Annotated in this window: 56 protein-coding genes, 1 tRNA gene and 1 pseudogene (2 of these 58 only partly in view); 21 read left to right on the forward strand and 37 right to left on the reverse strand. The window is 53.0% G+C overall.

The genetic code is table 11. The features are described from left to right. Positions 1-889, reverse strand: the 5' portion of a protein-coding gene (gene mdoG / locus QQZ17_RS04055; protein ID WP_152405104.1) for a glucans biosynthesis protein MdoG. 647 nt of this gene lie to the left of the window's left edge; 889 of the gene's 1536 nt are visible here — the first part of the coding sequence; the start codon lies at positions 887-889; its stop codon lies off the left edge, out of view. 280 nt (positions 890-1169) lie between these two features. Here mdoG and mdoC point away from each other — a divergent pair, with 280 nt between their 5' ends. Continuing rightward, on the forward strand, positions 1170-2330 hold the full coding sequence (mdoC, locus tag QQZ17_RS04060) for a glucans biosynthesis protein MdoC (RefSeq protein ID WP_152405105.1): 1161 nt from the start codon (positions 1170-1172) through the stop codon (positions 2328-2330). Between the two features lie 14 nt (positions 2331-2344). Here mdoC and QQZ17_RS04065 read toward each other — a convergent pair whose 3' ends face one another. The 6 genes from QQZ17_RS04065 to csgB all read right to left on the reverse strand — a co-directional run bounded on the left by QQZ17_RS04065 (position 2345) and on the right by csgB (position 6208). Then, a complete protein-coding gene (locus tag QQZ17_RS04065; protein WP_152405106.1) occupies positions 2345-3826 on the reverse strand; it encodes a phospholipase D family protein in 1482 nt (493 codons plus the stop codon). Then, positions 3768-4301 (reverse strand): O-acetyl-ADP-ribose deacetylase, encoded by a 534-nt coding sequence (gene ymdB, locus QQZ17_RS04070; protein WP_152405107.1) that lies wholly within the window; start codon positions 4299-4301, stop codon positions 3768-3770. Before ymdB ends, QQZ17_RS04065 begins: the two co-directional genes overlap by 59 nt. 89 nt (positions 4302-4390) lie before the next feature. Beyond that, a complete protein-coding gene (locus tag QQZ17_RS04075) occupies positions 4391-4714 on the reverse strand; it encodes a type 1 fimbrial protein (RefSeq protein ID WP_187696624.1) in 324 nt (107 codons plus the stop codon). Positions 4715-4860: 146 nt separating this feature from the next. Continuing rightward, positions 4861-5193 carry a curli assembly chaperone CsgC gene (csgC, locus tag QQZ17_RS04080; protein WP_152405108.1) on the reverse strand — a complete coding sequence of 111 codons (333 nt, stop codon included), beginning with the start codon at positions 5191-5193 and terminating at the stop codon, positions 4861-4863. A gap of 60 nt (positions 5194-5253) precedes the next feature. Continuing rightward, positions 5254-5712, reverse strand: a complete 459-nt coding sequence (gene csgA / locus QQZ17_RS04085) for a curli major subunit CsgA (RefSeq protein WP_152405109.1) — start codon at positions 5710-5712, stop codon at positions 5254-5256. Positions 5713-5752: 40 nt separating this feature from the next. After that, on the reverse strand, positions 5753-6208 hold the full coding sequence (gene csgB / locus QQZ17_RS04090) for a curli minor subunit CsgB (protein ID WP_152405110.1): 456 nt from the start codon (positions 6206-6208) through the stop codon (positions 5753-5755). Between the two features lie 763 nt (positions 6209-6971). Here csgB and csgD point away from each other — a divergent pair. The 4 genes from csgD to csgG are packed head-to-tail and all read left to right on the forward strand — an operon-like array spanning position 6972 to position 9318. Next, positions 6972-7622 carry a biofilm master transcriptional regulator CsgD gene (gene csgD / locus QQZ17_RS04095; protein ID WP_152405111.1) on the forward strand — a complete coding sequence of 217 codons (651 nt, stop codon included), beginning with the start codon at positions 6972-6974 and terminating at the stop codon, positions 7620-7622. A 4-nt stretch (positions 7623-7626) separates the two neighbouring features. Beyond that, entirely contained in the window at positions 7627-8016 is a 390-nt protein-coding gene (csgE, locus tag QQZ17_RS04100) for a curli production assembly/transport protein CsgE (protein WP_152405112.1), read from the forward strand. Positions 8017-8042: 26 nt separating this feature from the next. Then, entirely contained in the window at positions 8043-8459 is a 417-nt protein-coding gene (csgF, locus tag QQZ17_RS04105; RefSeq protein ID WP_152405113.1) for a curli production assembly/transport protein CsgF, read from the forward strand. Between the two features lie 25 nt (positions 8460-8484). Continuing rightward, positions 8485-9318 (forward strand): curli production assembly/transport protein CsgG, encoded by an 834-nt coding sequence (csgG, locus tag QQZ17_RS04110; RefSeq protein ID WP_152405114.1) that lies wholly within the window; start codon positions 8485-8487, stop codon positions 9316-9318. 31 nt (positions 9319-9349) lie between these two features. Here csgG and QQZ17_RS04115 read toward each other — a convergent pair whose 3' ends face one another. From QQZ17_RS04115 to ghrA, 4 genes are all read right to left on the reverse strand, one after another. Next, positions 9350-9841, reverse strand: a complete 492-nt coding sequence (locus tag QQZ17_RS04115) for a DUF1097 domain-containing protein (protein ID WP_046497763.1) — start codon at positions 9839-9841, stop codon at positions 9350-9352. A gap of 100 nt (positions 9842-9941) precedes the next feature. Beyond that, positions 9942-10496, reverse strand: a complete 555-nt coding sequence (locus tag QQZ17_RS04120; protein ID WP_152405115.1) for a TorD/DmsD family molecular chaperone — start codon at positions 10494-10496, stop codon at positions 9942-9944. 23 nt (positions 10497-10519) lie between these two features. Continuing rightward, on the reverse strand, positions 10520-11257 hold the full coding sequence (locus QQZ17_RS04125; protein ID WP_152405116.1) for a phosphatase: 738 nt from the start codon (positions 11255-11257) through the stop codon (positions 10520-10522). 86 nt (positions 11258-11343) lie between these two features. Next, entirely contained in the window at positions 11344-12282 is a 939-nt protein-coding gene (gene ghrA / locus QQZ17_RS04130) for a glyoxylate/hydroxypyruvate reductase GhrA (RefSeq protein WP_152405117.1), read from the reverse strand. 234 nt (positions 12283-12516) lie between these two features. Between ghrA and QQZ17_RS04135 the strand changes: the two genes are divergently transcribed. Together QQZ17_RS04135 and QQZ17_RS04140 are read left to right on the forward strand one after the other, a co-directional pair. Continuing rightward, positions 12517-12604 (forward strand) — tRNA-Ser (locus QQZ17_RS04135). Positions 12605-12922: 318 nt separating this feature from the next. Beyond that, positions 12923-13216 (forward strand): YciI family protein, encoded by a 294-nt coding sequence (locus QQZ17_RS04140; RefSeq protein ID WP_152405118.1) that lies wholly within the window; start codon positions 12923-12925, stop codon positions 13214-13216. A 48-nt stretch (positions 13217-13264) separates the two neighbouring features. Here QQZ17_RS04140 and QQZ17_RS04145 read toward each other — a convergent pair whose 3' ends face one another. The 6 genes from QQZ17_RS04145 to putP form a co-directional block, all read right to left on the reverse strand. Continuing rightward, complete coding sequence (locus tag QQZ17_RS04145; protein WP_235922381.1) at positions 13265-15553, reverse strand: autotransporter outer membrane beta-barrel domain-containing protein; 2289 nt, start codon at positions 15551-15553, stop codon at positions 13265-13267. A 380-nt stretch (positions 15554-15933) separates the two neighbouring features. Further along, complete coding sequence (gene phoH / locus QQZ17_RS04150; protein ID WP_187696623.1) at positions 15934-16722, reverse strand: phosphate starvation-inducible protein PhoH; 789 nt, start codon at positions 16720-16722, stop codon at positions 15934-15936. 519 nt (positions 16723-17241) lie between these two features. Beyond that, on the reverse strand, positions 17242-18525 hold the full coding sequence (gene efeB, locus QQZ17_RS04155; RefSeq protein ID WP_152405120.1) for an iron uptake transporter deferrochelatase/peroxidase subunit: 1284 nt from the start codon (positions 18523-18525) through the stop codon (positions 17242-17244). Positions 18526-18530: 5 nt separating this feature from the next. Further along, positions 18531-19658 (reverse strand): iron uptake system protein EfeO, encoded by a 1128-nt coding sequence (gene efeO / locus QQZ17_RS04160; protein WP_152405121.1) that lies wholly within the window; start codon positions 19656-19658, stop codon positions 18531-18533. Between the two features lie 56 nt (positions 19659-19714). Further along, positions 19715-20548, reverse strand: coding sequence for an iron uptake transporter permease EfeU (efeU, locus tag QQZ17_RS04165; RefSeq protein ID WP_152405122.1), 834 nt, complete (start codon positions 20546-20548; stop codon positions 19715-19717). A 222-nt stretch (positions 20549-20770) separates the two neighbouring features. Further along, a complete protein-coding gene (gene putP / locus QQZ17_RS04170) occupies positions 20771-22279 on the reverse strand; it encodes a sodium/proline symporter PutP (RefSeq protein WP_152405123.1) in 1509 nt (502 codons plus the stop codon). Positions 22280-22676: 397 nt separating this feature from the next. On the opposite strand from putP, the gene putA reads away from it, so the two are divergent. Further along, entirely contained in the window at positions 22677-26639 is a 3963-nt protein-coding gene (gene putA / locus QQZ17_RS04175) for a trifunctional transcriptional regulator/proline dehydrogenase/L-glutamate gamma-semialdehyde dehydrogenase (RefSeq protein WP_152405124.1), read from the forward strand. Between the two features lie 59 nt (positions 26640-26698). Further along, positions 26699-27094 (forward strand): lysozyme inhibitor LprI family protein, encoded by a 396-nt coding sequence (locus QQZ17_RS04180; protein WP_152406354.1) that lies wholly within the window; start codon positions 26699-26701, stop codon positions 27092-27094. Here the strand turns inward: QQZ17_RS04180 and rutR are convergent. Beyond that, a complete protein-coding gene (rutR, locus tag QQZ17_RS04185) occupies positions 27091-27729 on the reverse strand; it encodes an HTH-type transcriptional regulator RutR (protein WP_152405125.1) in 639 nt (212 codons plus the stop codon). The genes QQZ17_RS04180 and rutR overlap by 4 nt on opposite strands. Before the next feature lie 170 nt (positions 27730-27899). Then, positions 27900-28073 carry a general stress protein gene (locus QQZ17_RS04190; protein WP_012132907.1) on the reverse strand — a complete coding sequence of 58 codons (174 nt, stop codon included), beginning with the start codon at positions 28071-28073 and terminating at the stop codon, positions 27900-27902. A 404-nt stretch (positions 28074-28477) separates the two neighbouring features. On the opposite strand from QQZ17_RS04190, the gene wrbA reads away from it, so the two are divergent. Together wrbA and QQZ17_RS04200 are read left to right on the forward strand one after the other, a co-directional pair. Beyond that, positions 28478-29074, forward strand: coding sequence for an NAD(P)H:quinone oxidoreductase (gene wrbA, locus QQZ17_RS04195; RefSeq protein WP_042319755.1), 597 nt, complete (start codon positions 28478-28480; stop codon positions 29072-29074). Between the two features lie 20 nt (positions 29075-29094). Continuing rightward, positions 29095-29322 (forward strand): YccJ family protein, encoded by a 228-nt coding sequence (locus tag QQZ17_RS04200; RefSeq protein ID WP_042319758.1) that lies wholly within the window; start codon positions 29095-29097, stop codon positions 29320-29322. Positions 29323-29358: 36 nt separating this feature from the next. On the opposite strand, the gene agp is transcribed toward QQZ17_RS04200, so the two are convergent. From agp to QQZ17_RS04280, 16 genes are all read right to left on the reverse strand, one after another. Further along, positions 29359-30600 carry a bifunctional glucose-1-phosphatase/inositol phosphatase gene (agp, locus tag QQZ17_RS04205; protein ID WP_152405126.1) on the reverse strand — a complete coding sequence of 414 codons (1242 nt, stop codon included), beginning with the start codon at positions 30598-30600 and terminating at the stop codon, positions 29359-29361. Positions 30601-30686: 86 nt separating this feature from the next. Further along, positions 30687-31394, reverse strand: a complete 708-nt coding sequence (locus QQZ17_RS04210) for an ArsR/SmtB family transcription factor (RefSeq protein ID WP_152405127.1) — start codon at positions 31392-31394, stop codon at positions 30687-30689. A gap of 54 nt (positions 31395-31448) precedes the next feature. Further along, on the reverse strand, positions 31449-32216 hold the full coding sequence (locus tag QQZ17_RS04215) for a sulfite exporter TauE/SafE family protein (protein WP_152405128.1): 768 nt from the start codon (positions 32214-32216) through the stop codon (positions 31449-31451). 87 nt (positions 32217-32303) lie between these two features. Then, positions 32304-32792 carry a hypothetical protein gene (locus tag QQZ17_RS04220; protein ID WP_152405129.1) on the reverse strand — a complete coding sequence of 163 codons (489 nt, stop codon included), beginning with the start codon at positions 32790-32792 and terminating at the stop codon, positions 32304-32306. 24 nt (positions 32793-32816) lie between these two features. After that, positions 32817-33302, reverse strand: a complete 486-nt coding sequence (locus tag QQZ17_RS04225) for a TlpA family protein disulfide reductase (RefSeq protein ID WP_152405130.1) — start codon at positions 33300-33302, stop codon at positions 32817-32819. Then, positions 33289-33984 (reverse strand): ABC transporter ATP-binding protein, encoded by a 696-nt coding sequence (locus QQZ17_RS04230; protein WP_061077124.1) that lies wholly within the window; start codon positions 33982-33984, stop codon positions 33289-33291. The genes QQZ17_RS04225 and QQZ17_RS04230 overlap by 14 nt, the downstream gene beginning before the upstream one ends. A gap of 4 nt (positions 33985-33988) precedes the next feature. Next, positions 33989-35119 carry an ABC transporter permease gene (locus QQZ17_RS04235; protein ID WP_152405131.1) on the reverse strand — a complete coding sequence of 377 codons (1131 nt, stop codon included), beginning with the start codon at positions 35117-35119 and terminating at the stop codon, positions 33989-33991. After that, positions 35109-36392: an ABC transporter permease gene (locus QQZ17_RS04240; protein ID WP_152405132.1), complete on the reverse strand. Its 1284-nt coding sequence runs from the start codon at positions 36390-36392 to the stop codon at positions 35109-35111. Before QQZ17_RS04240 ends, QQZ17_RS04235 begins: the two co-directional genes overlap by 11 nt. A gap of 2 nt (positions 36393-36394) precedes the next feature. Next, positions 36395-37774, reverse strand: coding sequence for a Fe-S-containing protein (locus tag QQZ17_RS04245; RefSeq protein WP_152405133.1), 1380 nt, complete (start codon positions 37772-37774; stop codon positions 36395-36397). 66 nt (positions 37775-37840) lie between these two features. Continuing rightward, positions 37841-38368: an iron transporter gene (locus QQZ17_RS04250; protein WP_042319779.1), complete on the reverse strand. Its 528-nt coding sequence runs from the start codon at positions 38366-38368 to the stop codon at positions 37841-37843. A 29-nt stretch (positions 38369-38397) separates the two neighbouring features. After that, on the reverse strand, positions 38398-40338 hold the full coding sequence (locus tag QQZ17_RS04255; protein ID WP_152405134.1) for an FTR1 family iron permease: 1941 nt from the start codon (positions 40336-40338) through the stop codon (positions 38398-38400). 263 nt (positions 40339-40601) lie between these two features. Next, positions 40602-41354 (reverse strand): NADH:ubiquinone reductase (Na(+)-transporting) subunit C, encoded by a 753-nt coding sequence (nqrC, locus tag QQZ17_RS04260; RefSeq protein WP_152405135.1) that lies wholly within the window; start codon positions 41352-41354, stop codon positions 40602-40604. A gap of 193 nt (positions 41355-41547) precedes the next feature. Then, entirely contained in the window at positions 41548-42054 is a 507-nt protein-coding gene (locus QQZ17_RS04265) for a protein disulfide oxidoreductase (protein ID WP_152405136.1), read from the reverse strand. Then, on the reverse strand, positions 42044-42667 hold the full coding sequence (locus QQZ17_RS04270) for a DsbA family protein (protein ID WP_152405137.1): 624 nt from the start codon (positions 42665-42667) through the stop codon (positions 42044-42046). Before QQZ17_RS04270 ends, QQZ17_RS04265 begins: the two co-directional genes overlap by 11 nt. After that, positions 42664-44544, reverse strand: a complete 1881-nt coding sequence (locus QQZ17_RS04275; RefSeq protein ID WP_152405138.1) for a protein-disulfide reductase DsbD family protein — start codon at positions 44542-44544, stop codon at positions 42664-42666. Before QQZ17_RS04275 ends, QQZ17_RS04270 begins: the two co-directional genes overlap by 4 nt. A 48-nt stretch (positions 44545-44592) precedes the next feature. After that, positions 44593-44955 (reverse strand): copper resistance protein, encoded by a 363-nt coding sequence (locus QQZ17_RS04280; protein WP_152405139.1) that lies wholly within the window; start codon positions 44953-44955, stop codon positions 44593-44595. 181 nt (positions 44956-45136) lie between these two features. Here QQZ17_RS04280 and cbpA point away from each other — a divergent pair, with 181 nt between their 5' ends. The 3 genes from cbpA to QQZ17_RS04295 all read left to right on the forward strand — a co-directional run bounded on the left by cbpA (position 45137) and on the right by QQZ17_RS04295 (position 47720). Then, the gene (gene cbpA / locus QQZ17_RS04285) at positions 45137-46057 is read left to right on the forward strand and encodes a curved DNA-binding protein (RefSeq protein ID WP_152405140.1); all 921 of its coding nucleotides are present in this window, start codon (positions 45137-45139) and stop codon (positions 46055-46057) included. Continuing rightward, positions 46057-46362: a chaperone modulator CbpM gene (gene cbpM / locus QQZ17_RS04290; RefSeq protein ID WP_152405141.1), complete on the forward strand. Its 306-nt coding sequence runs from the start codon at positions 46057-46059 to the stop codon at positions 46360-46362. The genes cbpA and cbpM overlap by 1 nt, the downstream gene beginning before the upstream one ends. A gap of 278 nt (positions 46363-46640) precedes the next feature. Beyond that, entirely contained in the window at positions 46641-47720 is a 1080-nt protein-coding gene (locus QQZ17_RS04295) for a 4Fe-4S binding protein (RefSeq protein WP_152405142.1), read from the forward strand. 43 nt (positions 47721-47763) lie between these two features. On the opposite strand, the gene QQZ17_RS04300 is transcribed toward QQZ17_RS04295, so the two are convergent. Then, on the reverse strand, positions 47764-48879 hold the full coding sequence (locus QQZ17_RS04300; RefSeq protein ID WP_152405143.1) for an AI-2E family transporter: 1116 nt from the start codon (positions 48877-48879) through the stop codon (positions 47764-47766). Positions 48880-49091: 212 nt separating this feature from the next. Between QQZ17_RS04300 and QQZ17_RS04305 the strand changes: the two genes are divergently transcribed. The 7 genes from QQZ17_RS04305 to pitA all read left to right on the forward strand — a co-directional run bounded on the left by QQZ17_RS04305 (position 49092) and on the right by pitA (position 57043). Further along, on the forward strand, positions 49092-50249 hold the full coding sequence (locus tag QQZ17_RS04305) for an iron-containing alcohol dehydrogenase (RefSeq protein WP_152405144.1): 1158 nt from the start codon (positions 49092-49094) through the stop codon (positions 50247-50249). 17 nt (positions 50250-50266) lie between these two features. Further along, complete coding sequence (locus QQZ17_RS04310) at positions 50267-51277, forward strand: 2-dehydro-3-deoxygalactonokinase (RefSeq protein WP_152405145.1); 1011 nt, start codon at positions 50267-50269, stop codon at positions 51275-51277. 12 nt (positions 51278-51289) lie between these two features. Continuing rightward, positions 51290-52279, forward strand: coding sequence for a 2-dehydro-3-deoxygalactonokinase (locus QQZ17_RS04315; protein WP_152405146.1), 990 nt, complete (start codon positions 51290-51292; stop codon positions 52277-52279). Between the two features lie 35 nt (positions 52280-52314). Beyond that, the gene (locus QQZ17_RS04320) at positions 52315-53622 is read left to right on the forward strand and encodes an MFS transporter (protein WP_046478879.1); all 1308 of its coding nucleotides are present in this window, start codon (positions 52315-52317) and stop codon (positions 53620-53622) included. Positions 53623-53666: 44 nt separating this feature from the next. Next, a complete protein-coding gene (locus QQZ17_RS04325) occupies positions 53667-54314 on the forward strand; it encodes a bifunctional 4-hydroxy-2-oxoglutarate aldolase/2-dehydro-3-deoxy-phosphogluconate aldolase (protein ID WP_152405147.1) in 648 nt (215 codons plus the stop codon). A gap of 99 nt (positions 54315-54413) precedes the next feature. After that, positions 54414-55211 carry an IclR family transcriptional regulator gene (locus QQZ17_RS04330; RefSeq protein WP_152405148.1) on the forward strand — a complete coding sequence of 266 codons (798 nt, stop codon included), beginning with the start codon at positions 54414-54416 and terminating at the stop codon, positions 55209-55211. Between the two features lie 332 nt (positions 55212-55543). Then, positions 55544-57043 carry an inorganic phosphate transporter PitA gene (pitA, locus tag QQZ17_RS04335; protein WP_152405149.1) on the forward strand — a complete coding sequence of 500 codons (1500 nt, stop codon included), beginning with the start codon at positions 55544-55546 and terminating at the stop codon, positions 57041-57043. A gap of 81 nt (positions 57044-57124) precedes the next feature. Here the strand turns inward: pitA and QQZ17_RS04340 are convergent. Continuing rightward, positions 57125-57671: pseudogene (locus QQZ17_RS04340) on the reverse strand (dTMP kinase); it runs 187 nt beyond the window's last position.

A 57671-nucleotide genomic window follows, 5' to 3' on the forward strand; every position in this document is an offset into this window, starting at 1 on the left:
GATGTTTCGGGTTATTCAGCGGACGCCAGATCCATTCGCCGTTGCCGGCATGAATCGACAAGCCGTTGGAGTCATGCAGTTCCGGACGGTAGTTGGTTGCCGGAGAAGGCTGGTTCGGCCCGTACAGGAACATACTGGTTAACGGCGCCACGCCCAGTTTGCCGACCTTATCGCGCAGGTAGACTTTCGATTGCACGTCGACGACGGTGTCACGTCCAGGGATTATCACAAAACGATAGGCCCCGGCCGCTCGCGGAGAGTCCAGTAATGCATAAATCGTCAGGCGTTTGTCAGTCGGTTTTGGACGTTCGATCCAGAACTCACGGAAGCGGGGAAATTCTTCACCTGAGGGCAGCGCGGTATCAATGGCCAGACCGCGTGCAGACAGACCATAAACCTGACCGGCACCCAGAACGCGGAAATAGCTCGCGCCAAGCATACTGACGATTTCATCATTTTTCTCTTTGCTGTTGATCGGGTACAACACTTTGAAACCCGCAAAGCCGAGATCTTTTACTGTGTCTTTATCATGCTGCACATCGCCAAAGTTAAAGTAGTCCGGGCTGTATTTGATTCTTTTGACAGCGGTTGCCGTGACTTCATTGATTTTGACCGGTGTGTCGAAGTACATACCCTGGTGGTAAAATTCGAGCTTAAATGGGGTCTTGAGATTGCTCCAGTAAGCTTTATCGCGATTAAACTGGATCTGCTGATAGTCCGCATATTTCATGTCGCGGAAAACGGAGGGCAAGTTACTTTTTGGCGCCTCATAGCCTTTACCGGCTAAGGATTGAGCTTGCTTTGCAACGTCATCGATGGAGAAGGCCCAGGCCGACGACGTGTACAGCGTTAACATGACTGCCGCACCCAACCAACGCATTTTCATCATTTGTGATTTATGTTTCATAATTAGTAAGCACTTCCCCCTTTGTGTGCTTATATCGATCCGATCTATTTTAATGGATAATCAGGCATTAGGACAACTGAATCCCTGCATTGTTCAGCACGCTGGCTCATGGTTTAGGCACCTCGCCGGACCCTTTTTCACTTTGCGTGCTTATCCTGGAGACAGGTCGTTGTTCTTCGTGTAGGGTTGCCACCGACTGTAACTATTAATCGGCTTAGGGATAAGACGATTAGTCTGAGAATCTGAGAATACGAAAACCTCTATGAATCCCGTACCCGCACAGCGTGAATATTTTCTTGACTCCATCCGCGCCTGGCTGATGTTGTTGGGTATTCCCTTCCATATCTCATTGATCTATTCCGGCCATAGCTGGCATGTGAACAGCGCTGAGCCCTCATGGTGGCTGACCCTGTTTAATGATTTTATCCATTCCTTCCGGATGCAGGTCTTTTTCGTTATTTCCGGTTATTTTTCGTACATGTTATTCCTGCGTTATCCGCTGAATCGCTGGTGGAAAGTACGCGTCGAACGCGTGGGTATTCCAATGCTTACCGCTATTCCTTTGCTGACGTTGCCGCAATTTATTATGTTGCAATATGTCAAAGGTAAAGCCGATAGCTGGCATTCACTCTCGCTGTATGAAAAATATAATACGCTGGTCTGGGAGTTAATTTCTCATCTCTGGTTTTTACTGGTACTGGTGGTATTAACAACCGTCAGTTTGTGGGTATTTAGCCGGATGCGAAAAAATCTGGAAAAATCGGATAAAAAACGGCTGGCCGCCGTGTCGATGGGCAAACTGACGCTGATCTTTTTCTTCCTGGGTATGGGTTACGCGGTGGTGCGACGGACGCTGTTCATTGTTTATCCACCGATTCTCAGTGACGGCTTGTTTAATTTCGTCGCGATGCAAACGCTCTTTTATGTGCCTTTCTTTATGCTGGGCGCGCTGGCCTTTATCTCACCCGAACTGAAGGCCCTTTTCACCACGCCTTCCCGGGGATGTACGCTGGGGGCGGTTTTCGCCTTCATCGCCTATTTGCTGAATCAGCGCTACGGCAGTGGCGACGCCTGGATGTACGAAACGGAATATGTCATCACCATGGTGCTCGGATTATGGATGGTCAATGTGGTGTTTTCCCTCGGCCATCGTTTACTCAATTTCCAGTCAGCCCGCGTCACCTATTTTGTCAATGCGTCGCTGTTTATCTATCTGGTGCATCATCCGTTAACGCTGTTTTACGGTGCGTGGATCACGCCGCATATTAGGTCGAATCTGCTGGGCTTTCTCTGCGGACTGATCTTTGTCGTGGGTATCGCACTGGTATTGTACGAAATTCATTTGCGCATTCCGCTGTTCAAATTCCTGTTCTCCGGTAAGCCGGCGGTCAGGCAGGAACAAAGCAAAAAAGTGACCAGCTAACGCTTGCTGCTACGTTAAAGCAGCCACTCGACAGGCAATAGCGTTGCCAGTCGTACCAGAACCCGCTTCCAGAATCCTGTGGCGGGTTCTTTTTTTAACACCAGCTCCTGGTCCTGCTGTCGATCCACCCAGTTGATTCGCCCCCAGCGATCGAGCCGCAGTTGCCAGGCCGCATCGCGTTGGCTTTCGGTGAATCGTCGGTGGATCAGCGTCGCCAGCGTCTCGCTTTCAATCACAAAGCCCATCTCGGTGTTCAACAACGTGGAACGCGGATCAAAATTGAGCGAGCCAATGAACACTTTACGCCCGTCAATGCTGAACGTCTTGGCGTGCAGGCTGGAGCCGGAATTACCGGTCAGTCCGCGATCGTGAAGGACGATGTCGCGTTCACGCGTCGGCTTTAACTCGTACAGTTCTACGCCATAACGTAACAGTTTTTTCCGCCAGCGCGCGTAACCAGCATGCACCACCGCCACATCATTAGCGGCTAGTGAGTTGGTGAGGATCGCAATTTTGACGCCTTTACGCACCAGTTTCAGCAACTGGGCGACGCCTGCCCGGGTCGGGACAAAATAGGCAGAGATGATGTCAATCCGTTCTGCTGGTGAGCCCATCACGTCAAACAATCGTTGTGGCAGCAAAGAGTGACGCTGCGCTTTCCCCTCGCCTTTTGAAGGATCGTCACTTAACAGCCGGGTCTTCGCCCAGATGAGCGGTAGCGCCCCGCGATCGAGATGGGTCATAAAGGCGCTGGTTTCCAGTTTATGCTGGTATCGGCGGGTGATCGGGTCATTGTACCAGCTCTCGGGTAACTCGATGCGCTCGGTGATTTCTTGCTCCGACAGTGCCAGCACCGATTTCAACGTCGAGACCGACGCGCAGCGCCAGTAGCGTTCAAAATCCTCCGCGACCTCCCTGACGACGGGGCCTATCGCCATCACGTCCAGGTCGGAAAATAGCGGTTCCTCCCCCGCGCCGAAATAGGCATCGCCTATGTTTCGCCCGCCCACCAGGGTGACGACACCATCTGCGGTATAGCTTTTGTTATGCATCCGCCGATTGAGCCGGGCAAAATCGGTCAGATAGCCCAACATTCGTAGCATGCGAAAAGAGAACGGATTAAACAGGCGAACTTCAATGTTGGGATGAGCGTCAAGCAGTTGCAGGGTGTTATCCAGCCCCGGCGTGTTGTTGTCATCAAGCAACAGGCGCACATGGACGCCGCGTTTTGCCGCCGCCAGCAGAACGGCGAACAACAGCCGCCCGGACATGTCGTCTTCCCAGATGTAGTACTGAACATCCAGCGTACGCTCCGCCATTTCCGCCAGACGATAGCGGGCGGCAAAGGCGTCCAGACTGTCATCCAGCGCAAGAATGCCACACTCTCCGGGATGATTTTCACACAGAGGAGCTGTTGCGCGGGCGAGCCGGGTCAGTTCATTCATCGCCTTGCTGGGTGAGTAAACGCTGGTAGAGTCGGGCTGTTTCTTCGTCATAACAGACAAAGTATATCTGCTCAGGTAAAGCGCGACGGGTAATAAATTCCGAAACGGTCTTGAGTGCAATTTCTGCCGCCGCCGCACGCGGATATCCATAGACTCCGGTGCTGATTGCCGGGAATGCAATAGAGGTGTAGCCATTGGCCAGCGCCAGATTCAGGCTATTGAAGTACGCATCCTGTAACTGTTGCGCTTCGTTATGCTCGCCGCCGCGCCAGATTGGGCCGACGGTGTGAATGACCGCTTTGGCGGGAAGGTTACCCGCAAGCGTGATCACCGCATGACCCGTTGGGCACTCGCCCTGCTGCTGCCTGACCTTCATGCAGGCTTCCAGTAATGCGGGACCCGCGGCGCGGTGGATCGCCCCATCAACGCCTCCGCCCCCCATCAGTGATGAGTTAGCGGCATTGACGATGACATCAACCGCGACGGTGGTGATATCCCCCTGGATAACATGAATACGCGATTCCATAGAATCTCCTTGCTTCACTCTATTCTGTAAGTGTACAGCAGGGGTTCCCTTGAAATCGCTTTTTTCGTGAGTTTGTCTGACCAGCCCATTCAGCGGTAATCGATACTCATCACCGCCAGCGTTTTCTGTTCATTGAGGTAGTGCAGGTCAACCGCGGCGATTTGTTTAAAGTGCTGCGGCGCGTTAAGCAATTCCTGCGGGGAATAATAGCGGGTCTGCGTGTGCCCCTCGTGATTGCACGACATTGCCAGGCGCTGCTGCACCCGACTCACCTCACAGGGTGGCTCCACAATTTGACCGACGAAATGAATAACCCCACCCTGTCCACTCGTACCCGCCATGGCGGCGACCGAATTAAGGGCAAGAAGACCGAAAAGCAGAACGCTTGTTTTACGCGCGACAGATAACGGCATGATGGTTTCCTCAATGAACATTCATCCTTGAGGGGTGATGTTTTCCCTGACGGTGATTACGCCCAGGAGTCACGCATTCCGCGTCACTCTATTCATAGTTCAGTCACCTCACCTCTGCCACCGTAACCGCATAAATTATCAGCCAGTTATGACGATTTCGCAGAAGGCGGCCACTGTTGTGATAAATGCAGCGATTGACCGTCAGAAACCGTAACCACGATTTTGACGGTGTCTTGTGCAGAGATATTTAAACTGAGTCTGGTCAAATCAATGGCTTGATTAGCAGGTAGAGAAAGGGTCTTTTTCTGTTGTGACTGACTTTGTCCCGCCACGCCTTCGCGAAGGGCTAAAATCTGGACCTGACACACGCAGGGTTGCGTCAGGGTAACCTGCGGCGTAATCGTGTAAATGTCACCTTGCTGGGTTGTCGTAAAGGTTATCTGATTAGAGAGCGCCGCAAGGAGTAATAAGGTGTTCATGATGTCCTCCCGAAAAAAAACAGGGCTTTCGCCCTGTTTATATTCAGCACATAAACTGAATTAGTACTGGTTAGCCGTGGCGTTGTTACCAAAACCAACTTGTTTAACCAGAACGCTGGAGTCAGAAGCCGTCTGGTTAACCAGCGCGGCGTTACGTCCACCGTATTGGCTCACAGTAATATCCGAGTTTTTGCCGTTCCACTGATCGATGGTGGCGTTGTTTTTGAAGCCTTTCTGAGTCAGATCAATGGTGCTGTTATCTGAACCCTGGCCAACATCGGCGCCGTTACCATAGCCGTGCTGAGTGATTGTAGTGTCTGATTTACGAGCGTCGCTTTGCAGCGCAAGTGCGGCGTTATTGGTCCCGAACTGATAGATACTCAGGGTCGATTCCGGGCCAGAACTGCTTCCGCCACCGCCGTGATTACCGCCACCGCCGCCCCACTGTGGAACGGAACCAGCCAGAGCACTGCCAGAAACCACGATTGCTGCAAATGCTGCCACTTGTAAAAGTTTCATGGTAAACCCCCATCGGATTGATTTAAGCGTCGTCAATGTATTAGCGTTGAGTTACGCGAATTGCCATTTGCGACTGTCTCTGCACTACAACTGCTGTTTTCTGAGTACCATACTGAGTAATATTTGCTTTATTTCCAGAACCTTTCTGGATAATCATCGCAGTATTACCGTAATTACTTTGCGAAATACTGGCATCATTGGAATTACCCGACTGAGCAATATACGCAAAGTTATAAGCTCCTGATTGGTCAACTTTGGCCCGGTTGTTTCCACCTTCTTGTGAAACTACCGACAAAAGCTTAGAACCGTCCTGGCGTATCTTTGCACTATTATTAGTGCCGTCCTGACCAATAATGGCTGCCTGATTAAATGAAGACTTGCTTAATTCATTTACCGCAAAGTTATATTCCGAATTTGCTAAATCATAACTTGTTGCGGAAGCAATCCCAGGCGCACCCAGTACTGTTAACATCATAAATAACAATTTGTTTTTCATGTTGTCACCCTGGACCTGGTCGTACATCGAGAAAATAACGTTCTCATCAGTTTTGTTGTTAACGCTAAACGTAATTTGTTAACGCTGCGTTACGATGAAGAGTATGTCCGCGGAAACATTTTAAATAACTCACCCGCCAGTGGTATTTTTATATATTCGCTCACCCCAAAGTGCTAATTTTGACACAAATACCCTGTTATTTACGCTTATTTTATTTTTTACAGACTTACCGTTGATGCATTTTAGCGACATCAACCAATGGGCTGTACAGTGGGCTTTCCAGGTGATGTTGTGTCGTTTAAGAAGTGAGAGATGAGCAAGTCGTGACAAGCATCGTTTTTTTCGTCATCAAAATGCGCGACATCAACGGATGTCATGACGTAGCAATTTATCATCAGATTAAGGACTAGCATTATTTTGACTTTTTATATTAAATTCATAGTGTTAATATAATTTGTATGATTTTTTAAATCTGTGCAATAACAGCGGAATGTACAACTTTTCTATCAAATCTAAACTTAAAAAAAGCTTAAGACTAACAAATTAATATATATTTTTACATTCCGTTACATGTTTAACACTTGCTTTAAGATTTGTAATGGCTAGATTGAAATCAGTTGTAGTTCATTTGTATTAATATTTTGACCCGTTCGGGCTGACTCTATTTTACTACACACAGCAGTGCAACATCTGTCAGTACTTCTGGTGCCTGATTTCTAAAGGCAACTGTCAGGTGTGCGACTAAAAAAAGTGGGGTTTCATCATGTTTAATGAAGTCCATAGTATTCATAGTCATACATTATTGTTGATCACCAAACCATCCCTGCAAGCCACAGCATTATTGCAGCATTTAAAACAATCTCTGGCACTCACCGGAAAACTGCATAATATTCAACGTTCTCTGGATGATATTTCCACCAGTTGCATTGTTTTAGTCGATATGATGGAAGCGGATAAAAAGCTCATCCATTACTGGCAAGACAACTTAAGTCGGAAGAACAATAATTTAAAGACGTTATTGTTAAATACCCCCGATGATTATCCCTACCGGGATATTGAAAACTGGCCGCATATCAATGGCGTTTTTTATGTAGCGGATGATGAAGAACGTGTCGTAAACGGTTTGCAGGGGATCCTGCGGGGAGAATGCTACTTCTCACAGAAACTGGCCAGCTATCTGATCACTCACTCTGGTAACTACCGCTACAACAGCACAGAGTCGGCTCTCCTGACTCATCGTGAAAAAGAGATCCTGAATAAGCTACGTATCGGCGCTTCTAATATCGAAATCGCGCGCTCACTGTTTATCAGTGAGAATACGGTCAAGACGCATCTCTATAATCTTTTCAAGAAGATAGCTGTCAAAAATCGTACCCAGGCGGTTTCGTGGGCAAATGATAACCTCAGGCGATAAAGCCATGAAACGCTATTTGACCTGGCTTGTAGCGGCACAGTTTCTGCTCGCTGCCGGCGCTACGCAGGCTGTAGAAGTTGAAGTTCCTGGGCTCTTAACTGACCACACGGTTTCGTCTATTGGCCACGATTTTTATCGTGCTTTTAGCGACAAATGGGAAAGTGACTATCCAGGCAATTTGACTATCAATGAGCGACCCAGTGCACGTTGGGGAAGTTGGATCACCATAACGGTTAATCAGGACGTTATATTCCAGACTTTTTTATTTCCAACGAAAAGAGACTTCGAAAAAACTGTTGTCTTCGCGCTGGCGCAAACCGAGGACGCTTTAAACCGTCGGCAAATAGATCAAACTCTATTGAGTACCGGCGATTTAACGCATGACGAATTTTAAAGAGTGATTTTTGTCCGGAGGCTGTAATGCGTGTCAAACATGCAGTAGTAGTACTCATGCTTATTTCGCCATTAAGTTGGGCCGGAAATATGACCTTCCAGTTCCGCAATCCCAACTTTGGTGGAAACCCCAATAACGGTTCTTTTTTACTGAATAGCGCCCAGGCGCAGAACTCTTATAAAGATCCCAGTTATAACGACGATTACGGAATTGAAACTCCCTCCGCGTTGGATAACTTCACTCAGGCCATTCAGTCACAAATACTGGGCGGACTGTTGACCAATATTAACACGGGGAAACCCGGCAGGATGGTGACCAATGATTTCATTGTTGATATTTCCAACCGTGATGGTCAGTTGCAGCTAAATGTCACGGACAGGAAAACGGGAAAAACATCGACGATAGAAGTGTCGGGTTTACAGTCAGATTCCACCGGTTTCTAAGCACCGCTTCGTAAGGACAATTATCATGCAGCGCTTACTTGTATTCGTCGCCGTCATTTTACTGAGCGGATGCTTAACCGCCCCGCCAAAAGAAGCCGCTAAGCCGACATTAATGCCTCGTGCGCAAAGTTATAAGGATTTAACGCATTTACCCATGCCAACGGGCAAAATTTTTGTCTCGGTGTATAACATTCAGGATGAAACCGGACAGTTTAAACCCTACCCGGCCAGTAACTTCTCGACCGCCGTCCCGCAAAGCGCCACCGCGATGCTGGTTACGGCGCTGAAAGATTCCCGCTGGTTTGTACCGCTGGAGCGCCAGGGCCTGCAAAACCTGCTGAATGAACGTAAAATCATTCGTGCCGCCCAGGAAAACGGGACTGTCGCCATCAACAACCGGATCCCGCTACAGTCGCTGACGGCGGCAAATATCATGGTTGAAGGGTCGATTATCGGTTACGAAAGTAACGTGAAATCTGGCGGTGTGGGTGCACGTTATTTCGGTATTGGCGCGGACACACAGTACCAGCTTGACCAGATCGCGGTGAACCTGCGCGTGGTCAACGTCAGCACCGGTGAGATCCTCTCCTCGGTCAATACCAGTAAAACCATTCTGTCTTATGAAGTGCAGGCAGGAGTGTTCCGCTTTATCGATTACCAGAGGCTGCTGGAAGGTGAAATTGGCTACACCTCCAATGAACCGGTGATGTTATGCCTGATGTCCGCCATTGAAACGGGCGTCATCTTCCTTATCAACGATGGTATCGATCGCGGGCTGTGGGATTTGCAGAATAAAGCCGATCGCCAGAGCGATATTCTGGTGAAATACCGTCATATGTCGGTACCGCCGGAATCCTGATGACAGAGATAAAAAAAGCGTGAGGATTTCCTCACGCTTTTTTATTTTCCGCTATCGTGCGCGTACTTTGTCTTTCTCGCCTCGCCGCCAGCCACAGGCCGCTATTTTTCATGGCATAGCCAAAGAGTAAACCGACTGCCAGTGAAGGCAAGACCAGTTTCCAGTCCCCCTGCCCGGCAAACGTGGCACAGGCACCGATAAACGTGCCCGGCACAAATGACAGCAAGACCTGCTTTGCCTGAATACACATCAGGAAGGCCACAACGCCGGTGATCGCATAGCCCACCAGTTCCAGATGCGGCGTCAGCGCGCTACCGTAAATAATGACCAACGCCCACACCACGCCACTCAACAGCGTGGAAGCCGAAATGGCCAGCCCCTTTAACCCGCCCTGCGGACAAGCAAAATAGGCCGTACAGCCTAAAAATCCTGCCCAACTCAGTAAGCCAAGAGAGACGGCCACCCATCCCCAGATACCGGAGAGAATGCCCGTTGTGATTGCTATGGAAAGAAGTATGTTCATGCCGCGCATGATAACAGAAACAGGCAACATGAATGAGATCACGCACACAATTCATGCAATGGAAATTACACGTTGCAGCATAAGGTGATTTAAATCACACTTACGCGTCCGTCTCTTCTTCCAGTTCGTCCCACATCGCGCCAATAGCATCGCGTGTTAACGGCGCCATTGTCCGCCAGAAAGGGGTGGTGGCGTGTGCTTCAACTTTCCCGAGGAAAGAGCCACACCATGGAAGGATATAGTCCGCGAACAGGGTTTCCAGCGCCTCGCTTTCATCTTCCGCAGACTGATCTTCCAGCCAGGAAGCGGCCAGCAGCAACGTACCAATATGATCGGCTGGCGTTTCGGCAAGTGGCATTCCGCGCGCGGAAAGGAACGTCCGCACCTCAGATTCTGTCGCGCCTTCCACCCACGCGCTGCGATACGGTGGCACCGAACACTCCGCACCGACAAACAGCGCATTGTAATCCGCCGCCAGTTGGGCCATATCGCAGCTTTTCTGCAAACGCGCCAACAGTTCATCCTGTTCGAGCGGCCAGCTTGCCGAGAGTTTACCTTCGCGAATCAGGGTAAAGAGCGGAACCAGTAAAGGATCCTGCGGTTGACGGTAATACAGCGATCCCAGTACGCGGCACAGGATAGAAAACTCGTTCATCAAAATATTCCAGCTCGTGGTAGTTAAAGTTCAGCAAATTCAGGAATCGGCGGCATACCGCGCGATTCCAGGAAATTGAGTAATCGTTTCGGCGTCACGTTTAAAATACGATCTTCCGGGAAGTTCACGTCTTCGAGGATTTTCAGGCACTCGCTAAAGTCACCCATCGTAAAGGCGGTATGAGAATCTGAGCCCAACGCCACCCAGCCGCCGGCATCGCGTACCGCCGCCGCTACCGCGCGACAGTTCGCTTCACTGCCTTTGCGCGAATGAAGGAAGGAGGAGTTGTTAATCTCCAGCGCAACCTCGTATTTCGCCGCAGCCTGGGCAATCGCCGTGATATCAACAGGATATTTCGGGTTGCCGGGGTGACTAATGATATGCACTACGCCGCTCGCCATGGTGGCGATCATCGCCTGTGTGTTGGTAGCTTCATCGTGGGGAGCGAAAACCGGTTCATGGAAGCCTGCAATAATCAGATCCAGTGAGGTGAGCATCGGACCGGTACAGTCAATTTCACCTTCGATGTTTTTGATGTTTGCTTCAATGCCTCGCAGGATCCCTACCCCATCCACCACGCGCGGCCAGATACGCATATTGATAAAATGCCAGTGGTGCGGAGCATCCGCCATGTCCGGGCCGTGATCGGTAATTGCGAACAGTTTCAGTCCCTGGCGTTTAGCCTGAGCGATGTAATCGCTCAGGGTGCTATAAGCATGGGTACTGGCGACGGTATGCATATGCAGGTCAACGGGATACATGTCTCTCTCCTGTGGTCATTTTTCGACAAGGATAGCAGGAATCGCCTGCGTTTATTAGTCGAAACCCGGCATCTGCCGGGTATACCTCAGTAGCCGCGCTGGCGATCGACCTGTCCGGTCACCGCTTCACCGTTTTCCAGATGTGAAATCGTGCGGGAAATATAGGCAACGGCTTCTGCAGGACGCGTGACCGCGGCAATGTGTGGCGTCATCGCCACGCGCGGATGTTTCCACAGCGGACTGTCCTCTGGCAGCGGTTCACGACTGTAGACATCCAGCATTGCCCCTTTGAGTTTTTTGCTGTTCAGCGCGGTCAGCAGATCATCTTCGTTAACGTGGACACCGCGCGCAAGATTGAGCAGATAAGCGCCATCCTGCAACTGATCAAGCAGTTTTCCATTGATGATGCCGACCGTTTCCGCCGTATTGGGCAGCAGGTTAATCAACACGCGGGTCTGGCTGAGGAACGCGCCCAGCTCTTCGGTACCCGCAAAACTCTCGACACCTGGCCAGGTTTTGCGGCTGCGACTCCAGCAGCGCAGCGGGAAGCCCCAGGCCTGCAGGCTTTCAGCCACTTTTGCCCCCAGCACGCCAGCCCCCATGATCCCCACGGTAAACTCCTCGCGCATATATTCCGGCAGCGGTTGCCACTGGCTCTCATTTTTAAGCGCCTGGTAATCATCAAAGCGGCGAAACCAGTGCAACACCTGGCTGACCGCGTACTCCTGCATTTGCAAGCCCATGCCGGTATCTTCCAGACGAAAGAGAGGAATAGCGGGATCCAGCATGGTGGGATGGGCTTTCAGTTTGCTCAGGATCGAATCCACCCCGGCGCCAAGTGCAAACACGGCTTTAAGTTTACGCCCTTCCAGCATATCTACCGGTGGGTGCCAGACCAGCGCATAATCTGCCGGATCGTTATCGCCCGACTTCCACTCCCGGACTCTGGCACCAGGAATGGCGTTTTCCAGTGCGGCGATCCACCAGGGGGTATCAAACGTAGGGTGATAGAAAATGATATCCATACTGACTCCTGCGGGTTGCTGTGCGAAATTTTGCGCACTTATTGTCATCGTTTTCAACGGAATCATCAGCATAGCAAATTCGCTGGCGCTGGCAAAAAAAGCAGTTTCCGCTTAATTAACCTACAGGTTGCTTGAAGTTTGTGTAAACGCACGATTTTTTGGAAAAGTTGATTGACGCAGGCGGTGTATTTCCCTAAATTAGCGCCCGTTCCGGTATGTTAGGAACAACAATATGGTGAGGTGTCCGAGTGGCTGAAGGAGCACGCCTGGAAAGTGTGTATACGGCAACGTATCGGGGGTTCGAATCCCCCCCTCACCGCCATATTTCAGATGAGAGCCGGTACTTATGTATCGGCTCTTTTCTTTTATGTTCTCCATCGGGGGGGATGAGAATCCCCGACCGGGGGTCGACAACGGGCTGCCCGTCAGGGCGAGCGAAGCGAGTCAATCCCCCCCTCACCGCCATATTTAAGAAAGAGCTCGTACGCAAGTACGGGCTTTTTTTTCGCATATTGCACAGGTCCGTGGCTGCCCGTCAGGGCGAGTCAATCCCCCCCAGAATGCCCCCCTGTCTGCGCTTGATTTAATCGGCCGTTAATCATGTTAATGTGATATCCCTTTTATATTTGTGGACAACACAATGAGCGTGCTTTACGTCGTCGTCTTAACCTATGTCAAACCATTGCATGAAATTGATGCGCAACTTCCCGCCCATGTTGAATGGTTAAAAAAAGGTTACGCCGCTAATCTTTTTCTGGCTTCCGGGCGCAGGCTCCCGCGAACAGGAGGCGTGATTCTCGCGAAATGCGATAACGAGGAGCAACTCAAACACTATCTGGCACAGGATCCCTTTCAACGCTCCGGTGTCGCTAACGTTGAATTGATTCCATTCGAACCCTCGATGATGGTCACTGAATTGCAGTCTCTTTTATAATGCTTAAAAAACAAAGCCCGGTCTCCCGGGCTCTGCACGCAGCATTAATTAGAACGACCAGCTTATCCCTACAGCCGCACGCCACGGAGACTCAACATCCGCCCCGCTGCCGTAACTGGCGCTAAGATGTCCACTCAGATCCTCAGTGAATTTCGCGCGAATACCCACCTGGTATACCCCTCGGGTTCCGGACAGATCGTTAACGAAATGTCCGTCATCATTCACATTAACCTTGTTGTCATCAGCGTATTCCTGTCTCACCGCCGCTTTCACCCATGGCTGAATCTCAACGCCATTATTCAGCGTCACATGATAATCGGTTTTCAGGCCAGCTTCGGCTCGAGCGATACGCGTGTTGTCCACTTCGGCACGCATCCCGTTTGAAAGGGTGTACTTGTTGCTGTCGGTGGTAAACCCGGTAAAGGCCGCATAAGGCGTTATGCCCAGGTCGCCTGCGGACAAACGCATCCCGCTTTCAAGATGCGCACCCGCGCCGTATGCACTGTAGCTGCCATTTGCCGCGCCGCCACCGGTCATGCGGCCTTTGACATCATTTTCAAAACGGTTCACTTTCACAATGCCGTCGACATAAAGACCATTGTTATGCTGCCAGCTTGCATAGGCGCCCAGCGCGTAGCTGTCCACATTGCCTTTACCGCCACGGTCGAAGCCTACGTTCGAATGTGAGTAACTGAAAAATCCGCCTGTCGTTATTCCACTGTTCTCGTGCTGGAAATGACGATCCGCACCAATCGTCACCCCGCTCAGCGTGTGATCGAAACCCGCCCCCGCCGAAGTGGATACGTCATCACGCGTATTGTAAACCGTGCTCCAGACGGCTCCATCCCGACTGAATGAATCGCGACCATCCAAACGTTCACGCACACTATCCAGTTCTGCATCGAATACGAGCGGCTCCACTGCGGCCATATTCAGTACGGCAGCCGTTGAGGGTGTGATGCGTTTTTTAACGATCTCAGGCTGTGGCTTCACCACCGGTACAGAATCAGCGGGAGAATCTGGATTCGGTTCAGGTTTAGATTGTCCCGGTTGTTCAGGTTCTGGCTTTTGGGTCAGATCCGCAATAAGCGACCACTTGCCCTCTTCTTTTTCTTTCAGTGTGTATTGGTATGTACCCAAATCGACTACGCCATCTTTATTACCCAGCGCAAATGTTGCATCACCGCTTGCTGTTTTTACCAGCAACAGACTTTGATCTTTATCCGGGCTAGAACCCGTATCTTCGACAAAAACATTGAAAGCGCCAGAGGCATTTCCAGTCACATCAAGAAGATCACTTTTCCCCGCAGACACATTGGTTTGCATGTAAAAGTCACCTTTTCCTTCCAGCGTATCCAGAGTCAGGGTATTCCAGCCACTGCTTTTGCTAACTGGCATGTCATGCAAATAAACTTTACCGCCGTCCAGTTGCAGGGCTTTCAGTGAATATGCAACATCTTCGGCACCCGCATTCAGTCGGAGTGTGCCCTGGCCGCCAACCTTAACATTTGCGGTTTCAGTCATGGCCTCTTTATAAAGAACCATCTGACCACCATGGATGTTGAAATCACCTTTGACCTTACCTGTTTCGGCATAGAAAGAGCCGCCAAAAATATCTGCACTTTCGACGGTTCCACCCTTTAAATAAAGTGAACTTTCATCGTTAAGAGTGGTTTTCTCTGCGGTTCCGTCTTCATTTATGAAGCCCTTACTCGAATGATAGAGTCTGGTATATAAGGCCCGACCACCCGCAACGACATGCAACTCGCTCGAATCGTAAAGTTCAGAGTTTACTGCACTCCCTGCCACGTATTGATAACCTTTTCCCCTAACCGTCGTGCTATCAGCTACTCCTCCTCTTTTTACATCCTGTTTGCCGTCCGCAATTTCCGTCAGGATTGCACGGCCATCGACATTTTGTGTACCGCCATTGGTTATATAAGTATTATGCGCCAGTCCAGAGAATCTAACTTCCTGAGTCCCGCCGTCAATATTCACACCCTCTGTTCTGGCGAAAACATCTTGTGTTCCACGAACTGTCGTTTTTGTTGCTAAACCATATTCGACATATTGAGAGCCGCCAGCCTCGATAGTACTGGAATAGTCCATGCCATCGATGATAAAGAAGAACCCGCCAGATTCAACCGTAATATTATTGCTCATAGCACCGTCTTTAAGAAAGAGTGTTCCGGGGTTTATAATAGTCGCATTTTCAATAACCCCCCCGTTACCCACCACAGTTTCCTCTTTGATTTCATATCCTTTTGTGGTGGCAGCTAATGCAACAGGAATATAACACGCAATCGCGGAAAGAAATGTCAATGACTTTATTTTCATCAAAAATATCTCTTCACATGTCCTTAAACATAAAGTTCCATTTTAAATAACAAATTTTACTATCTCCGCGTAATTTATAGCTAAAATACGCGAAAATCATAATACTGGTGAAAATCATTTTTTCAACCTAAAAACATTCTTTATTATTTTTTAATAAGATCGGAATTTCCGAAGAATAAGTGAAGCATAGAAAAGAATGAATGACAATTAGCTTGCAAATTAATATTATCCATCGAAATTAGTAAAGGTGAAATATAAATCACACTTCGGCTTAAATATTTTTATATTCATTGTGGGGTATTATTAAAAAACACAGTGTTCGTTCTTTGCGTAACAATAAAAACAAAGCCCGGTCTCCCGGGCTCTGAACACAATGGTGCTTAACTGTACGCATTCAGCGTTCGTTGGCAGAGCGCCGAGCGAACGCAATCATCTTTACTGAAGCGGACAATCCCTATCATCTCATCTTCTTTAAAGCGGCCCAGCGCGTCACTGAGTCCTGACTGAACGTGAGAGGGTAAATCGCACTGGGTAATGTCCCCGTTTACGATAACCGTCACGTTCTCCCCGAGGCGCGTTAAAAACATCTTCATTTGCGCAGCAGTGACGTTCTGAGCCTCGTCGAGAATGACCACTGCATTTTCAAATGTACGTCCGCGCATATAGGCGAACGGCGCGATTTCCACCTTACCGATTTCAGGTCGCAGGCAATACTGCATAAAGGATGCCCCCAGTCGTTTTACCAGGACGTCGTAAATCGGCCGGAAATACGGGGCAAACTTCTCCGATACATCTCCAGGTAAGAAGCCGAGATCTTCATCAGCCTGCAGAACTGGACGGGTGACAATAATCCTGTCTACATCTTTATGTATCAGGGCCTCTGCTGCTTTTGCCGCACTGATCCAGGTTTTACCACACCCGGCTTCGCCCGTAGCGAAAATCAGTTGTTTACTCTCGATAGCATTCAGGTAGTGCGATTGAGCCTCATTGCGCGCCATGACAGGCGTGGTGTCGCGACTGTCGCGCGCCATGCCTATCGCTTCTACGCCACTCATCTGCACAAGCGAGGTGACCGATTCTTCTTCACGCTGTTTATGACTACGTGAGTCCCGTCTCAGCACACGTTTTGCTTCACGACGAGCTTTGATCACTGCTTTTTGTCTTCCCATGGATAGCACCTTGAGTTGTTGGTATTCATCACACGCGCCGCTGGCAGCGCGATTATGCGCACGAACATCTGAGGGTTGGCTTCCTTGTAAGCCATAGCTTGCCTTTGGAAAAGACACCACACACGGCTACGCGCACCGAATATGGCGTCAGTAACACGAGTAAGAGAGGAAAGTGAGTGAAATTTAGCGGTGACGAGGTTGCTACCGGAAGAGAGACTTCCGCGTAAGGGACGGCAATAACTGTCAGAAACGTGTCCACGAGAGGACTTTACCATTCGCGATCTCCATAGTGAATAAGTATCACAGCCGGGAACTACCGCTATTACGTATAATTACATCAGAACTTAGCAATAACGCAACAATAATTTTACCTGACGTTAACTAAATTCTCATTTTCTGCTGGCAACAGTCTCTTACGGGGATATTACAAAATTATTTCAAAAAACGGATCATATAAAAAAAGAATATTTTCATAAGCGTGAGGCACAGCATACCCCGCCCGCAGACGGGGTTTCACTGTCAGGCTTCAAGCAAAGACTGGCCCAGATAGCGATCGGCCTGCTTAACACCTGGTAGTGCGAAGAAATAACCTCCGCCAATCGGCTTAACGTACTCTTCCAGCGCTTCACCATTCAACCGCTTCTGCACGGTCAGAAACCCTTTTTCCAGATCATGTTGATAGCAGACAAACAGCAATCCCATATCAAGCTGTCCGGAGGGCGTCACGCCGAGAGAATAGCTATAGCCGCGGCGCATCATCAGGCTTGACTGCGTCTGCGCCGTACGCGGGTTCGCCAGACGAATGTGGCTGTCCAGCGCAATAATATTGCCCTCCGGGTCGCTGGCGTAATCCGGCACGTCATGCTCGTGCTGCATACCCAGCGGCGCGCCGGAGTGCTTATCGCGGCCAAAAATGGTTTGCTGCTCTTTGAGCGGCGTGCGGTCCCAGAATTCGACACGAAACTGAATCAGACGTACAGCCTGATAAGACCCGCCGATTGTCCACTCTGGTTCCCCCTGCTCCGCCGTTACCCACACCACGTCCTGCATCAGTTTTGCATCGCTGCTGTCCGGGTTCGCCGTGCCGTCTTTAAAGCCCAGTAAATTGACCGGGGTCTCTTTACCTTTACTGCGTGCTGCATGGTCGGAAATAAACCCTTCCCGCTTCCAGCGAATGCTCAGTAAATCTGGCGTGTGCTTGATGATATCGCGCAGGGCATGGATCACCGTGTCCTGAGTGTTGGCGCAAATCTGCAACAGCACATCCCCATGACAAAGCGCCGCATCCAGCGAGTCATTCGGGAAGCGGGTCATTTTTTGCAACGTCTTTGGCATCTGTGCCTGCAGCCCAAAGCGGTCATCAAACAGCGAATGCCCCACCGACAGCGTCATGGTCAGGTTGTCCGGCGCGATGAAGGCACCGAGGATCCCGGAGTCCATCGGCGGCAAACGCGGATTCGCCGTTTCCGGCGCCGGTCCGCCGGTGGTCAGGAAGGCGATGCGTTTCGTCAGCAGGCGAAACAGTCGTTCAAGATCACCTTTGTCGGTCGCCAGTACGTCAAACGCTACCAGCATCATTGAGGCCTGCTGCGGCGTCAAAATACCCGCCTGATGGGGACCATAAAAAGGCTGTGTTTCGCTACGAGCATCCGGTGACAAGGTACCCGGCGCGCTTTGCGGTTTTTGCGCGTGCGCAACCGGGCAACCACCGGCTAATGCCAGCGCGCCACCAAGCGCGCCCATTCCTTTCAACAAACGTCGGCGTGACGGTTCGCTCACGCCGTTTTTATCATCATGCTGCATGGTGCTTAATCCAGACCCAGTACACCGCGTAATTGCGCGAGATCTTCCGCCAGCGTCGTAATCGGGCCTTTCAGCGCGTTACGGTCCGCATCGGTCAGTTTATCGTAAGTCTCAAAACCGTCTTTAGTGCGATATTTGGCAAGGATGGTGTCCACTTTTTTGAAGTTCGCATCCACTTTCGCCAGCAACTCCGCGTTGGATTTCTGCAGTTGCGGACGCAGCAGGTTTACTATCTTCTGCGCACCGTCAACGTTAGCCTGAAAATCCCACAGGTCAGTGTGGCTGTAACGATCTTCTTCGCCGCTGATTTTACTGGCCGCGACTTCTTCAATCAGTCCTGCCGCGCCGCCAACCACTTTGGACGGCGGGAAGGCCAGTTCACTGATGCGTTTTTGCAGTTCCAGCACATCGGTATTCAACCGATCGGCGTATTTCTCCATCCCTTTGGTCGAGTTATCACCAAACAGCGCTTTTTCCAGACGGTGGAAGCCGGTAAATTTCGGATCGGCAGCTTTTTGTTCGTAGTCGTCTTCACGGGCATCGATACTGCCGTCAAGATCGGAGAACAGCTCAGCAATTGGCTCAATACGCTCGTAGTGCTGACGGGTTGGTGCATACAGCGACTTCGCTTTCTCCAGATCGCCCGCTTTAATGGCATCAGTGAAGGCTTTGGTTCCCGCAACCAGCTGCGCGGTCTCTTCGGTCACATAGGCTTTATAGTCAGTGATGGCACCGCCCAGACTCAGCAACGCATCACTCTGTGCGGCATCTGCCGTCGCGCTGCCTTTGACAATCAGCTTCCCTTTCGGATTGGTCAGCAGGCCGCAGGTCATGTCATATTCGCCCGGTTGCAGGTTGGCCGTCATCTTCTGGCTGAATCCCGGCGCAATGTTTTCGCGCTCTTCAACCACCATCACGCCCTTCAGGATCTCCCATTCCAGCGCTTTCTGACTGTGGTTTCGAATGATGAACTGTGTTTTGCCAGCATTAACCGTAATGCTCATCGGCTCACATTGTTTATCGGTTACCGTAACGTTAACCTGCGGAATATCCGCAGCATGGGCAGTAAAAGCAGAAGCAAACAGCGCAGCCATGCCAAGCTGCAGCGCACTACGGCGAAAGTGATTCGTCATGACCATCCCTTTAAATAAGTATGTTGTAACTAAGTAAATGTCTGCGTCGCAAAGCGTCAAGGTGCTGTGCGGGACGCGGTTGTGCCTGTGCGCGGCGGCAATGCAAATACCACCAGCGCCGGTATCAAGTAGATAAACCAGACCGCGACCTCACTGACGCTCGGGGCTTCCTGGTAGCCAAAAATGCCTTCCATCAGGGTGCCAAACAGAGAATGCGTCGAAAGGATGGCGCTCATATCAAAAGCCACGTCCTGGAAGTGGTTCCACAATCCGGCCTCATGGAAGGCTCGAATCGCGCCCGCAGCAAGACCTGCTGCCACCAACAAAATGAACAGGCTGGTCCACTTGAAGAAGGCGCCCAGATTCAGGCGAATACCGCCCCAGTAGAGTAAGAAACCGAGAACAACAGCGGTCGCCAGTCCCAGCATTGCGCCAACCGGCGGCCAGATCCCAACGTCCTGTTGGAAGGCGGCCAGCAGGAAAAAAACTGATTCCAGCCCTTCGCGCGCCACGGCGAAAAAGACCATCATGATCAGCGCCCAACCGTGGTGGTTGCCGCGCTGTAAGGCGCTGTCGACCGCCTGTTCCAGTTGAACTTTGACGTTGCGCGAAACCTTACGCATCCAGAACACCATCCAGGTGAGGATCACCACGGCAATCACTGCAACGAGACCTTCAAACAGTTCCTGCTCCTTCTGCGGAAACTCACCGGTGGTCTCGTTGATAAAGATCCCTAACCCAAGGCAAAGCGCCGCCGCCAGAAATACGCCAATCCACATCACGCCAATCCAACGACCCCGTTGGGTGCGCTTCAGATAACTGGCAATCAGGCTGACAATCAGCGCGGCTTCCAGCCCTTCACGCAACATAATTAGAAACGGAACAAACATGCCTGACACCCTTAAACGTTATTCTTAGTCAACTGATGCAAAGAAAGGTAAATTACAGTGATAGTGATTATCATTACGAAAGAAAAAAACTCAAGCGGAATGTAATGATAATGATGTCAGAATGTAAATACTTAGCAGAATAATGGTTATTGCAGGAAGTCATCGCTGACAGCGACAAAAAAGCCCGCACGAAGCGGGCCTGATATTCAGTGGACTGAAGCGTTAGCTTTCCTGCAAACGCGACGGCGGTGCGGAGTGGTAGTGCGCATCTGCCTCAGCAAAGCGTTTGAGCATCGCCGGGGATGGCGCTTTACCCAACAGACTGAAGACGACGATACCGAGGCTACCGAAGATAAAGCCCGGAATGATTTCGTACAGATCCAGCCAGTCAAAATGTTTCCAGACGATCACCGTCAGTGCGCCGATAATCATCCCGGCCAGCGCACCGTTACGGGTCATGCGCGGCCACATCACGGAGAACAGCACCACCGGACCAAACGCGGCGCCAAAACCGGCCCAGGCGTAGCTCACCAGACCCAGTACCCGGTTCTCCGGGTTCGCCGCCAGAGCGATGGCCACCAGCGCGACCACCAGCACCATAATGCGACCTACCCAGACCAGTTCCTGCTGGCTGGCATTTTTACGCAGGAACGCTTTGTACAGATCCTCAGTGATGGCGCTGGAGCACACCAGCAGCTGACAGCTCAGCGTTGACATCACCGCCGCAAGAATTGCAGACAGCAGGATACCGGCAATCCATGGGTTAAACAGGATTTGCGCCAGTTCAATGAACACGCGCTCCGCGTTCTGATTCACGGAACCTGCCAGCGCCGGGTTATTATTGAAATATGCAATACCGAAGAAACCGACCGCAACCGCGCCCGCAAGACAGAGGATCATCCAGGTCATGCTGATACGGCGCGCATGCACGATGCTGTGGTGGGAATCCGCCGCCATAAAACGCGCCAGAATGTGCGGCTGACCAAAGTAGCCAAGACCCCAGCCCATCAGGGAGATGATGGCGACAAAGTTCAGCCCCTTGAGCATATCGACGTTTTCAATACTCTTTTGCTTGATGACTTCCAGCGAATCGCCAAAGCCCCCAACGCTAATGATGACGATCACCGGCGTCAGGATCAGCGCAAAAATCATCAGGCTGGCCTGCACGGTATCCGTCCAGCTTACCGCGAGGAATCCGCCAATAAAGGTATAGATGATGGTGGCTGCCGCGCCCGCCCACAGTGCAGTTTCATAGCTCATGCCAAAGGTGCTTTCAAACAGACGCGCCCCAGCCACAATGCCGGACGCACAGTAAATAGTGAAGAACAGCAAAATCACCAGCGCGGAGATAATGCGCAGAACCCGGCTCTTATCCTCAAAGCGCCCGGTGAAATAATCCGGCAACGTCAGGGCGTTATTATTATATTCGGTATGCACGCGAAGACGTCCGGCCACCAACTTCCAGTTGATCCACGCCCCTAGAGTCAGACCGATGGCAATCCAGCTTTCTGAAATCCCCGAAATGAAAATCGCGCCCGGTAAGCCCATCAACAGCCAGCCGCTCATATCCGATGCGCCTGCGGATAACGCCGTCACGAAAGGCCCAAGGCTACGGCCTCCCAGAATATAATCATCAAAGTTCTTGGTTGAACGCCAGGCGATAAAGCCAATCAATATCATGCCAAAAATGTAGACACAGAACGTCACCAGCATCGGTGTACTAATTGCCATAAACTCTCCAGACTCTTCTGTTTTATTGCCCTGCCGGAACGTGGCAAAGCATGTTGTATTTCCCAGGCGACCGTATCCTGCCGGAAGCGTGAGTTATTCACAATCGATTTAACACATCATTTACATCAAATTTTGCTGCCAATGAACTCTAATTTTCGCCAGGTTGCACTCTCTCACACTTTTTCCGGTTGCACCTTTTAAAAGTGTTAAGTGCCGCAGAGAAAAAGATAGCGTTATTACTTTTCCCAACGTCATACATCTTTTTTTTATTAACATTTCATTCATTTTTAAGCTTGTCGTACAGGTCACATTTAACGTGGTTGCACAAAGTTGCAACATGGTGGATATTTCTCGATAACTATAAGCAGTGCATTATCGAACAACAGGAGCAGATGGCATGGGAACCACCACGATGGGGGTTAAACTGGATGACGCAACGCGCGAGCGTATTAAGTCAGCGGCAACGCGAATTGATCGCACTCCGCACTGGTTGATTAAGCAGGCAATCTTTAATTACCTGGAAAAACTGGAAAACGATGACACGCTACCAGAACTTCCTGCGCTGTTAGCCGGAGCCGCCAACGAAGGCGATGAGTCGACGGCACCGCAGGAAGAGATCCATCAGCCTTTCCTGGAATTTGCCGAACAGATCCTCCCTCAGTCGGTCTCTCGTTCCGCCATCACCGCCGCGTACCGCCGCTCTGAAACTGACGCCGTTTCGATGCTGATGGAGCAGGCGCGTCTGCCGCAGCCGGTGGCCGAACAGGCCCACAAACTGGCTTACCAACTGGCGGATAAACTGCGTAATCAGAAATCGGCCAGTGGTCGTGCCGGTATGGTCCAGGGGCTGTTGCAGGAGTTCTCCCTCTCCTCGCAGGAAGGGGTGGCGCTGATGTGCCTGGCGGAAGCGCTGCTGCGTATTCCGGATAAAGCCACGCGCGACGCCTTAATCCGCGACAAAATTAGCAACGGCAACTGGCAGTCACACATTGGTCGCAGCCCGTCGCTGTTCGTCAACGCGGCCACCTGGGGTCTGCTGTTTACCGGTCGTCTGGTTTCCACCCATAACGAAGCCAGCCTTTCGCGCTCCCTGAACCGCATTATCGGTAAAAGCGGTGAACCGCTGATCCGCAAAGGCGTCGATATGGCGATGCGCCTGATGGGGGAACAATTCGTCACCGGGGAAACCATTGCTGAGGCGCTGGCAAATGCCCGCAAGCTGGAAGAAAAAGGTTTCCGTTACTCCTACGATATGCTGGGTGAAGCCGCGCTGACCGCTGCCGACGCACAGGCCTATATGGTCTCCTATCAACAGGCGATTCATGCAATTGGTAAAGCGTCGAACGGGCGCGGGATCTATGAGGGGCCTGGGATCTCTATCAAGCTCTCTGCCCTGCATCCGCGTTACAGCCGCGCCCAGTACGATCGGGTGATGGAAGAGTTATATCCACGCCTGAAGTCGCTAACGCTGCTGGCGCGCCAGTATGATATTGGCATCAATATCGATGCCGAAGAGGCTGACCGTCTGGAGATCTCCCTCGATCTGCTGGAAAAACTGTGCTTCGAACCTGAACTGGCCGGCTGGAACGGTATTGGCTTCGTGATTCAGGCCTACCAGAAACGCTGCCCGTTCGTCATCGATTACCTGACAGACCTGGCAACCCGTAGCCGTCGTCGCCTGATGATTCGTCTGGTCAAAGGTGCCTACTGGGATAGCGAGATCAAACGCGCCCAGATGGACGGTCTGGAGGGCTATCCGGTTTACACTCGCAAGGTCTACACCGACGTCTCCTATCTTGCCTGCGCGAAGAAACTGCTCGCCGTACCGAATCTTATCTACCCGCAATTTGCGACCCATAACGCCCATACGCTGGCCGCCATTTATCAACTGGCCGGACAGAACTACTATCCGGGCCAGTATGAATTCCAGTGTCTGCACGGGATGGGGGAGCCGCTGTACGAACAGGTCACCGGTAAAGTCGCGGATGGCAAACTGAACCGTCCGTGCCGTATTTATGCGCCGGTTGGCACCCATGAAACGCTGCTGGCGTACCTGGTGCGCCGTCTGCTGGAAAACGGCGCCAATACCTCCTTTGTTAACCGCATTGCGGATACCACGCTGCCGCTGGACGAACTGGTGGCCGATCCGGTCGACGCCGTCGAGAAGCTGGCGCAACAGGAAGGTCAAACCGGTCTGCCGCATCCGAAAATCCCCCTGCCGCGCGATTTGTACGGCAAAGGTCGCGATAACTCGGCCGGTCTGGATCTTTCCAACGAACATCGTCTGGCCTCGCTCTCCTCTGCCCTGCTCAACAGCGCGCTGCAAAAATGGCGGGCGCTACCGATTCTCGACACACCGGTTGCCGAGGGGGAAATGAGTCCGGTGGTCAACCCGGCAGAGCCGAAAGACATCGTTGGCTATGTGCGTGAAGCCAGTGAAGAGGAAGTGGAACAGGCGTTGCAAAGTGCGGTGAACAACGCGCCCATCTGGTTTGCGACACCGCCACAAGAACGTGCCGCCATCCTCCATCGCGCAGCCGTGTTGATGGAAGGCCAGATGCAACAGCTGATCGGCATTCTGGTACGCGAAGCCGGTAAAAGCTTCGCCAACGCCATTGCCGAAGTACGAGAAGCGGTAGATTTCCTGCACTATTACGCCGGCCAGGTCCGTGACGATTTTGACAATGAAACTCACCGCCCGCTCGGTCCGGTTGTCTGTATCAGCCCGTGGAACTTCCCGCTGGCTATCTTCTGCGGACAGATTGCCGCGGCGCTGGCCGCAGGCAACAGCGTCCTGGCAAAACCGGCAGAACAGACGCCGCTTATCGCGGCCCAGGGGATTGCCATCTTGCTGGAAGCTGGCGTACCGCCGGGCGTGATACAACTGTTGCCTGGACGGGGTGAAACGGTAGGCGCGAAGCTGACTTCCGACAATCGTGTGCGCGGCGTGATGTTTACGGGTTCGACCGAGGTGGCGACGCTGCTGCAACGTAACATCGCAACGCGTCTGGATGCTCAGGGTCGTCCGATTCCGCTGATCGCCGAAACGGGCGGCATGAACGCGATGATCGTTGACTCGTCCGCCCTCACCGAACAGGTCGTGATCGACGTACTGTCCTCAGCGTTTGATAGCGCCGGGCAGCGTTGTTCCGCACTGCGCGTGCTCTGTTTGCAGGATGATATCGCCGACCACACGCTGAAAATGCTGCGTGGCGCGATGGCCGAATGTCGGATGGGCAACCCAGGGCGTCTGACGACCGATATCGGTCCGGTTATCGACAGTGAAGCCAAATCCAACATTGAACATCACATTCAGGCTATGCGGGCGAAAGGTCGTCCCGTGTTCCAGGCCGCACGTGAAAACAGCGAAGATATCCGTGAGTGGCAGAGTGGTACATTCGTTGCGCCAACCCTGATTGAGCTGGAAAGCGTTGACGAGTTGCAAAAAGAGGTCTTTGGTCCGGTTCTGCACGTCGTGCGTTATAACCGCAACAACCTGGACGCGCTGATTGCGCAGATCAACGCCTCTGGCTACGGCCTGACGCTGGGCGTTCACACCCGTATTGATGAAACCATCGCCCAGGTCACCGGTTCGGCGCACGTGGGTAATCTGTACGTCAACCGTAATATGGTGGGGGCGGTCGTCGGCGTACAACCGTTCGGCGGCGAAGGGCTGTCGGGTACCGGTCCGAAAGCCGGTGGGCCGCTCTATCTCTACCGTCTGCTGGCAAACCGTCCGGAGAATGCGCTGTCTATAACCCTGGCGCGTCAGGATGCGGACTACCCGGTGGACGCCCAACTCAAAGCTGTGCTGACCCAGCCGCTGGAAGCGCTCAGCGAGTGGGCAGCCGATCGCCCTGCGTTGCGCCAACGCTGCCAGCAGTTTGGCGAACTGGCGCAGGCAGGTACGCAGCGTCTGCTACCGGGTCCCACCGGTGAGCGTAACACCTGGACACTGTTACCGCGTGAGCGCGTGTTGTGTATCGCGGATGATGAACAGGATGCGCTGGTACAACTTGCCGCCGTCACCTCGGTCGGTAGTCTGATTTTGTGGCCTGACGATGCCTTCCACCGTGACCTGGCGAAACGTCTGCCGGCAGCGGTTTCCGCCCGTGTTGAGTTTGCGAAAACCGACAGCCTGACGACGCAGGCGTTCGATGCGGTGATCTTCCACGGTGATTCCGATCAGCTTCGCGCCCTGTGTGAAGCGGTTGCAGCCCGTGAAGGCGCGATTGTCTCGGTGCAAGGTTTCGCCCGTGGCGAAAGCAATATTCTGCTGGAGCGACTGTACGTCGAACGCTCGTTGAGCGTGAACACGGCAGCCGCCGGGGGGAACGCAAGCCTGATGACAATTGGCTAAGGCTGTGGTTAATTAAGGCTCCGGAAACGGGGCCTTTTTTTATGGATCCAGAGGGAATGATGAAACGAATACTACTCACCTGCGCTGCGCTGCTGCTCAGCGGTCAGGTGCTGGCCGATGATTGCGCAAATGCCAGCACGCAAGCGGAAATGAATGCCTGTGCCGTTACCCAGTACCAGACGGCAGACAAAGAATTGAATGAAACGTATCAGAATGCGCTGAAACGCGCGGCCCCGCCCCAGCAGGCGCTGCTGAAAAAGGCGCAGACCGCGTGGATAGCCATGCGCGATGCCGACTGCGCGCTCATCAGCTCCGGCACCGAGGGCGGTAGCGCTCAGGCGATGATCGCCAATCAGTGTCTGGCGGATAAGACCGCCGAACGGGAAGCGTTTCTCGCCTCACTGCTACAGTGCGAAGAAGGCGATATGAGCTGTCCGCTGCCGCCAGCCAATTAACGGACGCGAATTCCCTCAATAATCATGCGCTGAACGTTCTCAACCGTCTGATTAAAAAAGGTTTCGTCACGCAGCGTTGCGCCCGTCACCGCCTCCACCTGAGGTGCGAAATCGGCGTAATGCTGTGTTGAGGCCCAAATCATGAAGATCAGATGCTGCGGGTCGATCGGCGCCAGTTTGCCACTCTTCACCCACCCCGCAATCAGCGCGGACTTCTCATCAATCAGCGTTTTCAGATCGCCGGTCAATTCATTCATCAACAGCGGTGCACCGGCCAGCATCTCCATGCAGAAAAGGCGTGAGGCCTGCGGGTAGTCGCGAGACACTTCCAGCTTCAGCCGGATGTACTCTTCAATGGCGGCCAGCGGCGCAAAATCTTCACGAAAGGCCTTTAAGGGTGCCAGCCAGATATCCAGAATCTGTCGCAGCACTGCCACATACAACGCCTCTTTTGACGGGTAGTAATAAAGGAGATTGGTTTTGGAGACGCCGGCCTGTTCGGCAATTTGCTCAATGCGTGTGCCGTGAAAACCATATTGTGAGAACGCATTTAATGCGGCCGTCAGAATCGCCTCGCGTTTCGCGCTGACCGCCTGCGAGCGCTTACCTGTTTTTTTCCCCGCATGTTGAACCATGCCCCTCTCCTTGTTCCGTAAATCTGGCAGTGGCGCATAGTCTGCGGGGCGTTTCATTTCAGTTCAACCTGACAGGCAAAAAAAACCGCCGGAGGATCCGGCGGCGGTGGCATCATCACGCAGAGATAGCACGCTTTCGTGATGATTTTCCGGGGTAGCAGGCCAGGCCTTTACGAATTACGGTTGCCGTGGCTACTTTTGCCCCCTTTCTTACCGGCTTCTGATGCACGCTGCGGGTCATTCTTGAAATTCCCCCCACTGTGCTGACCACCTTTACGACCTGCTTCTGATGCTCTTTCACGGTCTTCGGCAAAATTGCCGGAGCCGCCGCGATGGTTTGCCATTTCTGACCTCCGTCATTGATTAGACATCGTCGTGCCCAGGTGTCGGGGAGTTTCCCCTCGCGGCGTATGACTGACGCCATAACGTTCGCCGCGTGGAACTAAGCATAGTGAACACCGGTCGTTCAGGAGGAGATTTGTAATATTCTGTAATATCTTTGTCCGCGTATGGCTTTATTGCGGCAAACAAACCGCATAATTGTTTCTTATGGCAAAAGAAAGCCCGCGCGGAAAAAATGTATCATGATAATTCATGAACGCTCCATCGGCATGAGGCCGCTAAATATCATGATTAAATTTATTATAAATCAAAGAAATGTTTCTAAAGCTTGCACTCTCGTCGACACGACTTATCTTTAAATAAGTGCAGCAATGAGCTGCTTTCGATAAACCGAGGAGTAGTGCAAATGGCAAAAGTTCTGGTGCTTTATTATTCCATGTACGGACACATCGAAACGATGGCACATGCGGTGGCAGAAGGAGCAAGCAAAGTCAATGGCGCGGAGGTCACCATCAAACGCGTACCAGAAACGATGCAGGCGGAAATCTTCGCTAAAGCAGGCGGTAAAACACAAAATGCCCCCGTCGCAACCCCGCAGGAACTGGCTGATTATGACGCCATTATTTTTGGTACGCCGACGCGCTTTGGCAATATGTCAGGTCAGATGCGTACCTTCCTGGATCAGACGGGAGGACTGTGGGCGTCCGGCGCGCTGTATGGCAAACTCGCCAGCGTTTTCAGTTCTACCGGGACAGGCGGCGGCCAGGAACAAACTATTACGTCCACATGGACTACACTTGCCCATCATGGGATGGTGATTGTCCCTATCGGCTACGCCGCACAAGAACTGTTTGATGTTTCGCAGGTTCGCGGTGGTACGCCTTATGGCGCAACGACCATTGCCGGTGGTGACGGTTCACGCCAGCCAAGTCAGGAAGAACTCTCTATTGCGCGTTATCAGGGCGAATACGTTGCCGGTCTGGCAGTGAAGCTCAACGGCTAATCTTCAACGGGAGGATAAGAATGCCAACTCAAGAAGCGAAAGCTCATCACGTCGGTGAGTGGGCAAGTCTGCGCAATACATCGCCAGAAATAGCCGAAGCCATATTTGAAGTTGCCGGATATGACGAGAAGCTGGCAGAAAAAATTTGGGAAGAAGGCAGCGATGAAGTACTCATTAAAGCCTTTGATAAGACAGATAAAGACGCGCTCTTCTGGGGTGAACAAACCATCGAACGCAAAAACGTTTAATCCGTCAATTCCCCCGCTCGCGCGGGGGAATCTCACTTACTTCGCGGCCTCATTCAGCAGCGCGTCAAACTTGTCAATCGGACAGAAACCATTCGCATCAATCGGGCATCCTTTCAGCTCCAGCGCGACGCGTTGCGCCGGTGCTTTCAGCGTCAGCACATCCGCATTACGCAACTGATCTGAACTCTGATACACATACTCGATTTTCATCAGATCGCGGTTGGCTTTCGTGTCATGCCAGCGCTGGAACACAATCTTGCCACCGATCGGCGTACGTTCGTTCTGATCGTGTAGCTGATAGGGTTTGAACTCCAGTGCGGAGAGCAGCGAGGCGATGTTTGAATCATGCCCCACCAGCACGGTGATTTTCGGCGCTTTCGCCTGTTCGGTTACCAGCGTTTTGTCGATGTATTTCACCAGCGGTTTCGCGACATTGCGCGCGACTTCCGCAGAGGTAAACAGGCTGTCCTGGTAGCCGTTTTTCAGTTTCGACAACACCTTCCATTGCTGATCGGATTTAATTTCACCCCAGGCCACCTGATCCATCGGGAATCCTTCGTAGTATTGCAGCGTGAAGGCGTCCACCAGCGAATTCCCCACTTTCAGCGGTCCGGAGACCCCCGGTTCCTGCTCATCGTTCGCGCTGAAGGTGTCTTTGGCCTCAGTCAGAGAACACTGCTGTTTCTCCTTGCACGACGGTGAATCTTTGTAGTTGATCATCTGCTCCAGCAACTTGTAGCTGTCATCAAGTTGCATCTGGCTACGTTCTTTTTCCATCGCCTGCACGGCTTTCTCACGGAAAGCCACCGAGTCATCGGTGATCACCGGGTTGAAGGTTGGGTCCATGGTGCCCATTTTTTCCTGGTGATGTACCGGAACATCACAACCGGGGAACGCGCCGGTGATAAAGAACTGGGCGGTCGCAACCGTACGTTGCAGACTGTTAGCATAGGTATAGACCGTCTCCGGTGCCGGGCACTCGCCGGATTTCACCATCCCCTGCTCTGCCAGCCATTCACGCATGTAATGACCCATATACACTTCCAACACGCCACCTTTGGTGGTGAGCTGTCCGCCCGGCACATCCCATTCAGGCCACTTATTCGGTGTGGACTGCTCCAGCACGCTGCCATTATTCGCCAGCGGTGCGCGTAAGTTGTGTCGACTCATCATCAATACTTGCTGTAGCTGATAGCCTTCCGGCGCGGCTTGCGCCTGTGCTGCAGAAGACAACATCACAACCCCTGCCACAGCGGCGGCAATTAACGATTTGTTCATCCCTACGACCTCGCGTTGTTATTCGTCATCCATAATTGTGACAGATATATTACACTTTTCCGGGAACGAGACCGCAAAACCGGGATTCAGCGCATCATCTGGATGCCAAATATCATTTGCAGCTTTCGGGTCCCGGAAGGCGTGAAGGTGACATGGCGGCTTCCCGGAGCCGTTTTGATCCACCGCTGCCCGGTAAGCCAGGTCAGCAGCGCCGCGCCGAGCACGCCGCCCAGATGATAACGTCGTTCACTCCAGTCCAGACAGCCGCAGCTGAATTTGCGTCGTGACGCACCGGTCTGTACCACAACGCCCAGTTCCGCCAGTTTTTCCTCACCCAGAGGCGTCAGCGTTTCGCCGTCCGCCGTCAGCCACTGACGGGAAACCAGCGTATCAAACAGCATCACCGCCACTTCCCCCGCCAGATGGTCATAACAGGTCCGGGCCTGTCGTAAACCCGGCGGGGTGCTGATTTTTCGCGAAGCCGTTGATGCCCAGGCCACTCCCATCAGGCGCTCCAGCAGTTCAGCAATGTCAGCACTTGCCAGGCGAAAATAGCGATGCCGCCCCTGGGAGAGCGAAACCACAAACCGCTGCTCGCACAGACGGGCCAGATGCGCACTGGCGGTGGAGGCCGAAATATCCGCCACCGCACTCAGTTCCGTCGCCGTCCATGCCCGACCGTCCATCAGCGCACACAGCATTCGGGATCGCGATTTGTCCGCCATCACCGCCGCCGTCAGCGCCATTCGCGACTCCAGTTCGCCTTCTTCTTCATTCACGACTACTGACGTCATACAAACCTCTCCGCCTCGGGGATGATTTAACGATGGCACGAATTTGTTATTAAGTCACAGCGCGGATGATGATGCACGGAACATCATTTCCACGCTCAGTCCCATCAGACAGAACAAAAAGCAGCGTTTAAAGACAACGGGCGAGATCGCTCGTCGGATACGGGTGCCGGCCCACTGGCCGATCAGCGCCGGAACGATGGCGAATGCCGATAAGCTCATCGACTGCACGGGTAGCGCACCGTGCCACCACAGTCCCAGCGCTAACGCCAGCGTGGAAAAGGTAAAAGAGATACCGAGCGCCTGGACCAGTTCATCCTTCCCGAAACCCAGCGACTGGATCCACGGCACCGCCGGCATCACAAAAACGCCCGTTCCGCCGGTCAACAACCCCGTGGCAAAGCCGACAATCAGCGAGACTGGCTTTTCACGCCGGGGTGAAACCGCGATCCGTTTTCCCGCCAGAGTCCAGAGCGCATACACCATCAGCGCCAACCCCAGTGCAAACTGAGTGCGGGAGGTCTCGCCGCCCGTGATCCAGACGCTGGCCAACAGCGTGGCAATCACTACCGTAAGCAGCATCGGCCATAACCGCTTCAGCAACGTTCGGGTATTCCCGCCACCGCCAAACTGAAACAGATTACTGACCAGTGAAGGCAACAGCAGCATGGCCGCCGCCGCAACCGGTGAGATCAGCGAACCGAGGATCCCCATCGCCACGGTGGGCAACCCCATGCCGGTGACGCCTTTCACCATCCCGGCAAGGACAAAGGTCAAGGCAATCATCACTATCTGCTCGGGGTCGAATGCAAAAAGAAGGGTCATGCTTCATATTCCTGTCAGGAGAAGATGACCCATCCTGAATGTTCGCGATAGCGCTTGCTTCGTCAGCCAGCGAAATATGGCTTCAGGCTATTCAGAAATAATGACCTCATGGCGGATGTTACGCGCGCAGTAGGTCGTCCCGTCTTTGAGATACAATTCCTGAAAACGGGTCTTGTCCACCGACTGCTGCAGCAATGTACGTTCGGTATCGACAAACTCTTTTTGCACGCGGTAATGCACCGCATCCTGCGTTTCAAACGCGATAAACTCGCGGGTGGCGTAGGGCTTATGTTTCAGTTTGACATAGACGATATACTGTACCGTGCTGAACGTAAGCCCTGTCTGCGCGGCAATCTCCTTCATGGTCAGCGGTTCATCGGACTCATACAGCGCCTGTACCTGTTGAATTCTCTTCTGGTTATACGTTGATACGCGCAGGCTGAGTTTCAGCCGGTAAGCCATATTGCGCACCACGGTCACATTGGTGCACAACATCTGCGCAATGTGTTGCGTCGAGAGGACGCCTGCGTTTTCACGCAGGAGCGTCAGGCTCTCGTCGTTCCAGATAAATGCCATCAGCGGTATCCCTCCACCGAAAACTTATCGCGCCGCGAGACGGGCGAACGTGGCGGCTAATTCAGCCGGTTTACGCATTCCCTGATGCCATTCCAGCACCCGGCCCTGTGAGTCAATCAGAACCGAGGTCGGCGTGCCGATGACCTGATACCGTTCCTGAGTGATCTTCATCTGGTCGCGAAGGACCGGATACGACACCTGATGCTTCGCCAGCAGAGCATCCAGGCTGACCGTTCCCGGATCGGTATTTACCGCCACCACCACCACGCTATCGCCCCATTTTTGGCTTAGCGTTTCCAGCGAATCCATCTCCGCCAGACAGCCGCCGCAGCCCGCAGACCAGAAGTTCAGGTAGATAGACTTTCCCTGCCAGCGATCCAGTCCGGATTCCTTGCCCTGTAAATCGAAGGCCGCCAGCGCCGGGGCCGTTTCGCCCACCGCCAGTTTTTCCTCTTTGCAGCCGCTGAGCAGCACCGCCAGTGAGAGAATGAAAACGTTAAGCCAGCGCATGTTGCATCGCCTCCTCTCCCTGATACTTACCGTGTTGCAGACGTAAAATGCGATCGGCAAACTGCCCAAGCGCCGGGTTATGCGTCACCATCACGATCGTTCGCCCCTGGCGATGTAAATCGGTAAGTAGATCTAACACCCGCTGTTCATTCTCTTCATCCAGGTTGCCCGTCGGTTCATCGGCAAAAATGACCGGCGGCTCATTCACCAGCGCCCTGGCAATACAGACACGCTGCTGCTCCCCGCCGGAAAGCTGGCTCGGCAAATGGGTCACGCGGTGCCCAAGCCCGACCTGTTCCAGCACTTTTCTGGCCGCAGCCTCGTCCACCACGCTATGGTAATGCTGCGCCAACATGATATTTTCCAGCGCGGTTAAAAAGGGAATGAGATGGAATTGCTGGAATACCAGGCCAATCTTCTCAGCGCGAAAACGGCGACGTCCCTCTTCGTCAAGCGCCGCGGCGTCCGTTCCGTCAAGAAACACCTGACCTTCCGTTGCGGTGTCCAGACAGGTGAGAATGTTCATCAGCGTCGTTTTCCCGGAACCGGAGGCCCCCATAATGGCGACGAACTCCCCTTGCGTAATCCGCAGGTTAATATCATCCAGGGCGGTAACGTCGCCGAACCGTTTATAGAGGTGACGCGTTTCGATCGCCACCTGTGGAATCTGCGTCACGGACATGGCGCTACTCTCCTTTCAACACTTTAGCGGGTTCGACGCTGACCGCGCGCCGCACCGGAACAATCGCCGCCAGAATGGCGACCAGTAAAGACAATCCGAGGGTGATGGGCAGCACCGGCAGACGCAGCGAGATTGCCGCGTTGAATACCGTCAGTCCCAGTAGTTGCGCCAGCAAATAACCCAGCAGCCAGCCGCATACCACGGCCGCGAGGGCGATAATGCAGGTTTCCAGCAAGATTTGCCGCACGATGTCGCCGTTGCTGGCACCCAGCGCTTTTTGCAGGGCGAACTCGCGGGCGCGTTCGCCCACTATCGCCATCAGGGTGGTATTCACGCACAGGGAAGAGAGCGCCAGAATGACCAGCGATACCAGTCCCATCAGCCCTTTAATTTTATCCAGCACCTGCCCTTCGGACGCGGATACCTTACGTACCGGGCGAATCTCCAGATCCGGATACTGGCTTTGCAGGCGACTGGCGTAACGATCGACCTGGCCAACATCGTTACTCACGCTCAACAGGCCATGGCTGATTTTTCCCGGCTGATGTAGCCAGGCCTGCGCCACGTCGAGACTGACGATCAGCATGTTGTCCGTGGCGTCACCCGCTTCGACAATGCCTTTAATCTGCAGATTTTTTCGCTGGTTATGATCGACCAGCGTGACGCTATCGCCGGGCTGAACGTTGAGGCGCTCCGCCAGCTTAACGCCAATCATCGCGTTGCGATCGTCAAAGCTGACGCCAATCCAGCTCCCCTGCACCTGCCAGTACGGCACCAGTTTTTGCAGCGATTCAAACCAGACGCCAACGATCACCACTTTTTCCAGTTCGGTACGCGCCATGCCGTACAGCCACGGACTGGCACCATGAACCAGCCCCTGCGGCGCCTCATCCAAAAGGGTCTGTAGCTCCTGCTGTGGCATACTCGCACCGTGCCCCGGTCCGATGTAGAAATTGGCGCCGAAGGTGCGCAGTTCTTCACTCATTTTGGTATTGATGTCGAACCATACCGCGCTCAGCGCCGTCACGATGGTCGCTCCCACCATCAGCGCGGCAAAAACCACGCTAACCCGCTGAAAGCGCAGACGCAGTGCTCGCCACACCAGCAACCAAAGCATTGTCCGTTTAGCGGCCATACAGCACCTCCACGGGATACAGTCGCGCGATGCGTCGCGCCGGGAACCAGGTGCCGATCAGGGCAATCAGTACCGCAACCACGAGTACGCACGGCACCACAATCCAGGCGAAATCGAGCGGCGCGTCGAACAACATCACGCCAATCGCTTTCGCCAGCCCCCATCCGGCAACGCATCCCAGCGCCCCGCCGGCCAGTCCACTGGAGGCGGCTTCGAGGTAAAACAGCAGCATTATCTGCCACTGGCGTGCGCCGAGCGCCTTCATCAGACCGATCTCTTTGGCGCGCTCCATAATGGTGCTGGTCATCAGCGAGGCGATCCCCATTGCCGACGCCGCCAGCGCAGCAATCGTCACCACCACCATCAGCAACTGAATTTTATCAATCACCACCCCTTCAGACGCGGCGACCTGCCAGACCGGACGCACCTCCGCCCCGGAGATCGCCTCTTCCAGTTGGTGGGCAATCGAAGACACATAAGCGGTGCAGTACCAGAGGTCGTACTCTTCTGCATTCAGTGCATCCAGATTTTCCCGCGCGCGGCGCGAAAGCTCATTTTCCGGTACGGTCAGCGCCGAAACGCGAATGGCCTGTACTTTGCCGGGCAACCCCAGCAGCGTCTGCGCGGTCGCGAGCGGCATCACCAGTTGGCTGTCTTCCTCGCCGCCGCTGGAGAGGATCCCGCTGACAGTGACATGGATTGTCGTATCCGCGTTGTTTATTACCAGCGTATCGCCCACTTTCCATCCTGTTTGTCGCGCCAGTGCGTGTCCCACCAGCGTTTGTGGTGTACTGTTCTCTCCTTCCTGCGGCCAGTCGCCGGTCACCTGCCAGAACGGACTGACCGTCTTCTGTCCGGTTTCGTATCCCTCTTCATCAGGAATATCGACCGGTTGACTAAAGAAGGTTCCCAGAATGCGCACCGCGTTACCGTTAGCGGTGACCTCACCGCCCAGCATCGGCGCAAAACCGACAATGTTATTGCGCCAGAAAATATCTTTGATATTCGGCAATTCGGTTTCATCAAGGAAATCCTGTCCCGAGAGCGGATTGCTGCTTTCGCTGAACAGTGCGGGTAATGCCGCCTGCCCGGCAGGCTCAATCAGGATATTCGCGCCGTAGGATTTGAGTTCACGGGACATTTTGTCGCCGATGTCGATAGACACCGCCAGCAGCGCCGAAATCAGGCTGGCCGCCAGAAACACGGTGACAATCGCCAGCCCTTTACGCCGTAAGTTGCGTCCCCAGGATTGTCGTAACATTCGCCACAGCATCGTTACTCCTCCCTCAGTTCAGCAGGGACAAACTGTTCAGGCGTCTTGCGAAAGCGGTCATAGTTCGCTTCGGATGAGAAGAACCAGGTCTTACCGCCGTAGCTGTATTTGAAGTCCGCCGCCGTATTGGTTAGCGTTGAGCCGTCGACCGGATCGGTTACCCGAATGGTCATCACCGTCGAGAAGTAGTTCACGCCAGCGGCCAGTTCTTTACCGGGGATCACCAGCTCTTTTTCATCGTTGTGCCAGTTTTCAATCGGCACCGGGTTGCAACCGCCGGGTTTACCAATGGAAGGGATAAAGATGTGTACCCCGCAGGCAACGCAGATCACCTGATTGCCTTCCATCACATACCCCTGGTCGCCGCACAGCAAACAGGCGTCGAACACCACGCCAAAGCGCAGTTTGTCGGGGTAACGGTTGATGATGAAAAAGCGTACGGCTTTGCCATCGTCAGCTACCCAGACAAAGCGATGCAGCTTACCGTCGCGGAGTTGTTCAACCGGCAGATGGACACTGCCGTCGCTGTCGAGCGTTACCGGGATCGCTTGCGAAAGCTGCGGCGGTTGAGAAGCGACGTTGTCCCACCACAGTTGTCCGGCAATCACCACCACGGCACAGCCGAGGGTGACCAGCCAAAGCCGTAGCGCATTACGCCGCTGCGCCAGCGCTAGGCGATGCGCTATCGGTTCATCTGTAGCCCGCGTCAGCCGGTGGGCGCTCAGCAGCGACGGCAGCCAGCACAGCGCCAGAAGCAACAGTAATCCCGCCGCCATCCAGTTATACGCCGGGGCGTTATTGGTGACTTTCGCCACAAAGCTCAGCAGCGATTTTGCCAGCGGCAGCACCTGCAGTTTCATCAACAGCAACAGCAGACTGCCGCTTAACGGCAGCCACAGCATCACCAGCAGAATAAGGGTGAACGGCCAGAACAACACGCGGATACGGCGCAGCAGCATGGCGCAAAGCACGCCAGCCAGACAGAGGATGGCGAAAGCAAGGACCACTGCCGTCAGATTCAGCAGCAGTTCAGTATTCAGGACATGCGTGCTGGTTAATCCACCGAGATTCGGGTCGAGCGCCCAGTGACGCGCCGCGCCAAAAACCAGGATGCCCTGCCAGAGATAGCGCACGCGGTTGCCCACCCACCAGAAGCTGAGCACAAACAGCAGCGTGACCATCACTTCCGTTCCCACCAGCAACAACTGTACCGGTTGTGACCCACGGAGCGTCAGTCCCGCCAGCACGCCGGTCGCCAGACCGACTACCAGCGTCCAACCCAACGGGCGCAGTGAGGGTGGATCGTTTCGACTCCAGAGGACACCGGAGAGTAGCGCGATGCAGAAAAAGACCTGTAGCGTGGTGACGAAAAAGTAACTCATGACATCGACTCAGAACAGCGGATTGACTCAGCCGGGACGAGCATTCATCCCGGCGCATCGGTTTTCTTAGTTCAGACCGACGTATTTAAATTCGTAGCTCACATCAAACGGTTTCCACCAGCGACCGACACCGGTGTCACTGTCGGTGTGACGGTGCATACCCGCTTTTGACGGCGGCTCAATGTGGTATGTCACTTTGTAGTTGCCCACACCCATCATTTTGACGTTCGCGCCGTAGTGAGGGCCATCGCTGGCGACCATCGGCATAAACGTCCCTTCCTGTTTTTCACCGGTATCGCTGTTGACCAGGGTGTAGCTGATGGTCAGATACGGGATCCACTCACCTGCGCCAAAGCCGTTTTTACTGCCTTCGACCGCGTGAATATCCGCCTCAAGGTGAATATCGGCTTTCGCTGCCGGTAAGCCCATGCCGCGCGGCTCCATGTCGATCGGCTGCAGGTAAACGGCGGCCAGCTCCATTTCATTCATCACGACAGGCTCGCCCGCCGGGTACTCTTTAAAGGCGAACGCTGCCGGTGCGGTAAAAATTCCGGCCATCACTGCGCTGGCAATCAGGGTTTTCTTCATGGTCATCAGACATATCCTCTCGTCTAAAATCACAACTACAGAGTGTTTTTTATTGTTTCCCCGGGAACGGCGCTTTTACGCCGCATCACCCACAGCGCAACCAGCGCAGCGAGCAGTAATACCGCCTGCGGTAACAGCGTTTCCACATAGGGATAAATCCCCAGCCAGCTGATTTCCGGGAAGCCGTTAATCAACGTTGGCTGGAACAGTTTGCCTTCCACCAGTTCCAGAACCCCCTTGCCCGCAAATACGAAGGCCATCAGGTACATAAAACTGCCGGTAAACATAAAGAAGGGTTTCAGCGGCAGACGCACCACCGAATAACGCATGACCAGCCACGCCGCCAGTAATACGACACAGCCAATGACAAAGCCCGCGCCGATCGCCATGTGTCCGGCGACATCGTTGGCATCGCCTATCAGGGCGTAGTAAAACAGAACCGTTTCGGCGCCTTCACGATAGACCGCGAGGAAACTGGTCAGCCACAGTCCCACCAGCGACCCTTTCGACAGCGAGTGCGACAGTTTGCCTTCAAGCCAGGCCTTCCAGTGTCGGGCTTCCACTTTGGACAGCAGCCAGTAGCTCATGAAGAAAAGCATCACGACCGCAATCAGCATTGTGATGCCTTCCAGCAACTCCCGACTGGCGCCCGAGTTGGTAAACAGCAACTGGAAAATCACGGCGGTTATCACGCTGGCAACCAGTGCGACGATCACCGACTGGCGAATCAGCGGCAGCTTATCCTGATGATTGTTTTTCACCATGTAGGCGACAATTGCCGCCACGATCAGCAGGGCTTCCAGCCCTTCACGGACGATGATCATCAGGCTATAGAGCAGCAGGCTCCACTGCGTCTCTTCCCCTTCGCCAAGCATCGTTACCGCTTTTTGCAGATCCTGCCCGAGCGCGCTGGCTTCTGACTGGAGTCTTTCCACCGGCTGACCGGCCTTCATCAGGCTGACCAGACGGGTAAAATAGGCCTCCAGCGTGGTTTTAAACGCCGAATCACGGGAGCCGATTTTGTTTTCCATGCCGCTGGCTTCGAAGCGGTCGAAATAGCTGTCCTGCACATCCAGAATGGCATTCTGCGCCTCGCCGCGCTGATACCGCGCGATAGCCTCCTGAATACTCTGATTAATGCCCTCCGCCACTTCACCCCAGTTTGTGCGCGAACTCCCCTCCTCCACCGCCAGCGCGTTATCCGCAGTTTGCGAAGGCGCAATCTGCTGATCGTCGCGGGTTGTCGGCAGGCCGGGCAGAATATCCTCGATATCCTGTAACAGCGTAGTGACCTGATAAGAGACGTCGTTGAGGCGATCCGGTTGGGCGGCAAGGGCAATCAGCGCGGAGAACTGTTGGTTGATAGCGGCGGCATCTTTGGCCGAGCGATTCTGCCTGACCGACATTTCCATCTCAGAGTTTTTGAATCCCTGATAGTGCGCCTGCTGAACGTGTTGACTGGCGGTGACGTAGTTCCCTGACTGATAGTCGTTCACCGCCTGGGCCAGCAGATCGTCGATCGTCCGGAAGCTCTCCTGCCAGTGGACGGCGATATCCGTTCGGGTGAGCGCACTGTGCTGTTCTTCCGCGACCAGTCGGTGTCCGCCGTCCAGCACCGGTTCGACTTCACGTAACGATGCCTTCAGCCAGTCAATTCTCGACTGCACGTCTGCGATCGGTTTCTTCTCGCCAATCATCCGCCGGATTTCACCGAACGCGCTCTCCATCTCGTAGCTTTTGCTGGCAGAAATGTTGATGCGAATGGGGCCTTCCAGGTTTTCGAACACTTCGAAGTAGGCCATTTGCACCGTACGACGCGCCTCATCGGTTTGTTGCTGAGAATAAAGTTCTGCTGTTTTATCAAGGCGTTGCTCAATATCCTCAATAAACGGAGCATAGTTTGTCGTGGCCCATACGCTAACGCTTATGAACAGACTGAAGAGAGTCACCTGCAGTGAGAGGCAAAACTTACGCACGTTACGCACCAAAGAACACAAATGATAATTATTATCATTATCGATTTTTGCTGGTGTTGTACATGACCTGGATCATAAAAATGTCAACGGGTGACAACTTATGTAAATTTATTTCATCGATATGTGATGGAAGGCGAAATCTGACGGCGGGTAATATACCCACTCGCCGTCTGGAATTGAATGACTACATTGCGTAAATCCGCAAGGAATTAATGATGCTGCGCCCACTCGCTTAAATGAAATTATCCGCAGGCGAAAATCACTCAGCGATTCAACATCTCTGGGTCCTGTTTTAACCGCTGTAAAAATGGGCCATAGCCCTGTTCACTGATCCAGTAGTTAATACTCTTTTCAACGCCCTTTGACGTCAGCGTCGCACCGGAAATACCATCAACGGTATATTCATCATTCTTCCCTGATTTCTCCTGAACTATTTTCAGCACCGGCGTTCCATTGTCATCTGCCACTTTTTTCCCCGGCCATTGTTGACGCCAGTTTTCATCTTTCACTCTGGCCCCCAGAAATGGCGTCTCTCGCTGCTGGTAATAATACAGATTGTTCACCGTACGACCGTCCAGTCCCAGAGAGAGAAACGCGTGCATCATCGATTTCGCGCCTTTGCCTGAAACAGGAATGATAACCTGCTGAATCTTATTATACTTATCTTTTACCAGGTAAACGTCTGCCAGCGTACAGCGCTGGCGAATCTGTGCGGGATCATGGTCCGGAGCGAGTTTTTTACATCCTTGTGCGGCCGTTTTATCCGTCACCCACTCGCCAGAATCCAGATTCACCGAGCGCTCGATAATCGAACGCTGATACAGGTTCTCTCTCGATTTTTTATCCTGAGAATCCGCTTTAAGTAAGCCCGCAGCCTGTAAAACAGCGGCATTTTTTTCTTCTGCCGTCGGTTCCGTCATTTCCCCCTGAAACAACATAAACCAGGCGACCGCAATCAGAAAAATAAGAACACAAAGCACCATCATTGATGCAACAATAATTTTACCCTTGCGCATTTCTTTATAATCCCTGTAAGCATTAACATCGTAATATCGTCACATGATATGCCATCACTCCTGGTAATTTGCAATAATAAAAACCGAGAGAATATATAATCAACACGGCTTAACTTTCGTCTTAAATATTTGAATAGCGTATTATTACGGCTATTTTATGGCATAAAAGCGCCGGGTTTCCCCGGCGCTTTATTCAACTGACTTTCGCCCACCATAGCCGCAGGACCATCCCCCAGTAGCTGGTCCAGCCACTGGTGGTTGAAACGACCTGCCCTTTCGACACCACGACCAGCGTGGGGGTAACGCTGATATCCCAACGGCGGGAAAGTGCCCCGTCGGCGTCGTTAATCACGGGAAAGGAAATCCCTTTACGCGCCAGCCAGCGCGTGAGCGTCTGTTCATCTCCCGAGCGCAGCGCGATGGTCAGCACGTTCTTCCCTTGTGCCTGCAAGCGGGCAACGTCCGGTGTGGTATAGCGGCAGACGCCACACCATGTGGCCCAGAAATAGATGAGCAACGGTTCTTCCTCGCTCAATGCCGCCAGCGTCACCCGTTCTCCATCCAACGTGTTGAGCGGCGTACTGTTGAAAGAAGTCGGCGCCTGCGGCGCGCGCCAGGCATCCATCAGCAGCATCCCGCCAGCCAGCAGCGTCAGAAAAATCAGACCTTCACGCAGCCAGCGCCGCAGCTTACTGACCATTCGCCACCGCCAGTTTTTCTTTGACGACCTCTTCAAGCACCTCCCAGGAGACGGCGCCAGGGATCAGTTCATCACCAACGATTGTCGCCGGCGTGCCCTGGATGCCAATCAATCGTGCCAGTTGCAGATTGGTACTCAGCGTTTCATTGCTTTTTTCATCCAGCGTGACCGGGGTGGCAGCCGATTTTTCCTGCGCCTGCTTAATGCTAACGTCCGTGTGATACCCCTTCTTTTGCATCAGTTTTTCATGCAGCGCGAGGAACTGCTGCGGATATTCACGCCAGGTGGTAAGCGCCGTGCGCGCAGACAATACCGAGCTTTCGCCTTTGAACGGCAACGGTTTGATGACTACCGCCACGTCAGGGTATTTCGCCACGATTTTCTCCAGCAGAGGATCAAGCTGTTTGCAGTATGGACAGTTGTAATCCGTGAAGTTAACCAGCGTCAGTTTTGCCTGTTTTGCGCCAATGCGCGGACTGGCGGGATCGTTAAACAGCGCCTCCTGAATGAGAGCTTCGATCTGTTTTTCCTGCGCTGGGGTAAACGGCGCACCTTCTTTGGCGAAGCTGAACGCGCTGAGTAGGGAAAATAACAGGATTATCAGTAACTTCACGGTGTTTCTCCTTTCGCCCCGGCCAGCATGTTTAACAGACCGTCACGAGTTAATAATGTCGGCAGCGCCTGACCTTTCGGTAAGCCGGGGCCATAAATTTGGTTATACGGTACGGCAACCTGACCGCGGGATGTCAGAAACGCGGTGATGTCATCGGATGGCAACGTCCAGTCGCCGCGCAGGGCCACAACATCCGGCTGCTGTAGCGCCGCCTGCACCGCGTCGGTGTTCAGTACGTTGTATTTATTAACCTTGCAGGTAATGCACCAGTCGGCGGTCACGTCAATGAATACGCGCTTATTCTGCGCAAGCGCATCGGTAATCGCCTGTTCACTGAGCGGTTGCCAGTGGACGCTCTCTTTCGCCGCACTCTGGGAGGTAAAACCCAGATGAGGCAGAAGCAGCGTTGCCAGCCAGAGGGCAGAACCGAGCATCATCAGGCCGAGCAAGCGTCGCAGCCCGTTCATCCAGCGTCCCGGCTTCGGCAGACGAAGCGCCAGACCAGGACGCAGCGCGACCAGCAGCCATGGCAGGCTCATCCCGACGCCGAGGGCGAAGAAAAGCCCCCACAGCACGGGCAGCGACGCCGTCAGCGCCACCGCCACCGCCGTGCCGAGAAACGGCGCGCTGCACGGTGTTGCCAGCAGCGTGGCGAACGCGCCCTGCCAGAAATGTCCTGCCAGACCGTTGCCGCCGTAAGTCGCCAGTCGGGTGGTCATTGATGACGGCAGACGGAATTCAAACAGACCGAACAGACTGGCGCTGAAAACCAACATCACCAGCGCCATCGCACCGATAAACCACGGATTCTGGAACTGGATCCCCCATCCCAGCGCCTGATTGCTCAGTCGTAGCACGGTCATCAGCAGCGCCAGCGCCATGAAGGAGAGCAGAATACCGCCCACCGAGGCGAGAAACTGGCGTCGTATTTGCTGACGGTTTTTCTCTTCGACGAGCAGAATGGAGCCCAGTTTCATCCCCAATACCGGCAACACGCAGGGCATCAGATTGAGGATCAATCCGCCCACCAGCGCCATGAGGATCACCTGCCAGAGCGGTAGCCCGGCGTGCTCGGACACCGGCTCATCGCCAACGGTAAGTTGGCTCTCTTGCGCCACGCCGTTATCTGCCAGCACCAGCGTGAGCGATTTGCCACGCAGATTCGGCGCCCCTTCTCCCCAGCTATCGTGAACCGGCACCGTCGCGCGAAGTCTGTCTCCGTCGACCCGGATAAGCGGTTTGGCGAAATCCGCATCCTCTACGCTATCAAGGAATAGCGCTGGCGAGATCCAACCACCGCTGCGCTGCGCCTCGACGATCAGCTCACCGCTACGCGCACTGGCGCTCAGCGTTTGTGTCAGACCTTGCGTCAGGGGTACGCGCCCCATCGCCTGCGCATAGTCATGCGCAAACCCGGCATCCTGCGAAGACGCCGTGAGTGAAAACGGATAGTCGGTCAGCAGACACACATTGCTACAGGTGGAGAGCGTCAGCACGCCAGCGATGCGGCTGGGCGCAGGTCCCCGGACGGCCAGCACAAGCGTGACCTGCTGGTGATAGCCCTGGGTGGTGATACCGGCGACGTCAAAACGGGCCGGTGTCGGCCAGAACCAGTCCACCGTCGGCATCTCTCCTTTCCAGGTGATGGCAGGCGCAACGCCGCCTTCCCCCGGCGAGCGCCAGTATGTCTTCCAGCCGTTTTCCAGTTTAACGTCGATCAACAGACGGGTTTCCCCCTGCGCTGACGTATCGGCGCGCAGTCGTACGCTGGCGTGGTCGTTCTCCGGGGAACGCAGCCAGCCGCTCTCTGCTGCCCATGACGCGGGCAGCCAGAGTAATAACAGGCAGATCAGTGCCTGCCTGAAGGCATAAATCATAATTTTTCTCCATGAATGATTAGCTAACGGTACGAAACAGCCGCTCTGTCATTCGCGGAAAACGCAGAATCGGAGATGCACCCGGAGTCCGGGAGGGGAAATAACGCGCAGTGGGAAGAACGGTAAGCGAACCGTCCTGAACGGGGTTAACAAGGCGAGGAGTAAACAGAGCGCGAGAATCGCCCCCTCAAAAACAACCGGTGGCGCAGTCAGCAGCGATTTCGCACTGAGCTCGCATGGGGTCGCGGGTGACGTTTCCTCTGCCCCGGACGTCGGCGATGTCGTCGCCGTGATGGTGGTTGTTTCCATCTGCAACGCGTGCAGGCCCGCCATGCGCTGCGCGGTACAAACTATCACCACGACACATGCCAGGCAGAGGAACCACCATCCCATCCGTTGACGTTTCGCCATTACACCCTCACTCATTGACGCGAGTTATCTTAACGGCTGGCGTGTTTTACGCAACCTCCGGGCTGTAAAGTTATGTTGTCTCGCGGGTTGGCATTCGCCCGCGACAGGATTACCCTACACTTACTGGTGACACCTTTTCAGGGCTTCCTTTAGCCTGTATTGATTAACCCGAGAGAACGCTATGGAATTAAAGGATTATTACGCCATCATGGGCGTGAAGCCGACGGACGATCTCAAGACTATCAAGACCGCTTACCGCCGACTGGCCCGCAAATATCATCCCGATGTCAGCAAAGAATCCGATGCCGAAGCCCGCTTTAAAGAGGTTGCCGAAGCCTGGGAAGTGCTGAGCGATGAACAGCGACGCGCCGAATACGATCGGCTCTGGCAACACCGCAATGACCCACAGTTCAATCGCCAGTTCCAGCAGGGCGAGGGCCAGAGCTACAACGCCGAAGACTTCGACGATATTTTCTCCTCTATTTTTGGTCAGCACGCGCGCCAGTCGCGCCAGCACCGTGCCAGCCGGGGACATGATATTGAAATTGAAGTTGCGGTTTTTCTTGAAGAAACGCTCGCGGAACACAGCCGAACCATCAGCTATAACCTGCCGGTCTACAATGCGTTTGGCATGATTGAACATGAAATCCCGAAAACCCTGAACGTGAAGATCCCGGCAGGCGTCGGCAATGGCCAACGCATTCGTCTGAAAGGCCAGGGTACGCCGGGTGAAAACGGCGGACCGAACGGTGATTTGTGGCTGGTTATCCACATCGCGCCGCATCCCCTGTTTGATATCGTTAATCAGGATCTGGAAATTGTGGTGCCGCTCGCCCCGTGGGAAGCCGCGCTGGGTGCGAAAATTGCCGTCCCCACACTGAAAGAGAGCATTCTGGTCACCATTCCCCCCGGCAGCCAGGCTGGACAACGGTTACGCATCAAAGGTAAGGGTCTGGTTAGCAAAAAACAGACCGGTGATTTGTATGTCGTGCTTAAGATTGTGATGCCGCCGAAACCGGATGAACGCGCAACGGCGCTGTGGCAACAACTGGCAGAAACACAGTCAGGATTTGATCCGCGCAAAGATTGGGGGAGAGCATAATGGCTAACGTCACCATCACCTTTACGGTTACCGAGTTTTGCCTGCATACCGGCGTGACGGAGGAAGACCTGAATGAGATAGTGGGTCTGGGCGTCATCGAACCTTATGCCGAAACGGCGGACAACTGGCAGTTTGACGATCATGCGGCCGCCGTGGTGCAGCGCGCCCTGCGACTACGTGAAGAACTGGCGCTCGATTGGCCGGGGATCGCCGTGGCGCTAACGCTACTGGAAGAGAACACCCGTTTACGCCAGGAAAATCGCCTGCTGCGACAACGACTCGCGCGGTTTAACCCTCATCCATAAATTCAGGGCAGCGAAAGCTGCCCTGGTAGTGATGACAAACCTCATCCCGATACCGGACAAGCAGAGATCACCTAATTAAAAACAAGGAAAATCAATTCATTGGTTTTCGGCTGATCATCACAAAGAAGGAAAAACCACGTTTTTTCCTTCTTTGTCAGCGGTCTGAGGGCAGCGAAAGCTGCCCATTTATCAGGCGATGATATAAATCAACGCTGGCTCAAAGGGATAGCCGTAGGATAGTGGTATTCAAAATGCCACTTTATGGAAGTCAGAAGGCAATGAGCGAAAAAAGCAGAAAGCGCTGGCAACGCCGCCCAGGAACAACGGGCGGCAAATTGCCGTGGAACGACTGGCGTAATGCCTCCACCTGGCGCAAAGCCACACAGTGGCTGCTGCTGGCGATCAATATTTACATTGGCGTGACGTTTTACTACTGGGTACGTTATTACGAAACCGGTGGGTCCAGTGTGTACGTTCCCCGACCTGGCGGCATTGAGGGTTGGTTACCCATTGCGGGTCTGATGAACCTGCGCTACACGCTGGAGACCGGCATTTTGCCCCCTGTTCACGCCGCCGCCATGCTCCTGCTGGTCGCGTTTATGCTGATCGGCCTGCTGCTCAAGAAATCGTTCTGCTCGTGGCTGTGCCCGGTGGGTACGCTGTCTGAACTTATCGCCGATGCAGGTAAGACATTATTTGGTCGCAACTTTTCGCTGCCTCGCTGGCTGGATATCCCCCTGCGCGGCCTGAAATATCTGCTGCTGGCCTTTTTTCTCTACATTTCGTTGTCGATGCCGGCACAGGGTATTCCGTATTTTATGATGTCGGCCTACGGCATTATTATCGATGTGAAGATGCTCGATTTCTTTCGTAACATCGGCACGATCACGCTGCTGAGCGTCGCTTTACTGGTGGTGATAAGCCTGTTCATTCGCAACGCGTGGTGTCGTTATCTGTGTCCCTATGGCGCCCTGCTCGGGCTACTTTCCCTGCTCTCACCATTCAAAATCCGCCGCAATGCGCAAAGCTGCATCGACTGCGGGAAATGTGCCAAAAACTGCCCGTCGCGCATCCCGGTGGATAAGCTGATTCAGGTGCGAACGGTTGAATGCACCGGCTGTATGACCTGCGTGGAATCCTGCCCGGTCGCCTCAACGCTGACATTTTCCCTGCACACACCAACGGGAAAGGCAGAAACGCGCCGGGGAACGCTGTCAGGTATGGCGATGACGCTGCTGGTACTCGGCATTATGTTTGCCCTCATTGCATTCGCGATGCTGATGGGCGTTTGGGACAGTCCGGTGCCGGAGCAGCTTTACTTCCGTCTGATACCTGAAGCAAGGATGATTGGACATTAACAGGAGCCGGATGGGGCATCTGCCGCCATCCGGTGGTTGACGATCACTCCGGTTTCTTGTCCTCGTGGATGCCATCCTCAATAAAATCTTTATCGAGCTCTTCGGCATTCCCCTCGTGATCGCGACCAGAGAGAATGTTCCAGCAGGCGATAAACAGCGCGGCAACGAGCGGACCAATAACAAACCCATTGATGCCGTAAATCTCCATTCCGCCCACCGTGGTGATCAGAATCAGGTAGTCCGGCATTTTGGTATCTTTGCCGACCAGAATGGGGCGCAGAATATTATCCACCAATCCCACCACCACCACGAAGAAGCCGACGATGAAAAAGCCCTGCCACAGTTGCTGCGTCGAAAAGAGATAGATAGCCGCTGGCACCCAGATAATCGCGGAACCCACGGCGGGGATCAGCGACAGGAACGCCATCAATGCTCCCCACAGAATACTGCCATCAATACCGACAATGTAAAACGCAATCCCGCCCAGCGTCCCCTGCACGATCGCCACCACAACGGTGCCTTTCACCGTCGCCCGTGAGACCGCGGCAAACTTTGCAAACAGGTGCTGCTTAACGAAATTCGACAACGGCAGCGAGTCGAGAATTTGCCGAACCAGATACGGCCCATCCTTGAGCAGGAAAAAGAGCAAGTAGAGCATGATGCCGAAACTGATCGCGAAACCGAAGGTGCCTTTGCCAATCAGGAAGGCGCTACCGGCCAGATATTGCCCGCCCTTTAATGCCACATCAGACAGTTTCTGCTGGATTTTGGCAGCGTTATCGAGACCGTGATCGGCAAGAAACGAACGCGCCCACTCCGGCATATGTGCAAACAAACTTGCTACCACCTCCGGGAACTGAGCGTCGTTGTGCTGCAACTTGTTGTAGACCACGTTCAGTTCAACGGCGAGCGAGGAGAGGATCAGCATTAACGGGATGAAAACAATCAGGCAGATGATACCCAGCGTCAACAGAGACGCGACCCCGTTACGCTCCCCCAATGCCGAACGCAGCTTATTTTTAACCGGGTAGAAGATAACCGTCAGAATTGCGGCCCATAAGATGGCGGAAAAGTACGGCGACAGCACATCGAAGAAAGCCCATGTCACCATAGCGAGAAGAAAAAGGAAAAAACCTTTATTCAGTCCGTTAAAACGCATTTGAGGATCCTGTAAACAAAGAAACTCAGTGGACTATAGGACTGATTGCGGATTTTACAAAGCCGACAGGAAGAAAACCGTCTGCCGATACTTCACATTCAAAGTGTGACAGTGCTCATTGTTTCACCAAAAGGAATTGCATTTAGCGCAGAAACAGATCAATCATAATCACATACACGAACATAGTCCGTATATACGAACAACATGGAGAAATGATGAGCGCATTCGATTACAGCAATCCGGTTAAGTTTTATTTCGGCGCGGGTAAATTCAATCAGTTAGGCGAGATAGCGTCGAAGCACGGGCGTAATGTGTTGCTGGTCGTGTCTGACAGCACCAAACACACGGGTCAACTCGAACGTGCGCAACAGGCGCTTTCTGACGCCGGTATTGCCTTTGCCATTTACGATCGCTTTATGCAGAATCCACTTTCGACACTGGTTGAGGAAGGCGCGGCACTGGCCAGAGACGAACGCTGCGATCTGGTTATCGGAATCGGTGGCGGCAGTGCAATGGACATGGCCAAAGGCATCGCCTTCTGCGCCTGTAATGAAGGCAGTATCTGGGATTATGTGTTTGGCAAAAAACAGGCACAGCGCGCGTTGCCGGTGATATTAATCCCCACCACTGCCGGTACCGGCAGTGAAGCGAACCGTACTGCCGTGTTCACCAATCCGCAAACGCATGACAAAAAGGGGCTGGTCAATCCACTCATTTACCCTGTCGCCGCCATTATCGATCCTGAGCTGATGCTCACCCTGCCCAAACGCGTTATCGCCGGACCGGGTGCAGACGTTCTCTTCCATGCCCTGGAATCCTATATCTCGCGCAACGCAAATCCATTCAGTGAGATGCTTTCCCTGCAGGCCATTCGTCTGCTGGCAAAAAACCTGCCGCGGGTTTACGAAGACGTGAGCTGTCTGGACGCCTGGGAAAAGGTAACGCTGGCCAGCACACTCGCGGGAATGGCGATCGACTGTGCGGGAACGACATTACCGCATGCACTGCAACATCCGATGGGCGGATTGCTGGATGTGGTGCATGCAGAAGGGATTGCCGCGGTCTATCCGGCCTTTCTTGAATACACCTGGTCCGCATCTCCAGAGAAGTTTGCCGCCATCGCGCAGGCAATGGGCGTTAACACGCAGGGAATGACCAGCGAGCAAGCGGCACAAAGCAGTGTCGCCGCAGTGACCGATTTCCTGAAAGGCATCAATATGCTCCCGACGCTGACCGAACTTGGCGTGAAGGAAGCGCATTTCGACTGGATCATTAATAACGTGCTAACCACGATGAATGTGGTTTTAAACAATAATCCACGCGTGCCTGATGCGACGATGCTTCGCGATCTTTTAACCCGCAGCCTTTAAACGACAAAGGAATAGTCATGTTTATTATTATTGACTCTGGCTCGTCGGCAACACGATTGTATCTTATGGATTCAGGCGACCTCCGTGTCATCGACAGGTCTGTTATCCAGGCCGGTGTAAATTCCACCATTGATAAGGGAAGTAATGAATTTCTGAAAACGGAGATGGCCTCCGGAATAAAAGCATTGCTCAGCAGGCACTCACTGTCGACTGAGGAGATTGAATTTATTATTGCCTCAGGAATGATTACCTCTAATCTGGGACTTCATGAAATACCGCACCGGGAAGCGCCGGCAGGTATTGAGCAACTGGCTAAACATGCCGTGCGTTTCGCTGGTCATACCCTTCTGCCGCTGAATATCCCGGTGATACTGATTCCCGGGATAAAAAATAAAACCACGGCACAGTGGGAGGATCTGAGGGGCATCGACCTCATGCGCGGGGAAGAAACCCAGGCCGCAGGCGTATTGTTAGCCTGGCAACCCACATTGCCCTGCACGCTGATTGAACTGGGCTCAACCACCAAACTCATCTCCATCAACGAAGAAGGAGAAATTGCCGGCAGCATTACCTCACTCAGCGGTCAAATTTATGCCGCCATTCTGAAACAGACATTCGTTGCCTCCAGCGTAGAGAATGCTGAAGACGCTGTTTTAGATGAAACGATTATTGATGCGGCGTACCGTTCCATTTCGCAAAGCGGTTTCCTGCGTACCGTATTAATGACGCGCTTCTTACAATTTTCCTTACCGACCACGGCGGCGCAGAGAAAATTATTTCTTGAAAGCGCGATGGCCTGCGACGATCTAAAACTGCTGTCAGATGCCCAACACCAGGGATTTAATCTTAACGGTGACGTCTATCTCATTGGGAATGCGTCACGCTGCACCTTATACCACTATATCTTTTCACATTATGCAGAACGTAATGCGCGCTTCCACATTATTTCCGATGCGGAAAGTATCGACATGCTGGCAATAACCGGAGCGAGCGCCATCGCCCGCGCGATACAAAATAACCCGCAATAAGGTGAAAACAACATGACAATTATTACCATTGATACCGGAACAACGAATACCCGCGTCTGCGCCTGGCAGGACGGAACATTACTCGCAGAAGCGGCGCGTGCCGCTGGCGTGCGTGACACTGCCATTACCGGCAGTACGGCCACATTGATGCAAGGTGTCAGCGACGCCGTACAGGACGTGAAACAGAAAGCTGGCATCCCTTGCGACGCAAAGGTTATTTACCTCTCAGCCGGAATGATTACCTCCAACGTGGGCTTATTTGAGATCCCCCATCTCGTCGCCCCTGCCGGATTAAAAGAACTGGCAGAAGGCATGACGCCCGCGCATCTGCCAGAGATTACCGATGAACCCATTTGGTTCGTTCCTGGCATACGAAATCACAAAGGTGCCGTCTCACTGGATAACGTCGAGCAGATGGACATGATGCGCGGCGAAGAAACGGAAGCAATTGGCGTACTCAGTAGCCTTGATATCCGTGGGCCTGCGCTGATCATTTTACCGGGATCGCATTCTAAATTTGTCAAAATTGATGCGCAAAACCGCATTGAAGGCTGCGTAACCACCCTGGGTGGCGAGCTTCTGGAAGTCATTACCCGACATACTATCCTCGCCAGCTCTTTACAGCATCAATTCGCGACCAGCATCGACAGCCCCTCGTTATTGCAAGGGGCCAGCCAGTGCCTGCAAACCGGACTTTCCCGCACCTGTTTCTCGGTTCGCGTGCTGGACATGTTTGCTTCCTTATCACTGAACCAGAAAGCGAACGTACTGCTTGGCGCCGTATTACAGGATGACCTTCAGGCAGTTAAAAATAGTCGGGCATTTGACTGTCCGCCGGATACGCACATCGTGGTATGCGGTAAAGAAGTTCTCAAACTCGCGTTCGCCACCTTAATTGATCATGACCCGTGGTTTAACGGAAAAATAACCGTCGCACCGGAAAATAAATCCTTGTCCGCAGAAGGATTACTGGCTTTGGCGAAACGAAAAAATATTATTTAACTCCTTTGTACCCTACAAAAATAAAGGTTTAATTTATGAACACGACCGTAAAAGAAAGTGCCGTAGTAAAAAAACGAGGCGGTAAAAGATGGTTTGTTGTTTTCCTCTTATTAATCGGCGGGATTATTAACTATCTGGATCGTGCGAGTTTATCCATTGCAGCGCCCGATATGATGAAAGAATTGAATCTGTCCAATACCGATATTGGACTTCTGGGGTCGGTATTCGCGCTGATTTACGCATTGTGCCAACTCCCTGCTGGTTTTCTGGTTGACCGCTTTGGTCCTAAAAAAGTCTATGGCTGGGCCGTCGCGTTGTGGAGCGGCGCCACCATGCTGACAGGGGCGTGCAGCAGTATGATGACCCTGATTTTCGCTCGCGGAATTTTAGGGATTACTGAAGCCCCCTGCTGGCCTGGTGCAGCCAAAATTACGGCCTCATGGTTCCCTAAAAAAGAGCGCGCGCTGGCGACGGGTTTCTGGGATGCCGCCTCAAAATGGGGGCCGGCCATTGCTCCGCCGATTCTGGTGGCTATCATCGTGCCGTTGGGCTGGCGTTCTTTATTTTATATTGCCGGTGCGATTGGTCTGGTCTTCGTGGTGTTCTTTATTTTTGCTTACCACCAGCCAGAAAAACATCCGAGTATCACCAAAGAGGAACTGGATTATATCAAGGAAGGCGGCGGTGGTACCGCGGAAAAACTGACCAGTGAGTCAGAGAAAATTAGCTGGGGCGGATTATTCAAATACCGTTGCATCTGGGGAATGATATTAGGCTGGTTTTGCTATGTATGGATGATGAATATTTTCACTACATTCCTGCCGCTCTATTTGATGAAAACTCAGAATATTCAGCTTAAAGAGTTAGGGATCTATGCCAGTATTCCTTATTTCGGCGGTATTGTCGGTGCCATTATGGGGGGATATATCTCCAAATGGTTAATCGATAAAAATATCTTTACCGACTCCCTCAAAGCAAAACGCGCCACGATCAGTATCTCAGCGTTACTCGCGGGTATTGCAGTCATTGCCGTACCGATGGTGGATGGTCTGTTTGCAACATTAACGCTGCTGGTGATTGCCATGGCGCTGCTTTCCGCGCTCTCAGCGACCGGTTGGGCTTTGCCTGGCGATGTTGCCCCGTCATCGATGGTGGCGTCAGTCGGCAGTATCCAGAACTTCGGCGGCTATTTTGCCGGATCGCTCTCCCCCCTTGCCACCGGCTTGATCGCCGATATCACCGGTTCTTATACCCTGGCTTTCGTCAGCGGCGGGATCATCGCGGCCTGTGCTGCACTTTGTTACTGGTTCATCGTAAAAGAGCCGGTAAAAGTAGAAGAATAATACCGTCAGGGGGAAATCTCCCTGACTTTTAACAGAGGTTATCAATGATTAAACATCGCGTTATTCACGCTATAGAACAGACCGGACTTATTGCCATCGTGCGCGGTATCGAGCCTGAATCTGTTTTGCCTTTGGCTGAAGCGTTATATGCAGGTGGCGTTGAGGTGATAGAGGTGACGTGCAATTCGACACGTTATCTGGAAAGTATCACCGCGCTAAAAACGAAAATGGGAGACAAGATGAAGGTGGGTGCGGGAACCGTTATCAATCCCGTCATGGCACAACTGGTTATCGATGCTGGTGCTGATTTCGTGTTGTCGCCTGATTTCAATCCCGACGTCGTCTCTATGGTTCATGAGAAGCAACGACTGATGATTCCGGCGGTGATGACGCCATCCGAAATCCTCCAGGCCTGTCGCCTGGGCGTGGATCTGTTGAAGCTTTTTCCGGCAAACAGCCTGGGCATCGATTATCTCAAAGAGATCCAGGGGCCGCTCGATAATCTCGCGCTGATCCCGGTTGGCGGCATCACGCTTGAAAATACGGCAAGCTTTGCGCAAGCAGGCGCGTTTGCTGTCGGCGTCGGGAGCGCGCTGACAAACAAACAGTGGGTAAAAGACGGCGAATGGGGAAAAATCACCCGCCAGGCGGAGGCATTTATCCGGGCGTTTCGTGATAACAAACACCGATAAATGACACCGGCACATCGCCCTGCACGTTTTTCCTTCATTGTGTTCATGAAGTCCGCCTGGCTATACTGCGGCTCATTAAAACTACAGTGAGGGAAGAACGTGTCTGAGAAGATTAACCGCTCTGTCGCACGGGCACTGGAAATCATGGAGCTGGTTGCGCAGAGCAAAGAAGATCTCACCATTTCAGAGATCAGCAAATTTCTGGCCATCCCGAAAAGTACCACTTTTGATATCTTGTATACCCTTCTTGAAAAAGGATATCTGGAGCAGACCAGCGAAAAGCAGAAAACGTTCAGGCTGGGCATGAAGCTGTTCCAGACCGGCGCTCACTATCTCGACAGAACGCCTTTTCGCGATGTCGCCCACGCCACGCTGGAAAATCTGGTTGAAAACGCAGGCGAAACGGCTTTCCTCGCGATTCTGAACAAAGATGAACTGGTGTATCTGGACAAGGTTGAAAGCCCCAATTCCGTCAGAACCTCGGCACGTATTGGTTCCAGTAATCCGCTTTACTGCACCGGTCTGGGTAAAGCCATTCTCGCCACCCTGCCCGATGATGAAGTGCGCGCGATAGTAAAACGAACCGGTGGCCTGCGTCCCGTCACCCCCTATACCATCACGGATGAAGCACAGTTTATGTCCATACTCGCCCAGGCAAGACAGCAGGGTTATGCGGTCGATGACAGGGAACATAACAGCGAAGTCTTTTGTCTCGCCGCGCCGGTGTACAACCTCCACGGGCATGTTAGCGCAGCGATTAGCGTGGCCAGTTTATTTTCCAAAGTGAAAGACGATCGGCAAAAAATTGAGGTACTGGGTAAAATGATCTCAGCCGCTGCCCTGGAACTTTCACACCGAATAGGGTATCGCGGTAAGTCTCTCTATATGAATGAATAACGTCACCGTCTGTTCGCCTGAAAGAAACGCTCAGGCGAACCAACTGACTATTCCTATCGCCAGAATAATAGCCGTTCTTTCTGCGCAATGAGCAACTTCGTCGCATTAATAAATAAAATCCCAGATATATATTCACAAAACAAATATTTCCAATAAATTTATCACTGTTGTTTTTGTTTTGAAGATAAATTGTACGACTACGATTCAATTCTCTCTGGTCACATAAAGCAATCTTGATATCGCATCCAAAAAAACGATATTTCACTTTGCCGAAATAATAAAGTCAATGATAATGCGCCCGTTCGTCTCCTCAAAATGGCGGGATATTCTCTATGCTACATTTATTTGCTGGTCTGGATTTATATACCAGCTTGATGCTTTTACTTGCGCTGGTCTTTGTCCTGTTTTACGAAGCGATTAACGGATTTCATGACACCGCCAATGCAGTTGCGACCGTCATCTATACCCGAGCCATGCAACCTCAACTGGCGGTGATAATGGCTGCAGCGTTCAACTTTTTTGGCGTTCTACTGGGTGGACTCAGCGTTGCGTATGCCATTGTGCATATGCTACCCACGGATTTACTGCTCAATATGGGTTCGTCGCATGGCCTCGCAATGATTTTCTCTATGTTACTGGCGGCGATTATCTGGAACCTGGGGACCTGGTATTTCGGTTTACCCGCCTCCAGTTCCCATACCCTGATCGGCGCAATTATTGGTATCGGGTTAACCAACGCGCTGATGACGGGAACCTCGGTAGTCGATGCGCTGAACATCCCGGCAGTGGTCAATATCTTTGCTTCGTTGATCGTTTCTCCCGTCGTCGGAATGGTGATTGCAGGCGCCCTTATCTTCCTGCTGCGCCGCTACTGGAGCGGTACCAAGAAACGCGATCGCATCCATCGCCTCCCTGAAGAACGGAAAAAAAAGGGCGGGAAAAAGAAGCCACCATTCTGGACGCGTATTTCGCTCATTTCCTCCGCAGCCGGCGTGGCCTTCTCTCACGGGGCGAACGATGGTCAGAAAGGGATCGGTCTGGTCATGCTGGTCCTGGTGGGGATTGCACCAGCCGGATTCGTGGTGAACATGAGCGCGACCGGATACGAAATCACCCGCACCCGCGACGCGGTCAGCAATCTTGAGGTTTACTTCCTGCAACATCCCGACGCGTTAAAACAGGTCGCCGACAAGACTCAACCGCCTGTCACACCGGCGGCAAATATCGCACCGGCGACGGAATTTCATTGCCACCCCGCAAACACGATGGATGCCATTCATCGCGTCAAAGCACTGTTGCCTGCCAACCTGGAGAGTTACGACACATTAAGCGTGCCGCAACGCAGTCAGCTACGACGCATCATGCTGTGCATCTCCGATACAACGGATAAAGTGGCGAACCTGCCGGATATCAGCCGTAGCGATGTGCATCTGCTGAAGAAACTGAAAACCGATATGCTGAGCACGATTGAGTATGCGCCGATCTGGATAATCATGTCAGTCGCGCTGGCGCTGGGCATGGGAACCATGGTTGGCTGGCGTCGCGTGGCAACCACGATTGGCGAAAAAATTGGTAAGAAAGGGATGACCTATGCCCAGGGGATGTCCGCGCAGATCACGGCGGCAATCTCAATCGGTCTTGCCAGCTATATTGGGATGCCGGTTTCTACGACGCACGTACTCTCTTCTGCCGTAGCGGGAACGATGATTGTCGACGGTGGAGGATTGCAGCGAAAAACCGTCACCAGCATCGCGATGGCCTGGGTATTTACGTTGCCTGCGGCAATTCTGTTGTCGGGATGTCTGTACTGGGCTTCCCTGCAATTTCTCTGAGCCAACTGACGGTTCAGGTGAAGCGATATGTGCGTAAAAATGCCCAGTCAGCCAGACTGGGCATACAGAAACAGAACGAATTTACTGAAGGGTGAGGCTAACGGCATCCGTATTATTGTTACGGTAATGATAGCCGCGGGCTGTCATAAACTCTGCTATCGCTTTTTCCGCATCCGCCAGTACATCATCCAGCGGTTGATTCGCATCGATGTCGACCAATTGTGCGCCGCCAAAGGTCAACTGTGGCGTTATTGCTATTTTTCTGGCCAGGGCTTCTCTGCGGTGATCGGGTTTACGCGCACAGGCAACATCGAGGTCTACATTCAGTTTTATCACTAAATCCGGCTTATGACTGGCCATCCAGCGGAACGCCGAGCGTTCTTGTTCAGCCAGCCAGGAAACGAAGCGACTTCCGTCAGCATTGGCAGGAAACACGGTGCCATCATAAGCTCCGGGAATTTGTATTTGAGGATAGCGATCGGCTAATACAATTAGCCCACGGCGTCGACACGCCAGCATATGACGAAAGCGCAATAACCGACGCACCACGAAGGACATAATCACTAATGCGGGTACAGGGCCTGGTAATTTTCTCGCAGTTTTAACTTTATTACGCTCAATAGTTTTA

Origin of the sequence: Citrobacter sp. T1.2D-1, from assembly GCF_950098555.1 — a bacterium.
Classification (GTDB): Bacteria; Pseudomonadota; Gammaproteobacteria; order Enterobacterales; family Enterobacteriaceae; genus Citrobacter_A; species Citrobacter_A telavivensis.

Excerpts from the sequence above, each read along its gene's own strand:
- QQZ17_RS04325 (WP_152405147.1), top strand. The coding sequence starts at position 53,667 with ATGATTAAACATCGCGTTATTCACGCTATAGAACAGACCGGACTTATT.
- QQZ17_RS04225 (WP_152405130.1), bottom strand. The coding sequence starts at position 33,302 with ATGCGCTGGCTTAACGTTTTCATTCTCTCACTGGCGGTGCTGCTCAGC.
- csgF (WP_152405113.1), top strand. The coding sequence starts at position 8,043 with ATGCGTGTCAAACATGCAGTAGTAGTACTCATGCTTATTTCGCCATTA.
- wrbA (WP_042319755.1), top strand. The coding sequence starts at position 28,478 with ATGGCAAAAGTTCTGGTGCTTTATTATTCCATGTACGGACACATCGAA.
- efeU (WP_152405122.1), bottom strand. The coding sequence starts at position 20,548 with ATGTTTGTTCCGTTTCTAATTATGTTGCGTGAAGGGCTGGAAGCCGCG.
- QQZ17_RS04245 (WP_152405133.1), bottom strand. The coding sequence starts at position 37,774 with ATGAGTTACTTTTTCGTCACCACGCTACAGGTCTTTTTCTGCATCGCG.
- efeO (WP_152405121.1), bottom strand. The coding sequence starts at position 19,658 with ATGACGAATCACTTTCGCCGTAGTGCGCTGCAGCTTGGCATGGCTGCG.
- QQZ17_RS04125 (WP_152405116.1), bottom strand. The coding sequence starts at position 11,257 with ATGTATCCCGTTGACCTGCATATGCATACCGTCGCCAGTACCCATGCT.
- QQZ17_RS04190 (WP_012132907.1), bottom strand. The coding sequence starts at position 28,073 with ATGGCAAACCATCGCGGCGGCTCCGGCAATTTTGCCGAAGACCGTGAA.
- QQZ17_RS04250 (WP_042319779.1), bottom strand. The coding sequence starts at position 38,368 with ATGACCATGAAGAAAACCCTGATTGCCAGCGCAGTGATGGCCGGAATT.
- pitA (WP_152405149.1), top strand. The coding sequence starts at position 55,544 with ATGCTACATTTATTTGCTGGTCTGGATTTATATACCAGCTTGATGCTT.
- QQZ17_RS04315 (WP_152405146.1), top strand. The coding sequence starts at position 51,290 with ATGACAATTATTACCATTGATACCGGAACAACGAATACCCGCGTCTGC.
- cbpA (WP_152405140.1), top strand. The coding sequence starts at position 45,137 with ATGGAATTAAAGGATTATTACGCCATCATGGGCGTGAAGCCGACGGAC.
- mdoC (WP_152405105.1), top strand. The coding sequence starts at position 1,170 with ATGAATCCCGTACCCGCACAGCGTGAATATTTTCTTGACTCCATCCGC.
- QQZ17_RS04200 (WP_042319758.1), top strand. The coding sequence starts at position 29,095 with ATGCCAACTCAAGAAGCGAAAGCTCATCACGTCGGTGAGTGGGCAAGT.
- QQZ17_RS04215 (WP_152405128.1), bottom strand. The coding sequence starts at position 32,216 with ATGACCCTTCTTTTTGCATTCGACCCCGAGCAGATAGTGATGATTGCC.
- phoH (WP_187696623.1), bottom strand. The coding sequence starts at position 16,722 with ATGGGAAGACAAAAAGCAGTGATCAAAGCTCGTCGTGAAGCAAAACGT.
- agp (WP_152405126.1), bottom strand. The coding sequence starts at position 30,600 with ATGAACAAATCGTTAATTGCCGCCGCTGTGGCAGGGGTTGTGATGTTG.
- QQZ17_RS04115 (WP_046497763.1), bottom strand. The coding sequence starts at position 9,841 with ATGAACATACTTCTTTCCATAGCAATCACAACGGGCATTCTCTCCGGT.
- QQZ17_RS04300 (WP_152405143.1), bottom strand. The coding sequence starts at position 48,879 with ATGCGTTTTAACGGACTGAATAAAGGTTTTTTCCTTTTTCTTCTCGCT.
- csgB (WP_152405110.1), bottom strand. The coding sequence starts at position 6,208 with ATGAAAAACAAATTGTTATTTATGATGTTAACAGTACTGGGTGCGCCT.
- QQZ17_RS04230 (WP_061077124.1), bottom strand. The coding sequence starts at position 33,984 with ATGTCCGTGACGCAGATTCCACAGGTGGCGATCGAAACGCGTCACCTC.
- ymdB (WP_152405107.1), bottom strand. The coding sequence starts at position 4,301 with ATGGAATCGCGTATTCATGTTATCCAGGGGGATATCACCACCGTCGCG.
- putA (WP_152405124.1), top strand. The coding sequence starts at position 22,677 with ATGGGAACCACCACGATGGGGGTTAAACTGGATGACGCAACGCGCGAG.
- QQZ17_RS04180 (WP_152406354.1), top strand. The coding sequence starts at position 26,699 with ATGAAACGAATACTACTCACCTGCGCTGCGCTGCTGCTCAGCGGTCAG.
- cbpM (WP_152405141.1), top strand. The coding sequence starts at position 46,057 with ATGGCTAACGTCACCATCACCTTTACGGTTACCGAGTTTTGCCTGCAT.
- nqrC (WP_152405135.1), bottom strand. The coding sequence starts at position 41,354 with ATGCGCAAGGGTAAAATTATTGTTGCATCAATGATGGTGCTTTGTGTT.
- csgC (WP_152405108.1), bottom strand. The coding sequence starts at position 5,193 with ATGAACACCTTATTACTCCTTGCGGCGCTCTCTAATCAGATAACCTTT.
- QQZ17_RS04075 (WP_187696624.1), bottom strand. The coding sequence starts at position 4,714 with ATGCCGTTATCTGTCGCGCGTAAAACAAGCGTTCTGCTTTTCGGTCTT.
- QQZ17_RS04140 (WP_152405118.1), top strand. The coding sequence starts at position 12,923 with ATGAGCGTGCTTTACGTCGTCGTCTTAACCTATGTCAAACCATTGCAT.
- QQZ17_RS04305 (WP_152405144.1), top strand. The coding sequence starts at position 49,092 with ATGATGAGCGCATTCGATTACAGCAATCCGGTTAAGTTTTATTTCGGC.
- QQZ17_RS04240 (WP_152405132.1), bottom strand. The coding sequence starts at position 36,392 with ATGCTGTGGCGAATGTTACGACAATCCTGGGGACGCAACTTACGGCGT.
- QQZ17_RS04210 (WP_152405127.1), bottom strand. The coding sequence starts at position 31,394 with ATGACGTCAGTAGTCGTGAATGAAGAAGAAGGCGAACTGGAGTCGCGA.
- QQZ17_RS04310 (WP_152405145.1), top strand. The coding sequence starts at position 50,267 with ATGTTTATTATTATTGACTCTGGCTCGTCGGCAACACGATTGTATCTT.
- QQZ17_RS04220 (WP_152405129.1), bottom strand. The coding sequence starts at position 32,792 with ATGGCATTTATCTGGAACGACGAGAGCCTGACGCTCCTGCGTGAAAAC.
- csgE (WP_152405112.1), top strand. The coding sequence starts at position 7,627 with ATGAAACGCTATTTGACCTGGCTTGTAGCGGCACAGTTTCTGCTCGCT.
- QQZ17_RS04235 (WP_152405131.1), bottom strand. The coding sequence starts at position 35,119 with ATGGCCGCTAAACGGACAATGCTTTGGTTGCTGGTGTGGCGAGCACTG.
- efeB (WP_152405120.1), bottom strand. The coding sequence starts at position 18,525 with ATGCAGCATGATGATAAAAACGGCGTGAGCGAACCGTCACGCCGACGT.
- ghrA (WP_152405117.1), bottom strand. The coding sequence starts at position 12,282 with ATGGATATCATTTTCTATCACCCTACGTTTGATACCCCCTGGTGGATC.
- rutR (WP_152405125.1), bottom strand. The coding sequence starts at position 27,729 with ATGGTTCAACATGCGGGGAAAAAAACAGGTAAGCGCTCGCAGGCGGTC.
- csgD (WP_152405111.1), top strand. The coding sequence starts at position 6,972 with ATGTTTAATGAAGTCCATAGTATTCATAGTCATACATTATTGTTGATC.
- QQZ17_RS04275 (WP_152405138.1), bottom strand. The coding sequence starts at position 44,544 with ATGATTTATGCCTTCAGGCAGGCACTGATCTGCCTGTTATTACTCTGG.
- QQZ17_RS04065 (WP_152405106.1), bottom strand. The coding sequence starts at position 3,826 with ATGACGAAGAAACAGCCCGACTCTACCAGCGTTTACTCACCCAGCAAG.
- QQZ17_RS04295 (WP_152405142.1), top strand. The coding sequence starts at position 46,641 with ATGAGCGAAAAAAGCAGAAAGCGCTGGCAACGCCGCCCAGGAACAACG.
- csgA (WP_152405109.1), bottom strand. The coding sequence starts at position 5,712 with ATGAAACTTTTACAAGTGGCAGCATTTGCAGCAATCGTGGTTTCTGGC.
- QQZ17_RS04320 (WP_046478879.1), top strand. The coding sequence starts at position 52,315 with ATGAACACGACCGTAAAAGAAAGTGCCGTAGTAAAAAAACGAGGCGGT.
- QQZ17_RS04120 (WP_152405115.1), bottom strand. The coding sequence starts at position 10,496 with ATGAACGAGTTTTCTATCCTGTGCCGCGTACTGGGATCGCTGTATTAC.
- QQZ17_RS04280 (WP_152405139.1), bottom strand. The coding sequence starts at position 44,955 with ATGGCGAAACGTCAACGGATGGGATGGTGGTTCCTCTGCCTGGCATGT.
- QQZ17_RS04265 (WP_152405136.1), bottom strand. The coding sequence starts at position 42,054 with ATGGTCAGTAAGCTGCGGCGCTGGCTGCGTGAAGGTCTGATTTTTCTG.
- putP (WP_152405123.1), bottom strand. The coding sequence starts at position 22,279 with ATGGCAATTAGTACACCGATGCTGGTGACGTTCTGTGTCTACATTTTT.
- QQZ17_RS04145 (WP_235922381.1), bottom strand. The coding sequence starts at position 15,553 with ATGAAAATAAAGTCATTGACATTTCTTTCCGCGATTGCGTGTTATATT.
- csgG (WP_152405114.1), top strand. The coding sequence starts at position 8,485 with ATGCAGCGCTTACTTGTATTCGTCGCCGTCATTTTACTGAGCGGATGC.